The organism is Sphingopyxis granuli, assembly GCF_001559015.1.
GTDB classification, from domain to species: Bacteria; Pseudomonadota; Alphaproteobacteria; order Sphingomonadales; family Sphingomonadaceae; genus Sphingopyxis; species Sphingopyxis granuli.
The window spans coordinates 4,473,730-4,529,765 of sequence record NZ_CP012199.1; the positions used below are offsets into that span (position 1 = coordinate 4,473,730).

General features: G+C 68.4%; 54 protein-coding genes (2 of these 54 only partly in view). 33 read left to right on the plus strand and 21 right to left on the minus strand.

Translation table 11 applies throughout. From position 1 onward, the window contains the following. From SGRAN_RS20430 to SGRAN_RS20470, 9 genes are all read left to right on the plus strand, one after another. Nucleotides 1-597, plus strand: partial view of an MFS transporter gene (locus tag SGRAN_RS20430; RefSeq protein ID WP_067186482.1) — the end only. Its footprint begins 843 nt before the window's first position; the window shows 597 of its 1,440 coding nt (coding positions 844-1,440); the start codon falls outside the window, past its left edge; its stop codon occupies nt 595-597. Between the two features lie 113 nt (nt 598-710). Further along, nucleotides 711-2,003, plus strand: a complete 1,293-nt coding sequence (locus SGRAN_RS20435; RefSeq protein ID WP_067186483.1) for an acyl-CoA dehydrogenase family protein — start codon at nt 711-713, stop codon at nt 2,001-2,003. Between the two features lie 114 nt (nt 2,004-2,117). After that, nucleotides 2,118-3,209, plus strand: a complete 1,092-nt coding sequence (locus SGRAN_RS20440; RefSeq protein WP_067186485.1) for a Zn-dependent alcohol dehydrogenase — start codon at nt 2,118-2,120, stop codon at nt 3,207-3,209. Between the two features lie 43 nt (nt 3,210-3,252). Then, on the plus strand, nt 3,253-4,326 hold the full coding sequence (locus SGRAN_RS20445; RefSeq protein WP_067109741.1) for a phosphotransferase family protein: 1,074 nt from the start codon (nt 3,253-3,255) through the stop codon (nt 4,324-4,326). Next, nucleotides 4,323-5,096 (plus strand): SDR family NAD(P)-dependent oxidoreductase, encoded by a 774-nt coding sequence (locus SGRAN_RS20450; protein ID WP_067186487.1) that lies wholly within the window; start codon nt 4,323-4,325, stop codon nt 5,094-5,096. The genes SGRAN_RS20445 and SGRAN_RS20450 overlap by 4 nt, the downstream gene beginning before the upstream one ends. Before the next feature lie 2 nt (nt 5,097-5,098). After that, nucleotides 5,099-5,902 carry an SDR family NAD(P)-dependent oxidoreductase gene (locus tag SGRAN_RS20455; protein WP_067186489.1) on the plus strand — a complete coding sequence of 268 codons (804 nt, stop codon included), beginning with the start codon at nt 5,099-5,101 and terminating at the stop codon, nt 5,900-5,902. A 12-nt stretch (nt 5,903-5,914) separates the two neighbouring features. Continuing rightward, nucleotides 5,915-7,117, plus strand: a complete 1,203-nt coding sequence (locus SGRAN_RS20460) for a serine hydrolase domain-containing protein (protein WP_067109733.1) — start codon at nt 5,915-5,917, stop codon at nt 7,115-7,117. A gap of 23 nt (nt 7,118-7,140) precedes the next feature. Further along, complete coding sequence (locus tag SGRAN_RS20465) at nt 7,141-9,174, plus strand: 3-hydroxyacyl-CoA dehydrogenase NAD-binding domain-containing protein (RefSeq protein ID WP_067186491.1); 2,034 nt, start codon at nt 7,141-7,143, stop codon at nt 9,172-9,174. A gap of 291 nt (nt 9,175-9,465) precedes the next feature. After that, nucleotides 9,466-9,696, plus strand: coding sequence for a hypothetical protein (locus SGRAN_RS20470; RefSeq protein ID WP_067186492.1), 231 nt, complete (start codon nt 9,466-9,468; stop codon nt 9,694-9,696). A 274-nt stretch (nt 9,697-9,970) separates the two neighbouring features. Here SGRAN_RS20470 and mmsB read toward each other — a convergent pair whose 3' ends face one another. From mmsB to SGRAN_RS20510, 8 genes are all read right to left on the minus strand, one after another. Further along, a complete protein-coding gene (gene mmsB, locus SGRAN_RS20475; protein ID WP_067187217.1) occupies nt 9,971-10,861 on the minus strand; it encodes a 3-hydroxyisobutyrate dehydrogenase in 891 nt (296 codons plus the stop codon). A gap of 140 nt (nt 10,862-11,001) precedes the next feature. Next, nucleotides 11,002-11,784, minus strand: coding sequence for an enoyl-CoA hydratase-related protein (locus tag SGRAN_RS20480; RefSeq protein WP_067186494.1), 783 nt, complete (start codon nt 11,782-11,784; stop codon nt 11,002-11,004). 97 nt (nt 11,785-11,881) lie between these two features. Then, nucleotides 11,882-12,928 carry an enoyl-CoA hydratase/isomerase family protein gene (locus SGRAN_RS20485; RefSeq protein ID WP_067186496.1) on the minus strand — a complete coding sequence of 349 codons (1,047 nt, stop codon included), beginning with the start codon at nt 12,926-12,928 and terminating at the stop codon, nt 11,882-11,884. Next, nucleotides 12,925-14,070 (minus strand): acyl-CoA dehydrogenase family protein, encoded by a 1,146-nt coding sequence (locus SGRAN_RS20490; RefSeq protein WP_067187219.1) that lies wholly within the window; start codon nt 14,068-14,070, stop codon nt 12,925-12,927. Before SGRAN_RS20490 ends, SGRAN_RS20485 begins: the two co-directional genes overlap by 4 nt. Nucleotides 14,071-14,119: 49 nt before the next feature. Further along, nucleotides 14,120-14,428, minus strand: a complete 309-nt coding sequence (locus SGRAN_RS20495; RefSeq protein WP_067186498.1) for a GIY-YIG nuclease family protein — start codon at nt 14,426-14,428, stop codon at nt 14,120-14,122. A gap of 126 nt (nt 14,429-14,554) precedes the next feature. Further along, complete coding sequence (locus SGRAN_RS20500) at nt 14,555-14,854, minus strand: I78 family peptidase inhibitor (protein WP_067109717.1); 300 nt, start codon at nt 14,852-14,854, stop codon at nt 14,555-14,557. A 28-nt stretch (nt 14,855-14,882) separates the two neighbouring features. Further along, on the minus strand, nt 14,883-15,455 hold the full coding sequence (locus SGRAN_RS20505) for a hypothetical protein (protein WP_234002520.1): 573 nt from the start codon (nt 15,453-15,455) through the stop codon (nt 14,883-14,885). Between the two features lie 64 nt (nt 15,456-15,519). Continuing rightward, nucleotides 15,520-17,013: a CoA-acylating methylmalonate-semialdehyde dehydrogenase gene (locus tag SGRAN_RS20510; RefSeq protein WP_067186500.1), complete on the minus strand. Its 1,494-nt coding sequence runs from the start codon at nt 17,011-17,013 to the stop codon at nt 15,520-15,522. Nucleotides 17,014-17,112: 99 nt separating this feature from the next. Here SGRAN_RS20510 and SGRAN_RS20515 point away from each other — a divergent pair, with 99 nt between their 5' ends. The 7 genes from SGRAN_RS20515 (at nt 17,113) to SGRAN_RS20540 (ending at nt 29,661) form a co-directional block, all read left to right on the plus strand. Then, nucleotides 17,113-17,997: a LysR family transcriptional regulator gene (locus SGRAN_RS20515; RefSeq protein ID WP_067186502.1), complete on the plus strand. Its 885-nt coding sequence runs from the start codon at nt 17,113-17,115 to the stop codon at nt 17,995-17,997. A 125-nt stretch (nt 17,998-18,122) separates the two neighbouring features. Further along, nucleotides 18,123-19,304 carry an efflux RND transporter periplasmic adaptor subunit gene (locus SGRAN_RS20520; RefSeq protein WP_067186504.1) on the plus strand — a complete coding sequence of 394 codons (1,182 nt, stop codon included), beginning with the start codon at nt 18,123-18,125 and terminating at the stop codon, nt 19,302-19,304. Nucleotides 19,305-19,310: 6 nt separating this feature from the next. Beyond that, on the plus strand, nt 19,311-22,499 hold the full coding sequence (locus tag SGRAN_RS20525; RefSeq protein ID WP_067186506.1) for a multidrug efflux RND transporter permease subunit: 3,189 nt from the start codon (nt 19,311-19,313) through the stop codon (nt 22,497-22,499). Beyond that, nucleotides 22,496-23,899, plus strand: a complete 1,404-nt coding sequence (locus tag SGRAN_RS20530; protein WP_067186508.1) for an efflux transporter outer membrane subunit — start codon at nt 22,496-22,498, stop codon at nt 23,897-23,899. The genes SGRAN_RS20525 and SGRAN_RS20530 overlap by 4 nt, the downstream gene beginning before the upstream one ends. Before the next feature lie 296 nt (nt 23,900-24,195). Then, entirely contained in the window at nt 24,196-24,978 is a 783-nt protein-coding gene (locus SGRAN_RS23095) for an ImuA family protein (RefSeq protein ID WP_076077358.1), read from the plus strand. After that, the gene (locus tag SGRAN_RS20535; RefSeq protein ID WP_172709684.1) at nt 24,881-26,419 is read left to right on the plus strand and encodes a Y-family DNA polymerase; all 1,539 of its coding nucleotides are present in this window, start codon (nt 24,881-24,883) and stop codon (nt 26,417-26,419) included. Before SGRAN_RS23095 ends, SGRAN_RS20535 begins: the two co-directional genes overlap by 98 nt. After that, nucleotides 26,416-29,661, plus strand: coding sequence for an error-prone DNA polymerase (locus SGRAN_RS20540; protein ID WP_067186512.1), 3,246 nt, complete (start codon nt 26,416-26,418; stop codon nt 29,659-29,661). Before SGRAN_RS20535 ends, SGRAN_RS20540 begins: the two co-directional genes overlap by 4 nt. 320 nt (nt 29,662-29,981) lie before the next feature. Here the strand turns inward: SGRAN_RS20540 and SGRAN_RS20545 are convergent, their stop codons facing one another. Then, nucleotides 29,982-30,881: a flagellin N-terminal helical domain-containing protein gene (locus SGRAN_RS20545; RefSeq protein WP_067186514.1), complete on the minus strand. Its 900-nt coding sequence runs from the start codon at nt 30,879-30,881 to the stop codon at nt 29,982-29,984. Between the two features lie 199 nt (nt 30,882-31,080). Further along, nucleotides 31,081-31,989 carry a flagellin N-terminal helical domain-containing protein gene (locus SGRAN_RS20550; protein WP_067186516.1) on the minus strand — a complete coding sequence of 303 codons (909 nt, stop codon included), beginning with the start codon at nt 31,987-31,989 and terminating at the stop codon, nt 31,081-31,083. 245 nt (nt 31,990-32,234) lie between these two features. Between SGRAN_RS20550 and fliE the strand changes: the two genes are divergently transcribed. The 17 genes from fliE (at nt 32,235) to SGRAN_RS20635 (ending at nt 45,968) form a co-directional block, all read left to right on the plus strand. After that, nucleotides 32,235-32,576 (plus strand): flagellar hook-basal body complex protein FliE, encoded by a 342-nt coding sequence (gene fliE / locus SGRAN_RS20555; RefSeq protein ID WP_067186518.1) that lies wholly within the window; start codon nt 32,235-32,237, stop codon nt 32,574-32,576. Nucleotides 32,577-32,579: 3 nt separating this feature from the next. Next, nucleotides 32,580-34,238, plus strand: coding sequence for a flagellar basal-body MS-ring/collar protein FliF (gene fliF, locus SGRAN_RS20560; protein WP_067186519.1), 1,659 nt, complete (start codon nt 32,580-32,582; stop codon nt 34,236-34,238). After that, nucleotides 34,231-35,271, plus strand: a complete 1,041-nt coding sequence (gene fliG, locus SGRAN_RS20565) for a flagellar motor switch protein FliG (protein WP_067186521.1) — start codon at nt 34,231-34,233, stop codon at nt 35,269-35,271. Before fliF ends, fliG begins: the two co-directional genes overlap by 8 nt. Continuing rightward, nucleotides 35,264-35,875 (plus strand): FliH/SctL family protein, encoded by a 612-nt coding sequence (locus SGRAN_RS20570; protein ID WP_067186523.1) that lies wholly within the window; start codon nt 35,264-35,266, stop codon nt 35,873-35,875. The genes fliG and SGRAN_RS20570 overlap by 8 nt, the downstream gene beginning before the upstream one ends. Further along, a complete protein-coding gene (locus SGRAN_RS20575) occupies nt 35,872-37,203 on the plus strand; it encodes a FliI/YscN family ATPase (protein ID WP_067112339.1) in 1,332 nt (443 codons plus the stop codon). The genes SGRAN_RS20570 and SGRAN_RS20575 overlap by 4 nt, the downstream gene beginning before the upstream one ends. Further along, complete coding sequence (locus SGRAN_RS20580; RefSeq protein WP_067186525.1) at nt 37,200-37,643, plus strand: hypothetical protein; 444 nt, start codon at nt 37,200-37,202, stop codon at nt 37,641-37,643. Before SGRAN_RS20575 ends, SGRAN_RS20580 begins: the two co-directional genes overlap by 4 nt. After that, complete coding sequence (locus tag SGRAN_RS22430) at nt 37,640-38,998, plus strand: flagellar hook-length control protein FliK (protein ID WP_067186527.1); 1,359 nt, start codon at nt 37,640-37,642, stop codon at nt 38,996-38,998. Before SGRAN_RS20580 ends, SGRAN_RS22430 begins: the two co-directional genes overlap by 4 nt. A 20-nt stretch (nt 38,999-39,018) precedes the next feature. Beyond that, nucleotides 39,019-39,630, plus strand: coding sequence for a flagellar basal body-associated FliL family protein (locus SGRAN_RS20590; protein WP_067112348.1), 612 nt, complete (start codon nt 39,019-39,021; stop codon nt 39,628-39,630). Then, nucleotides 39,627-40,532 (plus strand): FliM/FliN family flagellar motor switch protein, encoded by a 906-nt coding sequence (locus SGRAN_RS20595; protein WP_067186529.1) that lies wholly within the window; start codon nt 39,627-39,629, stop codon nt 40,530-40,532. The genes SGRAN_RS20590 and SGRAN_RS20595 overlap by 4 nt, the downstream gene beginning before the upstream one ends. Continuing rightward, nucleotides 40,525-40,860, plus strand: coding sequence for a flagellar motor switch protein FliN (gene fliN, locus SGRAN_RS20600; RefSeq protein ID WP_067112354.1), 336 nt, complete (start codon nt 40,525-40,527; stop codon nt 40,858-40,860). The genes SGRAN_RS20595 and fliN overlap by 8 nt, the downstream gene beginning before the upstream one ends. Next, nucleotides 40,860-41,135: a flagellar biosynthetic protein FliO gene (locus SGRAN_RS20605; RefSeq protein WP_067112356.1), complete on the plus strand. Its 276-nt coding sequence runs from the start codon at nt 40,860-40,862 to the stop codon at nt 41,133-41,135. The genes fliN and SGRAN_RS20605 overlap by 1 nt, the downstream gene beginning before the upstream one ends. Further along, the gene (gene fliP, locus SGRAN_RS20610; protein WP_104960135.1) at nt 41,125-41,916 is read left to right on the plus strand and encodes a flagellar type III secretion system pore protein FliP; all 792 of its coding nucleotides are present in this window, start codon (nt 41,125-41,127) and stop codon (nt 41,914-41,916) included. The genes SGRAN_RS20605 and fliP overlap by 11 nt, the downstream gene beginning before the upstream one ends. A gap of 10 nt (nt 41,917-41,926) precedes the next feature. Then, nucleotides 41,927-42,196, plus strand: a complete 270-nt coding sequence (locus tag SGRAN_RS20615) for a flagellar biosynthetic protein FliQ (RefSeq protein ID WP_067112359.1) — start codon at nt 41,927-41,929, stop codon at nt 42,194-42,196. Between the two features lie 7 nt (nt 42,197-42,203). Then, on the plus strand, nt 42,204-42,983 hold the full coding sequence (gene fliR / locus SGRAN_RS20620) for a flagellar biosynthetic protein FliR (RefSeq protein ID WP_067186531.1): 780 nt from the start codon (nt 42,204-42,206) through the stop codon (nt 42,981-42,983). A 4-nt stretch (nt 42,984-42,987) separates the two neighbouring features. After that, on the plus strand, nt 42,988-44,127 hold the full coding sequence (gene flhB / locus SGRAN_RS20625; RefSeq protein ID WP_067186533.1) for a flagellar type III secretion system protein FlhB: 1,140 nt from the start codon (nt 42,988-42,990) through the stop codon (nt 44,125-44,127). A 63-nt stretch (nt 44,128-44,190) separates the two neighbouring features. Next, nucleotides 44,191-45,567: a flagellar filament capping protein FliD gene (gene fliD, locus SGRAN_RS20630; RefSeq protein ID WP_067186534.1), complete on the plus strand. Its 1,377-nt coding sequence runs from the start codon at nt 44,191-44,193 to the stop codon at nt 45,565-45,567. Between the two features lie 11 nt (nt 45,568-45,578). Next, on the plus strand, nt 45,579-45,968 hold the full coding sequence (locus tag SGRAN_RS20635; protein WP_067186536.1) for a flagellar export chaperone FliS: 390 nt from the start codon (nt 45,579-45,581) through the stop codon (nt 45,966-45,968). Between the two features lie 380 nt (nt 45,969-46,348). Here SGRAN_RS20635 and SGRAN_RS20640 read toward each other — a convergent pair whose 3' ends face one another. The 11 genes from SGRAN_RS20640 to SGRAN_RS20690 form a co-directional block, all read right to left on the minus strand. Further along, nucleotides 46,349-47,413, minus strand: coding sequence for a sigma-54 interaction domain-containing protein (locus SGRAN_RS20640; protein WP_067186538.1), 1,065 nt, complete (start codon nt 47,411-47,413; stop codon nt 46,349-46,351). 179 nt (nt 47,414-47,592) lie between these two features. Beyond that, nucleotides 47,593-48,453 (minus strand): flagellar motor protein MotB, encoded by an 861-nt coding sequence (locus SGRAN_RS20645; protein WP_067112806.1) that lies wholly within the window; start codon nt 48,451-48,453, stop codon nt 47,593-47,595. Then, the gene (motA, locus tag SGRAN_RS20650; protein WP_067112809.1) at nt 48,453-49,316 is read right to left on the minus strand and encodes a flagellar motor stator protein MotA; all 864 of its coding nucleotides are present in this window, start codon (nt 49,314-49,316) and stop codon (nt 48,453-48,455) included. The genes SGRAN_RS20645 and motA overlap by 1 nt, the downstream gene beginning before the upstream one ends. Before the next feature lie 91 nt (nt 49,317-49,407). Then, nucleotides 49,408-50,238: a flagellin gene (locus SGRAN_RS20655; RefSeq protein ID WP_067186540.1), complete on the minus strand. Its 831-nt coding sequence runs from the start codon at nt 50,236-50,238 to the stop codon at nt 49,408-49,410. A gap of 16 nt (nt 50,239-50,254) precedes the next feature. Continuing rightward, entirely contained in the window at nt 50,255-51,583 is a 1,329-nt protein-coding gene (gene flgK / locus SGRAN_RS20660) for a flagellar hook-associated protein FlgK (protein ID WP_067186542.1), read from the minus strand. Further along, nucleotides 51,580-51,876, minus strand: a complete 297-nt coding sequence (locus tag SGRAN_RS20665; RefSeq protein WP_076077365.1) for a rod-binding protein — start codon at nt 51,874-51,876, stop codon at nt 51,580-51,582. The genes flgK and SGRAN_RS20665 overlap by 4 nt, the downstream gene beginning before the upstream one ends. Next, nucleotides 51,873-52,982, minus strand: coding sequence for a flagellar basal body P-ring protein FlgI (locus SGRAN_RS20670; protein WP_082737386.1), 1,110 nt, complete (start codon nt 52,980-52,982; stop codon nt 51,873-51,875). Before SGRAN_RS20670 ends, SGRAN_RS20665 begins: the two co-directional genes overlap by 4 nt. 18 nt (nt 52,983-53,000) lie before the next feature. Then, nucleotides 53,001-53,660 (minus strand): flagellar basal body L-ring protein FlgH, encoded by a 660-nt coding sequence (locus SGRAN_RS20675; protein WP_067186543.1) that lies wholly within the window; start codon nt 53,658-53,660, stop codon nt 53,001-53,003. Beyond that, nucleotides 53,641-54,429 (minus strand): flagellar basal-body rod protein FlgG, encoded by a 789-nt coding sequence (flgG, locus tag SGRAN_RS20680; RefSeq protein WP_067112820.1) that lies wholly within the window; start codon nt 54,427-54,429, stop codon nt 53,641-53,643. The genes SGRAN_RS20675 and flgG overlap by 20 nt, the downstream gene beginning before the upstream one ends. A 12-nt stretch (nt 54,430-54,441) precedes the next feature. Then, nucleotides 54,442-55,185 carry a flagellar basal body rod protein FlgF gene (locus tag SGRAN_RS20685; RefSeq protein ID WP_067112831.1) on the minus strand — a complete coding sequence of 248 codons (744 nt, stop codon included), beginning with the start codon at nt 55,183-55,185 and terminating at the stop codon, nt 54,442-54,444. A gap of 32 nt (nt 55,186-55,217) precedes the next feature. Continuing rightward, on the minus strand, nt 55,218-56,036 hold the 3' portion of the coding sequence (locus SGRAN_RS20690) for a flagellar hook protein FlgE (protein ID WP_067186545.1). Its footprint extends 12 nt past the window's final position; only the last 819 of its 831 coding nucleotides appear in the window; its start codon lies beyond the right edge, outside the window — the gene reads right to left on this strand; its stop codon occupies nt 55,218-55,220.

Here is a 56,036-nt window from a genome sequence, read left to right on the forward strand (position 1 = left end):
GCCTGGTATCCGGCCGGGCTCGCCATCGCGGTGTTCGGCGCCTTCTTCGCGGTCGGCCGCGCGCACCGCCGCTTCGGCAAGCGCGACACCGCGGTCGGCGCGATCCTGTTCAGCGGCGCGGTTGGATTCCTGCCCTATGCCGCGCGCAACCTCGGCTGGTGGGCCGAACTGGGCGGCTGGCCGTCGATGATCCTGCTGCTGGTCTTCATGACCGTGTCGCTGCTCGGTTTCGTCGTCGCGACGATCTCCGCCTCGTCGATGGTCGCCGAGATCGTCGAGGCGCACGAGGTCGAGCACGGGACGCGGATCGAGGGGGTCTTCTTCGCCGGCTATCTGATGACCCAGAAATTCGGCCAGGCGCTCGGCATCTTCCTGGTCGGCGAACTCGTCGTCTTCGCCGGGCTCGGCGACCGCGTCCGGCCCGAGGATCTGGCGCCCGGCACCGCCACCGCGCTGGCGTGGGCCTTTGCGGGCGCGATGGTTTTGATCTCCATCATCGCCGCGCTGCTGCTGCGCCGCTATACGATCGACCGGGCCGGCCACGAGGCCCGCCTCGCCGCCCTCGCCTCGACCAGGCGCGAGGGGCCGACACCGTAGCGGAAGATTGCGCGCGCTTTGCGCTTCGGGCAATTTTCTGCGCCGCGGGACTTGGCAAAGGGGGGCGAATCGGCCCATAGGCTTACGTGAACGTAAAGGGAAAGGAAGCTGCGATGGATTTCGACCTCACCGATCGGCAGAAGCACTGGCAGGGCCGGGTGCGCGAATTCATCGAACGCAAGGTGCGGCCCGCGGTCCCGACCTACAAGGAGCAGGATGCGGCGGGCGACCGCTGGAAGGTGATCCAGATCGTCGAGGAACTGAAGGCCGAGGCGAAGGCCGCGGGCATCTGGAACCTGTTCATGCCGCCGCGCAGCGACGCACACCATCATGTCGACGAGACGTTCGAGTTCGAGGGGCCCGGCCTCACCAACCTCGAATATGCGCTGTGCGCCGAGGAGATGGGCCGCGTCGGCTTCGCGAGCGAGGTGTTCAACTGCTCGGCGCCCGACACCGGCAACATGGAGGTGTTCCATCGCTACGGCACCGCCGCGCAGAAGGAAAAATGGCTGAAGCCGCTGATGAACGGCGAAATCCGTTCGGCCTTCCTGATGACCGAGCCGCAGGTCGCCTCGTCCGATGCGACCAATATCGAGACACGGATCGAGCGCGACGGCGACGATTATGTGATCAACGGCATCAAATGGTGGTCGTCGGGCGCGGGCGATCCGCGCTGCAAGGTCGCGATCGTGATGGGCAAGACCGACTTCGGCGCCAAGCGCCACCAGCAGCAGTCGATGCTGGCGGTGCCGATGGACGCGCCGGGCATCAACATCATCCGCCACCTGCCCGTCTTCGGCTATGACGACGCGCCGCACGGTCATATGGAAATCGAGCTGAAGGACGTGCGCGTCAACGCCGAGGATGCGATGCTGCTGGGCGAGGGCCGCGGGTTCGAGATCGCGCAGGGCCGGCTCGGGCCGGGGCGCATCCATCACTGCATGCGCACGATCGGCGTCGCCGAGGAAGCGCTGGAGAAGATGTGCCGGCGGCTCCAGTCGCGCGTCGCCTTCGGCAAGACGATCGCCGAGCACAGCATCTGGGAACAGCGCATCGCACGCGCGCGCATCGATATCGAGATGACGCGCCTCCTGTGCCTGAAGGCGGCCGACATGATGGACAAGGTCGGCAACAAGTCGGCCGCGGCCGAGATCGCGATGATCAAGGTGCAGGCGCCGTCGATGGCGCTGCAGATCATAGACGACGCGATCCAGGCGCATGGCGGCGGCGGCGTCAGCGAGGATTTCGGCCTCGCCAAGATGTATTCCGGGCAGCGCACGCTGCGCCTTGCCGACGGGCCGGACGAGGTTCACGCGCGCGCCATCGCCCGCATCGAGCTTGCCAAGCATTCGGCGGCGCTGAACGACCCGGGCTTTTCGTCGGGCGACGTCGGGGTTTCGCGTTAAATCTTGAACCGTTCGCCCTGAGCCTGTCGAAGGGCCGTTCTTTTCTTTTGACGACATGAAGGAAGAACGGTGCTTCGACAAGCTCGGCACGAACGGCAATGAGGGAAGCATAGAATGACCAAAGCCGCCGTCCTGATCGAACCCGGCAAGCCGCTCGTCATCGAGCAGATCGTCGTCGACGCGCCCGGCCCGCACGAGGTGCGCATCCGCACCGCCGCCTGCGGCCTGTGCCATTCGGACCTGCATTTCATCGACGGCGCCTATCCGCACCCGCTGCCCGCGATCCCGGGCCACGAGGCGGCGGGGATCGTCGAGGCGGTCGGCAGCGAGGTGCGCACGGTCAAGCCCGGCGACGCGGTCGTCACCTGCCTGTCGGCCTTCTGCGGCCACTGCGAATTTTGCGTGACGGGCCGCATGTCGCTGTGCCTCGGCGGCGACACGCGGCGGCCGGCCGGATCGGCGCCGCGCATCACGCGGCCCGACGGATCGCCCGTCAACCAGATGCTCAACCTCAGCGCCTTTTCGGAGGTGATGCTGGTCCACGAACATGCCTGCGTCGCGATCGACCCGGAGATGCCGCTCGACCGCGCCGCGGTGATCGGCTGCGCGGTGACGACGGGCGCGGGAACGATCTTCAACGCCTGCAAGGTCACGCCGGGCGAGACGGTCGCGGTCGTCGGCTGCGGCGGCGTCGGCCTCGCGACGATCAACGCCGCGAAGATCGCGGGCGCGGGGCGCATCATCGCCGCCGACCCGGTGCCCGAGAAGCGCGAGCTGGCGATGAAGCTGGGCGCGACCGACACGGTCGACGCGCTCGCCGACGATGCTGCGAAGCAGATCGTCGAGATGACCAGGGGCGGCGTCGATCATGCGATCGAGGCGGTCGGGCGCCCGGCTTCGGCAAAGCTCGCGGTGGCGTCGCTGCGCCGCGGCGGCACCGCGACGATCCTGGGCATGATGCCGCTCAATGAACAGGTCGGGCTCGGCGCGATGGACCTGCTCGCGAGCAAGAAGCTGCAGGGCGCGATCATGGGCGGCAACCGCTTCCCGGTCGACATTCCGCGACTGGTCGATTTCTACCTGCGCGGACTGCTCGACCTCGACAGCATCGTCGCCGAGACGATTCCGCTCGAGAAGATCAACGAGGGATTCGACAAGATGAAGAAGGGCGATGCCGCGCGGTCGGTGATCGTGTTCGATCAGTGATCCTCCATCCCCTTGCTCAGCCCGAACGGGAAAAGAGGCCCGCATGACGACAGCAATGGACGCACAGAAACTTTTCTCCGGCACCGTCGCGCCCGAGGGCGCCGACATCCTCGACGAGGCGAAGCTGACGGCGTGGATGGAAGCGAATGTCGAAGGCTTTCAGGGACCGCTGACGCAGAGCAAGTTCGCCGGCGGCCAGTCGAATCCGACCTACAGGATCGCCTCGCCGTCCGGCAATTATGTGCTGCGCCGCAAGCCCTTCGGCCCGCTGCTCCCCTCGGCGCACGCAGTCGACCGCGAATACAAGGTGCAGGCGGGGCTCCACAAGATGGGCTTCCCGGTCGCGCGCCAGTACGGACTGTGCACCGACGAAAGCGTGGTGGGAAGCTGGTTCTATGTGATGGACATGGTCGACGGCCACACCATCTGGGACGGGTCGATGCCGGGATCGACGCCGGAGAATCGCCGCGCCACCTATTTCGCGATGATCGACACGCTCGCCGCGCTGCACGGCGTCGATGTCGCGGCGGCGGGGCTGTCCGATTTCGGCAAGCCGGGCAATTATTTCGGCCGTCAGGTCGACCGCTGGACCAAACAGTACAGGCTGTCCGAAACCGAGACGATGGACGAGATGGAGCGGCTGATCGCGTGGCTGCCCGCGACGCTGCCCGAACAGACGCGCACCAGCGTCGTCCACGGCGACTATCGCATCGACAACATGATCTGGGCCAGCGATCGGCCGCAGGTGCGCGCGGTGCTCGACTGGGAACTGTCGACGCTCGGCGATCCGCTCGCCGATTTCACCTATGTCGCCATGGCGTGGGTGACCGAGAACGGCGGCCGGTCGGGCGTCGCCGACCTCGACCGCAAGGCGCTGGGCATTCCCGAGCTCGAAGAGGTGGTCGAGCGCTATTGCGCGGCGACCGGGCGCGACAGCGTGCCCGACATGAACTGGTATTTCGCCTATAATTTCTTCCGTCTCGCGGGCATCATGCAGGGGATCAAGAAGCGCGTCATCGACGGCACCGCTTCCTCCGCCCATGCGAAGGAGATGTCCGAACGCGTCCTGCCGCTCGCGCAGCGGGCGTGGGAGTTTGCCAGAAAGGCCGGCGCATGAATCTGTTCGACATGCAGGGCGAGGTCGCGCTGATCACCGGATCGTCGCGCGGCATCGGCAAGGCGATCGCCGAGGCGATGGCCGCGCACGGCGCAAAGGTCGTGATTTCGAGCCGCAAGCAGGACGCCTGCGACGCCGTCGCCGCAAAGATCAACGCAAAACACGGCGCAGGCACCGCAATCGCCGTTGCCGCGAACATCTCCTCGAAGGAGAACCTGCAGCATCTGGTGGACGAGACGGTGGCCGCCTTCGGCCCCGTCACCGCGCTCGTCTGCAACGCCGCCTCCAATCCCTATTACGGTCCGTCGGCGGGGATCAGCGACGATGCGTTCCGCAAGATTCTCGACAACAACATCCTGTCGAACCACTGGCTGATTCACATGTGCGCCCCGGCGATGACGGCGGCGGGCAAGGGGTCGATCACGATCATCAGCTCGATCGGCGGGCTGAAGGGATCATCGATCATCGGCGCTTATTGCATCTCGAAGGCCGCCGACATGCAGATGGCCCGCAATCTGGCCGACGAGTTCGGGCCCGCCGGCGTACGGGTGAACTGCATCGCGCCGGGCCTGATCAAGACCGATTTCGCCCGCGCGCTGTGGGAGAGCCCCGACACGCTGGAGGTGTCGACGCGCCGGTCGCCGCTGCGCCGCATCGGCGAGCCGCACGAGATCGCGGGCGCCGCGGTCTTCCTCGCGAGCCCGGCGGGCGGCTTCACCACCGGCCAGACGATCGTCATCGACGGCGGCAACACATCGAGCGGAGGCTGAATATGGGCGCTTTGGACGGCAAGATCGCGATCATCACCGGCGCGGGCAGCGGCATCGGCCGCGCGAGCGCGCTGCGCTTTGCCGCCGAGGGCGCGAAGCTGGTCATCGGCGACAAGACGGCGGCGGTGCATGACACGGCGCAGGCGGTGAAGGATGCGGGCGGCGAGGCCGTCGCGCTCGAAATCGATGCGGGGGTCGAGGCCGACGTCGCGAAGCTCGTCGCAGCCGCCAAGGAGACTTACGGCGGGCTCGACATCGTCTTCGCCAACGCCGGGATCATCGGCGACATGGGCGGCATCTTCGACATCACGCCCGAAGGTTTCGCCGAGACGCTGCGCGTCAACCTGATCGGCCCGGCGCTGATGGTGAAGCACGCCGGCAAGGCGATGGTCGACCAAGGCCGCGGCGGTGCGATCGTGCTGACCGCGAGCGTCGCGGGGATCAATTCGGGCGCGGGCCCGGCCGCCTATTCGGCGTCGAAGGCGGGGGTCATCAACCTCGCCAAGACCGCGGCACAGCAGATGACGAGCGCCAATGTCCGCGTCAACGCGATCTGCCCCGGCCTGACCGAGACGGGAATGACCCGGCCGACCTTCGACTATGCCAAGGAAAAAGGCGTCACCCACAAGATCGGCCAGCTCAATCCGCTGAAGCGCGCAGGGCAGCCCGAGGAGCTGGCGAACGTCGCCCTCTTCCTCGCGAGTGACCAGGCGAGCTATGTCAACGGGCAAGCAATCGCGGTCGACGGCGGCCTCACCAGCTCGCACCCGGTTACGCGCCAGCTTCTCGGCCAGACCTCGCACTAGAACGGAGACGATATGGGTCACGGTTTCGATACGGCGCGGCTGGATCGCATTCCAGCTTTTCTATCCGCCAAATATGTGGAGACGGGCCGCCTGCCGCATGCCGCGACGCTGGTGTCGCGGCGCGGCGAGATCGCGCATCTGTCGTGCATCGGCGACGGCCGTCCCGGATCGGCGCTGAAGGAAGATGCGATCTTTCGCATCGCCAGCATGAGCAAGCCGATCACCTCGGTCGCCTTCATGACGCTGGTCGAGGAAGGCAAGGTCGCGCTGAGCGACCCGCTGGTCAAATTTTGCCCCGAGTTCAGGGACACCGGCGTGTTCGTCGCGGGGGGCGGCAACGTCCCCTTCCTGACCCGGCCGCCGGCGCGACCGATCCTGATGGTCGACCTGCTCCGCCACACCGCCGGGCTGACATACAGCTTTCAGGAGCGGACGCCGGTCGACGCCGCCTATCGCAAGACGAAGATCGACGATTTCGACGCCGACTACACGATGGACGGTTTCATCGAGGGGCTGGCGAAGATTCCGCTGCAATTCGACCCGGGCGCGCACTGGAACTATTCGATGGCGACCGACGTGCTGGGCGCGGTGATCGAACGGATCGAGGGCAAGCCCTTCGCCGCGGTGCTCAAGGAGCGCATCTTCGATCCGCTCGGCATGGCCGACACCGGCTTTCAGGTGCCCGCCGACCAGCAGCACCGGCTGACCGACTGCTATGCCTTCGACCCGAAGGAGAAGATGAAGCCGTTCGACAGCGGCGACCGCAGCCGATGGGCCAAGGCGCGCAGCTTCCATTCGGGCGGCGGTGGGCTCGCCTCGACGCTGCACGACTATCACCGTTTCTGCCTGATGCTGCTCGGCGGCGGCAAGCTGGAGGGGACGCGAATCATCAGCCGCAAGACGCTGGACCTGATGACGGCGAACCACCTGGTCGGCGGCGGCGACCTGACGCAGCACAGCGTCGGCATCTTTTCCGAGGACGAGAATGCCGGGGTCGGCTTCGGGCTTGGCTTCGCGGTCACGCTCGACCCCGCGCATGCAGGCATTCCCGGCTCGGCGGGCGATTATTATTGGGGCGGCATGTTCTCGACCGGTTTCTTCGTCGATCCGGTCGAAGAGATGTGCATGGTCTTCATGACCCAGCTCATGCCCTCTTCCACCTATCCCGTGCGGCGCGAGGTCAAGACGCTCGTCCACGCCGCGATCGACGATTGACCATTAGACCAAGGAGTTCTCCCATGTCCGAAGATACCCCCGTCAGCGTCACGATGCAGAAGGACGGCGACGTCGCCGTCATCATCGTCAACAATCCGCCCGTCAACGCGCTGTCCTGGCACGTTCGCCAGGGCCTCGAGGACAATTTCAAGGCGGCGCTCGCCGACGACGGCGTCAAGGCGATCGTGCTGCGCTGCGACGGCGGCACCTTCATCGCCGGCGCCGACATCAGCGAGTTCGGCAAGGCCCCGCGCGGTCCCGATTTCAACGCCGTGCTCAACATGATCGAGGCGGCGTCGAAGCCCGTCGTCGCGGCGATCCACGGCACGGCGCTGGGCGGCGGTCTCGAAACCGCGCTCGTCTGTCACTATCGCGTCGCCGTTCCGTCGGCGAAGCTGGGCGTGCCTGAGGTCAAGCTGGGACTGCTGCCCGGCGCGGGCGGCACCCAGCGGCTGCCGCGCGTCGTCGGGGTCGAGGCTGCGGCGACGATGACCTCGCTCGGCGATCCCGTCCCCGCGCCCAAGGCGAAGGAGATGGGCCTGGTCGACGAACTGGCGGGCGAGGACAGCCTCGCCGCCGACGCGATCGCCTTTGCCCGCGCGAAGATCGCCGACGGCCCGCGCCCGACGCGCGAGCGCGCGGTGTTCGGCGACGTCGGTGTGATCGAACAGCTCAAGACCAAGAACGCCAAGCGCTGGCGCGGTTTCGAGGCGCCCTATGCCAACCTCGCGTGCGTCGAGGCGGCGACGCGGCTGCCGTTCGAGGAAGGGCTCGCCTTCGAGCGGCAGGAGTTCATGAAGCTGATGATGGGCAGCCAGTCGGCGGCGCAGCGCCACATCTTCTTCGCCGAGCGCCAGGCCGCGAAGATCGACGGCCTGCCCAAGGACATCAAGCTGCGCGACGTGAAGAAGGTCGGCATCATCGGCGCCGGCACGATGGGCGGCGGCATCATGATGAACTTCCTGCAGAAGGGCTTCCCCTGCACGATCGTCGAAATGCAGCAGGAAGCGCTCGACCGCGGGCTGGGCGTGGTGCGCAAGAATTACGACGCGAGCGCCGCGAAAGGTCGCTTCAAGCCCGAACAGGTCGACCAGATGATGGGCCTGATCACCCCGGCGCTCGAACTGGAGGCGCTCGCCGACTGCGACCTGATCATCGAGGCGGTCTATGAGAATATGGACGTCAAGAAGGAGATTTTCGGCAAGCTCGACAAGATCGCCAAGCCCGGCGCGATCCTCGCGTCGAACACCAGCTATCTCGACGTCAACGAGATCGCCGCGTCGACCGGCCGCCCCGGCGACGTGCTCGGCATGCACTTCTTTTCGCCCGCCAACGTCATGAAGCTGCTCGAGGTCGTGCGCGGCGACAAGACCGCCGACGACGTCCTCGCGACCGCGATGGCGATCGGCAAGAAGATCGGCAAGGTCGCGGTGGTCGCGGGCGTATGCCACGGCTTCATCGGCAACCGCATGCTCGCGCCGCGCCAGATCGAGGCGCAGAAGCTGCTGCTCGAAGGCGCGACCCCGGCGCAGGTCGACAAGGTGCACGTCGATTTCGGCATGCCGATGGGACCGTTCCAGATGAGCGACCTTGCCGGCGTCGACATCGGCTGGCACCGCGACCCCAACCGGATCGAGAGCATCCGCGACGCACTGTGCGCCGAGGGTCGCTGGGGCCAGAAGAAGCAGGCGGGCTTCTATGACTATGACGACAAGCGCAATCCGTCGGAGAGCGCGCGCGTCGCCGAGATCATCGAGCAGTTCCGCGCCAAGGCGGGCGTCGAGAAGCGCGAGATCAGCGATCAGGAGATCGTCGAGCGCACCCTCTATCCGATGGTCAACGAGGGCGCGCTGATCCTGTCCGAGGGCAAGGCGCAGCGCGCGAGCGACATCGATGTCGTGTGGATCTATGGCTATGGCTGGCCGGTCTATCGCGGCGGCCCGATGTTCTGGGCCGGGCTGGAAGGCACCGACAAGATCGCCGCGGCGCTGGAAAAGCACGGTTTCGAGGTTGCACCGCTGCTGAAGGAAAAGGCGGCGGCGAAAAGCGGGTTTTGACACGAATCCACCCTCCTCTTCGGAAGAGGGGCGTTGGAGCATGATGATATTGGATTGACCCACTTCGTCATTGCGAGCGGAGCGAAGCAATCCAGGGCGGTTTGCGCCTGCTCTGGATTGCCACGCGGTGTCGCCGCTCGCGGATGACGATGCGATTCGATGGCATCGCGCTCCGATTCGTCCCGATGCGGAGCAAATGGCGCCGCCTTCGTCAAAGCGGCCCTCCCCGACCTGCCGAAATCTTGCGATTCAGGGTTAAAACGCTGGCAAGCGCTGCCGTCAGGGTAGAGCATGACCGTCATGCTCCTCGCCGCCGCCCTGTCGCTCGCCGCGAGCACCCCGGCTGCCGCACCGGCGCCGCAACCGACCGCGGTCGGCGTGGCGCGGGCGCGTATCCTCGCCCCCGCCGAAGTGCGGCGGGTGAACGGGCGGATCGAGGTGCGGACCGGCCGAAAGGACGCGCCGACGCAGGTGCATCGCACCGACCGCCGCGATGGCGGCGAAACGGCAGATTTCTATTGAACCGCGCGTGCCGGGAATGAGCGGCCCATCACGTTCATCGTCACCTCGGACCTGATCCGGGATCCATTCAAACCAGCGCCGGGAAAATGAATCCCGGATCAAGTCGGCACATATGTCCTTCGGGCAAGTAAGGAGCTGTTCCCCGGCGAAAGCCGGGGCCCAGATGGCGCAGCGCTGCTTCGCATGGGCCCCGGCTTTCGCCGGGGAACAGCTACTTGTCGAAAGGGGATAATTGCCGATTAAGTCCGAGGTGACGAGGAATGTGGCACCCGCATCAAAGGGGACACCGTGAGCCCTGCAACGTCTGGATAATCGCCGAAAAGTCGTGGCCGTCCTTGTCCGCCGCGACGAAGGCTTCGTAGAGTTCGCGCGCGCGGCTGCCCATCGGAACGTCGGCGTCGACGCTTTGCGCCGCCTCCATCGCAAGGCGCAGGTCCTTGAGCATCAGCGCCGCCGCAAAGCCGCCCTTGTAGCCATTGTCGGCGGGTGTCGTCGGACCGACGCCGGGGAGCGGCGCATAGCTGGTCAGCGACCAGCACTGCCCCGACGAGACGCTGGCGATGTCGAAGAATTTCTGCGGATCGAGCCCGAGCTTCTGCGCGAGCGCAAGGCTTTCGCAGGTCGCGATCATCGAGGCGCCGAGCAGCATGTTGTTGCAGATTTTCGCCGCCTGCCCCGCGCCCGCGTCGCCCGCGTGGATCACTGCCTTGCCCATCTTCGCGAGGATCGGCTGCGCGCGCGCGAAGCCTTCGTCGGTGCCGCCGACCATGAAGGTCAGCGTCCCCGCATTGGCCGCCGCGATGCCGCCCGATACCGGCGCGTCGACCGCGACGAGGCCCTTCGCGGTCGACGCCTCGATATTCGCCCGCGCGGTCGCGACGTCGATCGTCGAGCAGTCGAGCAGCAGGGTGCCGGGCGCGGCGTTAGGGAAGACGTCGGCTTCATAGACGCCGGCGACATGCCGGCCCGCGGGGAGCATCGTCACCACGGCCTCGGCACCCGACACCGCCTCGGCGGCCGACGCGGCGCGGGCGCAACCCGCCTCGACGGCGCGCGCGAGCGCCTCTTCGCTGAGGTCGAAGGCGCGCACCTCGTGCCCCGCCTTCGCGAGGTTCGCGGCCATCCCGCCGCCCATGTTGCCGAGTCCGATGAAGGCGATTTTCATGTCATTCTCCATAAGCCCTCTCCCCTTCAGGGGAGAGGGTTGGGAGAGGGGGAGGCGTGCATTCCCCTCTCCAACTCCGGCTAGGCGCTACGCGCCAAGCCTCCATATCCTCTCCCCTGAAGGGGAGAGGGCTCAGAAGATCACCGCCCCTTCCACACGCCTTCGCGCTTCTCGATAAAGGCAGCCATGCCTTCGGCCTTGTCCTCGGTCGCGGCGAGGATCTGGAACAGGCGGCGTTCGTAGATCAGCCCCTGGTCGAGCGTCGTCTCGAATGCGGCATTGACCATGTCCTTGTTCACCATCGCGGCCATCGGCGGCATCGACGCGATCAGCGCGGCCGATTTGAGCGCTTCGTCGATCAGGCTTTCGTGCGGCACGACGCGCGCGACCAGCCCCGCGCGTTCGGCTTCCTCGGCATCCATCATCCGGCCGGTCAGGCACATCTCCATCGCCTTCGCCTTGCCGACCGCGCGGGTCAGCCGCTGCGAGCCGCCCATGCCGGGGGCGACGCCGAGCTTGATCTCGGGCTGGCCGAATTTCGCCTTCTCCGACGCGATGATGAAGTCGGCCATCATCGCCAGTTCGCAGCCGCCGCCCAGCGCGAAGCCGTTGACCGCGGCGATCCACGGCTTCCTCACCTTCTTCACGAAGTCGCTCGTCCATTTCGAGAAGAAATCCTGAAGATAGAAATCGGCAGCGGGCTTGTCGGCCATTTCCTTGATGTCGGCACCCGCGGCAAAGGCCTTGTCGCCCGAGCCGGTAAGCACCGCGCAGCGCTGGCCCGGGTCCGCCTCATAGGCGGCGAAGGCCGCGATCAGATCATCGAGCACCGACGAGTTGAGGGCGTTGAGCGCCTGCGGGCGGTTGAGCGTCACCAAGGTAACGGCGCCGTGCGTTTCGACGAGGAGGGTTTCGTAGGTCATTCTTGTCTCCGGTTTTTCGTCATGCCGGACTTGATCCGGCATCCATTCCGCCCCGCGAGGCCTGAATGGACCCCGGATCAAGTCCGGGGTGACGAGCCTATGTTAGCGGCGTCCACGCTTCACCCGGCGGCAAAGGCGCGAAGATCGCGTCGATCCATTCGTCGGTCACTGCTTCGGGCGTCGACGGGTCCCATTTCGGGCTGTTGTCCTTGTCGACGATCAGCGCGCGGACGCCTTCGAGGAAGTCGTGCATTGCGACGACGCGGCTGCCGATCGCATATTCCTGGCGCATCTCGGCGGCAAAATCGGGCATCGCCGCGCCCTCGCGAAGCTGGCGCAGCGCGACCTTGCAGGTCTGCGGGCTCTTGGTGCGCAGCGCGCCCAATTCCTTCTGCGCCCATTCGCCGCCGTCCTTTTCCAGCGCGGCGAGAATATCCTCGTAGCGGTCGCTGGCGAACAGCCGGTTGATCTTGTCGATCTGGCCGGTGATCGCGGCGGGCGGAGCGGTGACCGACAGCTCGCCCAATATGCCGCCGATGCGGTCGGGGTGCTGCGCGATGCGCTCCTTCGCCTCGGCGAGATTCGCCGACGGCAGATAATGGGTGGCGAGGCCGAGCGCGAGGCATTCGGCCCCGTCGAGCCGCGCGCCGGTGAGCGCGAGGAAGGCGCCGACGCGCCCCTCCAGCCGCGGCAGATACCAGCCGCCGCCGACGTCGGGGAACAGGCCGATCCCGGTCTCGGGCATCGCGAAGCGCGTATGTTCGGTCGCGACGCGATATTTCGCCGGCTGCGAAATGCCGACCCCGCCGCCCATGGTGATGCCGTCCATGAAGGCGACGACGGGCTTCGCATAGGTGAAGAGCAGGTGGTTGAGGCGATATTCGGTGTGGAAGAAGGCCCGCGCCTCGCGCCCGTCCTTCGCCCCGCTTTCCGCGAGCATGCGGATGTCGCCGCCGGCGCAGAAGCCGCGGCCCTCGCTATGGTCGATGACGACGGCCTCGATCGCGGCATCGTCGCGCCAGGCGAGCAGCGCGTCGATCATCGCCTGACACATCGGCAGGTTGAGCGCGTGGATCGCCTTCGGGCGGTTCAGCGCGATGCGGCCGACGCGGCCCTCGACACCGATCAATACATCTTCGGTCATTGGCGCAGCAGGTCCCTTCCCACGATCATCCGCATCACCTGATTCGTCCCTTCGAGGATCGAATGAACGCGCAGGTCGCGCCAGAAGCGCTCGATCGGATAGTCCTTCAGATAGCCGTAACCCCCGAAAAGCTGGAGCGCGCGGTCGACGACGGCGCTGCCGTTGTCGGTCGCGAGCCGCTTCGCCATCGCCGAGAAGCGCGACTTGTCGGGGGCGTTCGCGGTGACCTTCGCCGCGGCGAGATAGAGCAGCGCGCGCGCGGCTTCGAGGTCGGTCGCCATGTCGGCGAGCGTGAACTGGGTGTTCTGGAAATCGGCGATCGGCTGGCCGAACTGCTGGCGATCCTTCGTGTAGCCGATCGCCTCGTCGAGGCAGCGCTGCGCCCCGCCGAGCGAACAGGCGCCGATGTTGAGCCGCCCGCCGTCGAGCCCCGCCATCGCGAAGCGGAAGCCGTCGCCTTCCGCCCCGACGCGGTTTTCGACCGGCACCTTCACATTGTCGAGGATCACCTGCGCGGTCGGCGATGCGTTCCAGCCGAGCTTGCGCTCCTTGGCGCCGAAGCTGACGCCGGGCATGTCCTTTTCGATGACGAGGCACGAAATGCCCTTCGGCCCCGGCGCGCCGGTGCGCACCATCGTCACATAGATGTCGTTGACCCCGGCGCCCGAGATGAACTGCTTGGTGCCGTTGACGACATAATGATCGCCTTCGAGCCTCGCGGTGGTCTTGAGCGCCGCGGCGTCGGACCCCGAGCCGGGCTCGGTCAGGCAATAGCTCGCCATCCGATCCATGGTGACGAGGTCGGGCAGATATTTCGCCTTGACTTCGGCGCTGCCGAAACTGTCGATCATCCAGCTCGCCATATTGTGGATCGAGACGAAGGCGCTGGTCGCGGGGCAGCCATAGGCCATCGCCTCCATGATCAGCGCCGCCTCGAGCCGGCCGAGGCCGATGCCGCCCGATTCCTCGCCGACATAGATGGCGGCGAAGCCGAGCTCCGCCGCCGCCTTGATGACGTCGCGCGGGAAATGGCCCCGCTCGTCCCATTCGGCCGCAAAGGGCGTGATCGCATCGGCGGTGAACTTGCGCGCCATGTCCTGAATGGCAAGCTGGTCGTCGGTAAGCTGGAACTGGTCGGTCATCATCACTCGTCTCTACGTCATGCCGACGAAAGTCAGCATCCATTCGGAACTAGGTCGGCGGCGGGAAGCCAAGGTGAATGGCCAAATCCTCCCAAAAAGGATTGTCCGTCTCGATCAGGGCGATCTTCCAGTCGCGTTTCCATGCCTTAAGCCGTTTTTCCCGCACAATCGCCGCGTCCATCGTTTCGTGCATCTCGTAAAAGACCAGCCGCTTCACGCCATAGCGTTTCGTGGAGCCGTCGATCAGCCCTTCGCGATGCTGATAGACGCGAGCCATCAAATCGGACGTGGCGCCGATGTAGATCGTGCCGTGGCGACCGCTTGCCATGATATAGACGCACGGGTTCCGCTCGCGCATTCTGCTCCCTCCCCGTCATGCTGACGAGAGGGCGCCCACGATCGCCTCGGACTCGACGCGCACGCCCCTGCCTAGCCATCGAGGGGCTCACAGAACGAGACGGAGCCGTGGCTGCGACGGGCAGCGTCAGCCACAGGTGACCTGCGTGATCTTGTAGGCGTCATCGTACATCACATTCACCCGATCCTGCCGGTAATCCATCGTCATCGCCGAACGCGGCGGGCCCCAACGCAGCGTGCGCGCGCCGGTCGCCTTCAGCACCGCGGCGCCGAGGTCGGGCGCCGCGGTCTGGCCGACGAAGCCTTGCCCCGCATCGGCGTTGCAGGTCATCGCGGCGGGCGGCGGCGTCGATTCGGCAGGTCCATCGGCGCTCGCGCAGGCGGCGAGCGGCAGGGCGAGGGCGGCGGCGATCCAACGAATATCCATGTCTCTGTTCCCCTTCTCTCTTCCCCGGTCAGGGCGTACAACGCCTATAGCGCATCGGCTCGGGCGCCGCACCCTCGCCGTAGTCGCGGCGCACCAGCGTCTTGCCGCCGTCGGCGAGCGCCAGCAGCATCAGCCGGTCCCATTGCTCGCCTTCGCCGCTGAACTTGTAATCGGCGACGATGCGGTTCGCGCTCCGCTCGCGCACGCGGGCGAGATCGCCGGCCGATTCGAAGAAGCGCAGCGTCTTTGCGTCGATGACCAGCGCGGTGAGATCGGTACCGGCGCGCGCGGCGCAATCCCCGGCATCGAGCGCCCAGCGACCCTGGATCGCGGCGGGAATCGCCTTGGCACCGCTGCCGATGCCCGCCTCAGGAGCGGCGGGGGGCGCCAGCGCCGGGTCGGCCGCATAGGTGAGGTCGGCGTCGGCGGGCATGGGTTCGGCCGGGGCGGACGGAGCCGGGGCAACGGGTGCCGGCGCCGCCTTTTCGGCGGTCTCGGCCGGCGGCTGCTCGTCGTTGCCGCCGCTGCACGCGGCAAGCAGCAGCGTGGCCGCCATCAAGCCCAGCCCCGTCGAGGAGGCGCTGCCGTTTCCAAGTCTCATCGTCTTTCTCCTTCGCAGGAGAAATGCCCGGCGGCCGGGTCCGGTTTCATCGGCGTGGCCGTCGTCAGCCCATCGTCGGGATGACGAAGGCGTTCGATCCGTCGCCGCCGCCGTCGGGCCAGCGCGCGGTGACCGTCTTGACCTTGGTCCAGAATTTGACGCCCTCCATGCCGTGCTGGTTGGTGTCGCCGAACGCCGAGCGCTTCCAGCCGCCGAAGGTGTGATAGGCGACGGGCACCGGGATCGGCACGTTGATGCCGACCATGCCAACGTTGACGCGCTGCGCGAATTCGCGCGCGGCGTGGCCGTTGCGGGTGAAGATGGCGACGCCGTTGCCGTATTGGTGCTTCGAGGGCAGGTCGAGCGCACTCTCGAAATCGGGGGCGCGGACGATCTGGAGCACCGGGCCGAAAATCTCTTCGCGATAGCTTTCCATGTCGGGGGTGACATGGTCGAACAGCGTCGGACCGACGAAGAAGCCGTCCTCATGCCCCTGCAGCGTGAAGCCGCGGCCGTCGATGACGAGTTCGGCGCCCTCGTCGGCGCATTTCTGGATCCAGCCTTCGACCTTTTCCTTGTGCGCGGCCGAGACGACGGGGCCGTAATGCGCTTCGGCATCGGTCGACACGCCGACGCGCAGCGCCTCGATCGCGGGGATCAGCTTGGCGCGCAGCCGGTTCGCGGTGTCCTCGCCCACCGGCACGACGACCGGCAGCGCCATGCAGCGCTCGCCCGCCGAGCCGAAGGCGGCGCCGGTCAGGTCGTTCACCACCTGGTCGAGATCGGCGTCGGGCATGACGATGCCGTGGTTCTTCGCCCCGCCCATTGCCTGCACGCGCTTGCCGTTCGACACGCCGCGATTGTAGACATAATGGGCGATGTCCGACGAACCGACGAAGCTGACCGCGCCGATGTCGGGATGATCGAGGATCGCGTCGACCATCTCCTTGTCACCGTGGACGACCTGAAGGATGCCCTCGGGCAGCCCCGCCTCGAGCATCAGCTCGCCGAGGCGCACCGGCACGCTCGGATCGCGCTCGCTGGGCTTGAGGATGAAGGCGTTGCCGGTCGCGATCGCCGGGCCGAACATCCACATCGGGATCATCGCCGGGAAGTTGAACGGCGTGATGCCCGCGCCGATGCCGATCGGCTGACGCATCGAATAGACGTCGATGCCGGGGCCCGCGCCCTGCGTATATTCGCCCTTCAGCACATGCGGGATGCCGCAGCAGAATTCGATAACGTCGAGCCCGCGCCGCACGTCGCCGCGCGCGTCGGCGACCACCTTGCCATGCTCGCTCGCCAGCAGTTCGGCCAGTTCGTCGAGATGGGATTCGACGATCCGCTTGTAATCGAACATCACGCGCGCGCGGCGCTGCGGATTGACCGCCGCCCAAGCGGGTTGCGCCGCCTTTGCGGCGGCGACGACGCGGTCGAGCAGCGCGGCGTCGCCGAGCGCGACCGCGGCCTGCACGCCGCCGTTGTTGGGGTCGAAGATGTCGCTGTGGCGCGAGCCGCCGCCGGCACCGCCGACGATATGATGGTCGATCTGTCGCATGGTCAAGTCTCCCGTCTGTCCTTGCCTTTCGCCACAGACCAACGGCGGGCCGATTGCAAGGGATAGACTTGCAGTTTAATCCTGCATATCTGCAGGAATATGGACTGGGATGGGCTGCAATATTTCCTGATGGTCGCGCGGCACGGCACGCTGGCGCGTGCCGGACAGGCGCTGCAGGTCGACGCGACGACGGTGAGCCGGCGGGTCAGCGCGCTCGAACGCGCGTTGCAGCAGACGCTGTTCGAGCGCGCGCCGACGGGATTCGCGCTGACCGCCGCGGGCCGCGCGCTCGTCCCGCATGCCGAGGCGATGGCGGCGGCGGCTTCGCGCGTCGATTCGGCGAGCGAAGGCGGCGCGGCGCTGTCGGGCCACCTTCGCCTGAGCGTGTCGGAGGGCTTCGGCAGCAGCTTCATCGCCCCGCGCCTCGCCGGCTTCGCCGCCGCGCACCCCGAACTGGAGATCGACCTCGTCGCCTCGTCGGGGTTCCTCAACCCCTCGCGGCGCGAGGCCGACATGGCGATCCTGCTCGCGCGGCCCAGAAGAGGCCCGCTGATCACGCGCAAGCTCGCCGACTACAGCCTCGGCCTCTATGCGCCCGCGGATCGGCCCGACTGGCAGGCGGCGGCCGAGGAATCGCCGCTGGGGCGCGCCGGCCTGCCCGTGGTCGGCTATGTCCCCGACATCCTCTATGCCCCCGAACTCGACTATCTGGACGAGATCGAGCCGGGGCTGCGCGCGACCGTGCGGTCGTCGTCGATTCTCGCCCAGCGGCGGATGATCGCGAGCGGCGCGGGTGTGGGGGTGCTTCCCTGCTTCCTGGCGGCCGAGGATGCGGCGCTGGTGCGGGTGCGGCCCGACCAGACGATCAGCCGCAGTTTCTGGCTCGCGCTCCACCGCGATATCGCGCCGCAACCGCGGATTCGCGCCTTTATCGACTGGCTCGACGGCGCGGTGCAGACGCATCGGAAGTTGCTCGTTCCCTGATCGGACGACAAAAATGTCGCAAATTGTCGCACGGCGGCTATTTCCCTTGCTTCCTTCGGTTCAATCGGTTGAATAGGCCCTAATTCCCGCTCCCTCCCCGCGGATCGACACGAGATTTATCGACTATGCCCCACAAGAGGCTGCCGTCCCTGAGCGGGACCCTGGTCGCAGCGATTCTGTTGCTGACCGGCTGCGCGAACAAGGATGACGATGCCGGCCAGCGCGGGCAGGCCGCGCAGGTCGGCTATGTGGTCGTGACCACCGCGGCGGTGCCGATCACGACCGAGCTCGGCGGGCGCACCGTCGCCTTCGAAACGAGCGAGGTGCGGCCGCAGGTGAACGGCCTGATCCGCCAGCGCCTGTTCACCGAGGGCGCGACGGTGCGCGCGGGCCAGCCGCTGTTCCAGATCGACGCGAGCCTCTATCGCGCCGCGGTCGCGCAGGCCGAGGCCAATCTGGCGAGCGCGCGGGCCAATGCGCAGGCGGCGGAGGAAAAGGCGAAGCGCTTTGAACCGCTCGCCAAGATGCAGGCGATCGCCGAGCAGGATTACAGCGACGCGCTCGCCGCCGCGCGCGTCGCCCGCGCCGCTGTGGCGCAGACCGCCGCCGCGCTCGACACGGCGCGGATCAACCTGCGCTACACCGCGATCGCGGCGCCGATCAGCGGCCGCATCGGCCGATCGCTGGCGACGCCCGGCGCGCTCGTCAGCGCAAACCAGGCCGAACCGCTCGCCGTCATCCAGCGCACCGATCCGCTCTATGTCGATATCCAGCAGTCGGCGGCCGAACTGACCGCGCTGCGCCGCTCGCTCGCCGCCGGCGGGGTGCAGCCGGGCAGCACCGCCGTGCGCCTGCGGCTCGAGGACGGCAGCCTCTATCCGATCGTGGGGACGGTGCAATTCTCCGAAGTCACCGTCAACGAGGCGACGGGCACGGTGACGCTGCGCGCGCGCGTCCCCAATCCGCAGGGGCTGCTGCTGCCCGGCATGTTCGTGACCGCGCTGTTCGAGCAGGCGGTCGATCCGAAGGCTATGCTGGTGCCGCAGACCGCGGTGCAACGCGACTTCGACGGATCGGCCTTCGTCTATCTCGTCGGCAAGGACGACAAGGCGGCGCGGCGCAAGGTCGTCGCCGAACGCACCGTCGGCGCCGACTGGGTCGTCACCGACGGGCTGAAACCGGGCGACAGGGTGATCACGCAGGGGGTCGGCAACCTTCGGCAGGGCGCGCAGGTGAAACCGGTTCCCGCCAGCAGCCCGGAACGCGTGGGGGCATCCGCGGGCAAGGATGCGAACGAAGGAAAATAGCAGCCGATGTCGCGCCTCTTCATCGACCGGCCGATCTTTGCCTGGGTGCTGGCGATCATCGTCATGCTCGGCGGACTCGGCGCGCTGCGCGCGCTGCCGCTCGAACAATATCCCGACATCGCACCGACGCAGGTCAATATCCGCGCCTCCTATCCGGGCGCGTCGGCCGAAACGATCGAGAACAGCGTCACGCAGGTCCTCGAACAGCAGCTGACCGGGATCGACGGCCTGCTCTATTTCAGCTCGCAGTCGAGTTCGCGCGGGCAGGCGAGCATCACCGCCATCTTCGCCAAGGGCACGGACCCCGACATCGCGCAGGTCCAGGTCCAGAACAAGATTCAGACCGCCGTTTCCCGCCTGCCGCAGCAGGTGCAGCAGCAGGGGGTGCGCGTCACCAAGTCCAATTCGGACTCGCTGCTGCTCGTCGGCGTCTATGACGAGACCAACACGCGGTCGAACCAGGACGTGTCCGACTATATGGCGTCGAACATCCAGGACCCGCTGTCGCGCGTCGAGGGCGTCGGCGACGTCAATGTCTATGGCGCCCCGCACGCGATGCGCATCTGGCTGAACCCGCAGCGGCTCGCCGCGGTGTCGCTGATGCCAAGCGACGTGATCAACGCGATCAGCGCCCAGAACAGCGAGATCGCGGCAGGCGACGTCGGCGGCCTGCCCGCGCCACAGGGCCAGATGCTCAACGCGACCGTCACCGCCCAGTCGCGATTGCAGACCCCCGAAGAGTTCGAGGCCCTCGTCCTCAAGACGCTCCCCGACGGAGCGACGGTGCGGATCAAGGATGTCGCGCGGGTCGAGATCGGCGCCGAAAGCTATACGACGATCAGCCGGATCAACGGACACCCGGGCGCGGGCATGTCGATCTCGCTGTCGCCGGGGGCCGACGCGCTCGAAACCGCCGACCGCGTCAAGACGCGGATGGAGGAACTGGCTGCCGACTTCCCCGACGGCCTCACCTACGGCTACACCAACGATTCGACCGCCTTCATCAAGCTGTCGGTCAAGGAAGTGCAGAAGTCGCTGTTCGAGGCGATCCTGCTCGTCGTCCTCGTCATGTTCGTCTTCCTGCAAAGCTGGCGCGCGGTGCTGATCCCGGCGATCGCGGTGCCCGTCGTGTTGCTCGGCACCTTCGCCGTCTTCTACATATTGGGTTTCAGTATCAACACGCTGACGCTGTTCGGGCTGACCCTCGCGATCGGGCTGCTCGTCGACGACGCGATCGTCGTCGTCGAGAATGTCGAGCGATTGATGGAAGAGAATCCCGGCATGTCGGCGCGCGAGGCGACGATCCAGTCGATGAAGGAATTGCAGGTCGCACTGATCGCGATCGCGCTCGTGCTGTCGGCGGTGTTCCTGCCGATGGCCTTCTTCGGCGGCTCGACCGGCGTCATCTATCGCCAATTCTCGGTCACCATCGTCTCGGCCATGGCGCTGTCGGTGCTCGTCGCGCTGATCCTGAGCCCGGCGCTGACCTCGACGCTGCTCAAGCCCCGCACGCACGGCGGCGAGCGGCCGCATCGCTTCCCGCGCCTGCATGCCGCGATGATCCGCGCCCGCGACGGTTTCAACACGCGCTTCGACCGCACGGTCGACCGCTATGTCGGCAATGTCACCACCGTGGTCGACCGCAAGTGGCTGTTCCTCGCCATCTATGCGCTGCTCCTCGTCCTGCTCGCGGCGATGTTCGTGCGGCTGCCGGGCGGCTTCCTGCCCAACGAGGATCAGGGCCGCGTCTCGATCCAGTTCCGCCTGCCCGCGGGCGCGACCCAGGCGCGGACGCTGGAGGTGCGCGACCAGATCGAGCGCTATCTGCTGACGGAGGAGAAGGCGAATGTGCAGTCGGCCTTCCTGATCGCCGGCGGCGGCGGGGGCGGTGCGTCGGGGCAGAATACCGGCCAGGGCTTCGTCAACCTCGTCCATTGGGACGACCGGCCGGGCAAGGAGAACAGCGCCGACGCGATCGCCCAGCGCGCGCGCAAGGCGCTGTCGGGCCTGCGCGATGCGCAGGTGTTCGCGCTCGTTCCCGGCGCAGTGCGCGGGCTGGGCGACACGTCGGGCTTCACGATGGAATTGCAGAATCGCGGCGGGATGACCCACGAACAATTCGCCGCGGCGCGCGACCGGCTGCTCACGATGGCGAACGCCAATGCGAAGCTGCAATCGGTGCGCCTCAGCGACCTTCCCGACGTCGCGACGCTGAAGATCGACATCGATACGCAGCGGCTTACCGCCTATGGTCTGTCGAACAGCGACGTCAACAGCACGCTCGCGACCGCGTGGGGCGGGCGCTACGTCAACGACTTCATCGACAAGGGGCGCGTCAAGCGCGTCTATGTTCAGGGCGACGCCCCCTATCGCGCGCGGCCCGAGGATATCGGCCAATGGTATGTCCGCTCGTCGAACGGGCAGATGGCACCCTTCTCCGCCTTTGCCGACATCGGCTGGTCGACGACGCCGAGCAGCACCTCGCGCTTCCAGGGCGTCTCCGCCTTCGAAATCTCGGGCCAGCCGGCCCCCGGCACCAGTTCGGGCGAAGCGATGAACGAGATGGAGCGGATGGCGGCCGAGATTCCAGGCACTAGCGTCGCCTGGGCGGGCGCCTCCTATCAGGAGCGGCTGTCGTCGGGGCAGGCGCCGCTGCTCTACGCGCTGTCGCTGCTCGTCGTCTTCCTCTGCCTCGCGGCGCTCTACGAAAGCTGGTCGATCCCGCTCGCGGTGCTGCTGGTCATCCCGCTCGGGCTCGTCGGTTCGGTGTTCGCGGTGTCGCTGCGCGGGCTGCAGAACGACGTCTATCTGCAGATCGGCCTGCTGACGACGATGGGGCTCGCGGCGAAGAACGCGATCCTGATGATCGAGTTCGCCGAGCAGGAGGAAAAGAAGGGCAAGCGCGTGATCGAGGCGGCGGTCGAGGCGGCGCGCATCCGTCTGCGTCCGATCCTGATGACGAGCTTCGCCTTCATCTTCGGCGTGCTGCCGCTGGCGCTCGCGACCGGCGCGGGCGCGAACAGCCGCGTCGCCATCGGCACCGCGGTGATCGGCGGCATGATGACCGCCGCTTTCCTCGCCATCTTCTTCATCCCGCTGTTCTTCGTCCTCGTGCGGCGCGGGGTGCGCGACGGGTTCGCGGCGCTGCGCGCCCGTTTCGGCAAACGCGGCGCCGGGCGGGAGGCAGCGGCATGAGGCGCGCGCCGCTCGCTCTCGCCGCATTGCCGTTGTTGCTCGCGGGCTGTTCGCTCGCGCCGCAGACGGTGCTGCCGACGCCGCCGGTGCCGCAAAGCTGGCCGGTGGGCGACGCCTATCTGGCCCACAGCGAGGCGGCGCTGCCGATCCTGTCCTATACGCAGATCTTCACCGACCCGCGGCTGCAGACGCTCGTCGAGCAGGCGCTGGCGGCCAATCGCGACCTGCGCACCGCCTATGCCAATGTCGCCGCGGCGCGGGCGCAGGTGCGCGTGACGCGCGCGGCGCAATTTCCCGCGATCGGCGCAAGCGCCGGGGCCGGCTATGCCGATCGCGGCGCCGGCGGGGGCAGCGGCGATTTCGCCGTGCAGGGCGGGATCACCGGTTTCGAGCTCGACCTGTTCGGCCGTCTCGCCAATGCGACCGAAGCCGACCGCAACCGCGCGCTGGCGACCGAGGCGGCATCGCGCACGGTGCGCCTCGCGCTGATCGCCGACCTCGCGGGCGCCTGGGCCGCCTATGGCGCCGACCGCGACCTGCTGGCCATCGCCGAGGACACCGCTGCCAACGCGCGCGAGGCGGTGCGGCTGACCAGGGCCCGGCTCGACGGCGGCATCGCGCCGCGCACCGACCTGCGCCAGGCCGAACAGATACTGGCGACCGCGGAGGATTCGATCGCCCAGCAGAAGACGGCGCTGGCGCAGGACGAGAATGCGATCCGGCTGCTCGTCGGCGGCGAGGTCGACCGTGCGCTGCTGCCCGCGACCCTTGCCGAGGCCAGCGCCGGAATCGCCGCGCCCCCCGCCGGGGTCCGCTCCGAAATCCTGCTGCGCCGTCCCGATGTGATCGAGGCCGAATATCGGCTGCGCGCCGCCAATGCCGACATCGGCGCGGCACGCGCGCGGCTGTTTCCGGCGATCTCGCTGACGGGCCTCGTCGGTTTCGCGAGCGACGCGCTGTCGGGCCTGTTCGACGGCGGCGCCTTCAACTGGTCGGCGGGTGCCGATGCGAGCGCGTCGATCTTCGATTTCGGCGGCCGCCGCGCCGGCGTCGCGGTGAGCGAGGCGCAGCGCGACGCGGCGCTTTCCAGCTATGAAGGCGCGATCCAGACCGCGTTCCGCGATGTCGCCGACGCGCTCGCGGTGCAGGGCACGATCGCCGAGCGCGTCCGCGCCGCGGCGGCGAACAGCGAAGCGACGGCCGACACCGCGGCGCTGACCGAGGCACGCTATAGCGGCGGCGTCGACAGCTTCCTCTCCAGCCTCGACGCGCAGCGCAGCCTCTACAGCGCGCGGCGCAGCGAAACCGCGACGCGCCTGTTGCTCGCGCAGACGCGCATCGCGCTGTTCCGCGCGCTGGGCGGCGACAGCGGCGCCGGGAGCGACGCGGCGGCGCGCTGAAATCCCTTTCGCACGAAGACGCGAAGCAAGCCCGTGCGGCCTTGGTAAGCGGATCATTATGAATTTCGTGCGTCCATCCTATCTCCCCTCCCGCTTGCGGGAGGGATCGGGGGTGGGCCAGCGGCGTTGCATTCGCCCACCCCGCTGCGGCTAGCGAACAAGTTCGCAAGCCTCGTCGCCCCTCCCGCAAGCGGGAGGGGGACCGAGCCTTTGCAGCCTATTCAAAACGCCCCCACACCCGCCGTCTTGACAAGCGGCGGGACTCACGCGCTAATAGAACATATAGAGAACATATCATGCGCGATTCGTCCTCCCCTCTCGCCGGGCTGCGCCGCCGCATCGCCCGGATCGCCGCCGCCGGCGCGCCGCCCGGCGACGGCGCGTGGCTGACGAGCGGGCATGCGGGATTCGATGCCGCGCTCGGCGGCGGGCTGGCGATGGGGCGAGCGCATGAAATCTTCGCCGCCGACGCGCTCGATGCGGCCAGTGCCGCCGCCTTCGCCGCGCTGCTCGCCCTGCGCGGGCCCGGCGAAGCGCCGGTCCTGTGGCTGCGCACGGCGGACGGCGCGCGGCGTCAGGGGCATCTCTATGCGCCGGGCCTCGCCGAACTGGGGGGCGATCCGAACCGGCTGCTGCTCGTCGAGGCGCGCGATGCGACCGCGCTGCTCGCCGCCGCCAACGATGCCGTGCGCTGCCCCGGATCGGCGGCGGTCGTCGTCGAAAGCCGCGGCGCACTGGCGGCGCTCGACCTGACCGCGGGGCGGCGGCTCGCGCTCGGCGCGCGCGACGCGGGAACGGTGCTGCTGCTGCTGCGCTTCGCCGCCGAGCCGGTGCCGAGCATCGCCGAGACGCGCTGGCGCCTGGCCGCCGCGCCGTCGCGCGAACTGGAGGCGCAGGCACCGGGGGCGCCCGCCTTCGACCTGGAATTGCTGCGCTGGCGCGCCGGCCCTGCGGGCGCGCGCTGGCGGCTGGAGTGGAACCGTGACGAACGAGCCTTTGGGGACGCGGCGCTATCTGGCGCTCTTCTTCCCCTATCTTCCCGCCGAGCGTCTGTCGCGCACCGCGCCGCGGCCGCCTGACGCCCCGCTCGTCTTCGCCGAAAAGCGGCGCGGGGCGCTGTGTCTCGCGAGCGTCGGCGCCGATGCCGAGGCGTTGGGACTGGTCCCCGGCCTGCCGCTCGCCGACGCGCGGGCGCGCGTGCCCGACCTCGCCGTGGCCGCACACGATCCGGCGGGCGACCTGCTCTGGCTCGACCGGATCGCCGAGGGATGCGGGCGCTACACGCCGCTCGTCGCGCTCGATCCTCCCGACGGGCTGATCCTCGACATCGCGGGATGCGCGCACCTGTTCGGCGGCGAAGCGGCGCTGGTCGCCGATGTCGAGTCGCGGCTCGACCGGCTCGGGATGACGGTGCGCGCCGCGCTCGGCCCCACCGCCGATGCCGCCCGCGCGCTGACGCGCCACCCGGCCCCGCCCGCGCCCGACGAAGCGGCGGCGGTCCGGCGCCTGCCCGTCGCGGCGCTCGACCTCGAAGGCGAGGCAACGCGCGCGCTGCTGCGCGCCGGGCTGCGGACGATCGGCGATCTCGCAAGCCGGCCGATGGCGTCGATCGCCGCGCGCTTCGGCGCCGAAGCGGCCGGGAAGCTGCGCCGCATCCTCGGCGATGCGCCGAGCCCGCTCGCGCCGCGCCGGACGCCGCCGCCCGTCGCCGCCGCGCGCCGTTTCGCCGAACCGGTCGCAAGCACGGCGCATGCAACGACGGTGCTCGCCGAACTGACCGCCGAGGCGATCGCGGAGATGCGCGCGCGCGACAAGGGCGGCCGCGCGTTCCACGCCACCTTCTTCCGCAGCGACGGCCTCGCCCGGACGATCGCGGTCGAGACCGGCCGACCGACCCGCGATCCGGCGCTGGTGATGCGGCTGTTCGCCGAGCGCATCGATGGCCTGCGCGACCCGATCGATCCCGGCTTCGGCTTCGACATGATCCGGCTGGCGGTGCCGCGGCTCGAGGCGCTCGGCGCGAGCCAGCTGCGGCTCGAAGGCGGGGCGGTGCGCCGCGCGGCGATCGAGGATTTGGCCGACCGCCTCGCGGTACGGCTCGGGCGCGGCCGCGTGCGCCGCCTTCGCCCCGCCGACACCCATATTCCCGAGCAGGCGCAGCTCGAACTGCCCGCGACCGGCGCCGCGCCGCCGCAGCCCTGGCCCGCGGCGCCCGACGGCGAGCCGCCGCAACGCCCCTTCTACCTCTTCGATCCGCCGCAGCCGATCGAGGTGATCGCCGAGGTGCCCGACGGGCCGCCGCAGCGCTTTCGCTGGCGCCGCGCGCTGCACGCGGTGCGCCTGTACGAAGGGCCCGAACGCATCGCCGCCGAATGGTGGCGCCGCCGCGACAACAAGGGGCTGACACGCGACTATTACCGCGTCGAGGATGTGCAGGGCCGCCGCTACTGGCTGTTCCGCCACGGCCTCTACGACGAAAAGGACGGGCCGCGCTGGTATATCCACGGGCTGTTCGCATGAGCGAGACCTCCACCCCCGAACCGCCGCCCGAACCGGGTTTCGCCGAACTGGTCGCCGCGACCGGCTACAGCTTCCTGCGCGGCGTCGCACATCCCGCGGAGATGGTGGGGCGCGCGATCGAACTCGGCATGGCGGGGATCGGCATCGCCGACCGCAACAGCGTCGCGGGGGTGGTACGCGCCTGGGCGTTCCTGAAGGAGCTGGAGGTCAAGCAGCCCGAAAGCGTGGCGGGATTCCGTCTCGTCGTCGGGGCAAGGCTCGTCTTCGCCGACGGCACGCCCGATATCGTCGCCTATCCGGTCAGCCGGCATGGATGGGGGCGGCTGACCCGCCTGCTGTCGACCGGCAACCTGCGCGCGCAGAAAGGTGACTGCACCCTGTATCTGGACGATCTGCTCACGCATTCGGACGGCCTGCTGCTGATCGCGATGGATGGCGACGAAGCGCTGCTCCGTATGCTGCGGCGCGCGCGGCCGAAATCGGTGTGGCTCGCGGCGACGATGCCACGGTCGGGCGCCGACGCGCGGCGGCTCGACCGGCGCGCCCGACTGGCGGCCGCGGCGGGCGTCCCGCTGCTCGCGACCAACGACGCGCTCTATGCGACGCGCGAGCAGCGTCCGCTGCACGATATCGTCACCTGTATCCGCGAGGGCACGACCGTCCACAAGGCGGGCAGGCTGCTTCACGCCAATGGCGAGCGCCACCTGAAGGCGCCGGCCGAAATGCGACGCCTGTTCCAGCCCTATCCGCGGGCGATCCGCGAAACCGGCCGGCTGCTCACCCGCATCGGCTTTCGCCTCGACGAACTGCGTTACGACTATCCGCACGAACCGGTGCCGCCGGGGTGGAAGCCGTTCGCCTATCTCCACCATCTGGTGAAGACCGCAGCGGTAGAACGCTATGGGGTGCCGCTACCGCCCAAGGTCCGGCGGTTGATCGGCAACGAACTGCGGCTGATCCGGCGCCGCGACTATGTCCATTATTTCCTGACCGTTCACGATCTCGTCCGCTTCGCGCGTGCGCAAAAGCCGCCGATCCTGTGCCAGGGGCGCGGATCGGCGGCGAATTCGATCGTCTGCTTCCTGCTCGGCGTCACCTCGGTCGATCCGATGAAGCACGAACTGCTCTTCTCGCGCTTCATCTCGGCCGAGCGCGACGAGCCGCCCGACATCGACGTCGATTTCGAGCATGAGCGGCGCGAGGAAGTGATCCAGCACATCTACGAGCGCTATGGCCGCGACCGCGCCGCGATCGCCGCGACAGTGATCCATTATCGCGCCCGCAGCACGATCCGCGAGGTCGGCAAGGCGCTGGGATTCAGCGAGGACGTCACTGCGCGGCTCGCCGACACCAGTTGGGGAAGCTGGGGTCAGGAGGTGCCCGTCGAACGGCTGGTCGAGGCGGGACTCGACCCCGCGAACGGCGAGATCGAGCGGTTGCACCGCTTCGTCGGCGAACTGCTGGGCCTTCCACGCCACCTGTCGCAGCATGTCGGCGGCTTCGTGCTCACCGAAGGGCGGCTCGACGAACTGGTCCCGATCCACAATGCCGCGATGGAGGAGCGCACTTTCATCGAATGGGACAAGGACGACATCGACGCGCTCGGGCTGATGAAGGTCGACGTGCTCGCGCTCGGTATGCTGACCTGCATCCGCAAATGCTTCGATCTGATGCGCGAGCATGGACTGGGCGACCGGACGCTGGAGGTCGACATCGAATGCGAGGACGAAGCCGTCTACAAGATGCTGCAAAAGGGCGACAGCATCGGCGTCTTCCAGGTCGAAAGCCGCGCGCAGATCAACATGCTGCCACGGCTGAAGCCCAAGGAGTTCTACGATCTCGTCGTGCAGGTCGCGATCGTGCGCCCCGGCCCGATCGAGGGCGATATGGTCCACCCCTATCTGAAACGGCGGAATAAGGAGGAGGAGGTCACATTCCCTTCTCCCGCCCCTCCTCACGATCCGGACGAACTCCGCGACGTCCTCAGGAAAACCTTCGGCGTTCCGCTGTTCCAGGAACAGGCGATGAAGCTGGCGATGGTCGCGGCGGGCTTCACGCCTGAGGAAGCGAACGGTCTGCGCCGGGCGATGGCGACCTTCCGCAACGTCGGCACGATCGACGATTTCCGCGAAAAGATGATCGGCGGCATGGTGCGGCGCGGCTATGAACAGGATTTCGCCGAACGCTGCTTCAAGCAGATCGAGGGTTTCGGCAGCTATGGTTTTCCCGAAAGCCATGCCCAGTCCTTCGCGCGGCTCGTCTATGTTTCCTCGTGGATCAAGCATTATCACCCCGCCGTCTTCGCCTGCGGCATCCTGAACTCGCAGCCGATGGGCTTCTATGCCCCCGCACAGCTTGTCGGCGACGCGCGTGCGCATGGGGTCGAGGTGCGCGCGGCCGACGTGAACGCCAGCGGGTGGGACAACAGCCTCGAACGTCGGGACGACGGCCGCCTCGCGCTGCGGCTCGGTTTCCGGCAGGTCGACGGGTTCCGCGAGGCGTGGGCGCAGCGGCTTGTCGAGGTGCGCACCACGCCCCTTGCCTCCCCGTTCGTCAGCGTCGAGGATCTGGCGCGGCGCACCGGCCTGCCGCCGCGCGCGCTGCGTCTGCTGGCGGAGGCCGACGCGTGCCGCTCGATGGAACTCGAACGGCGTCCGGCATTGTGGAACGCGCGAAGGGTGCGGCAGGGGGTGCTGCCGCTGTTCGACGCCGCCGGGGCGGACGAGCTGGGGCCGGAGGCGGAGGCCGATCTGCCGCCGACGCCGCTCGTCGAGCATGTCCTCACCGATTATCAGACGACGCGCCTGTCGCTGAAAGGGCATCCGATGGCCTTTCTGCGCCGCGCCTTCGCCGGCGAGGGCGTGCTGAGCTGCACGGAGGCCGCGGCGGCGAAGAACGGGCGGATCGTCCGCACCGCGGGGGTCGTGCTGATCCGCCAGCGGCCGGGCAAGGGGAATGCGATCTTCATCACGCTCGAGGACGAGGGCGGGATCGTCAATGTGCTGCTGTGGGCGCGCCACTTCGAGCGCTATCGCCGCGCCGTCATGGCGTCGCGGCTGATGCTGGTCGAGGGCGAGGTGCAACGCAGCCGCGAAGGCGTCGTCCACCTGATGGCAAGCCGCATCGTCGATCGCACCGCGATGCTCGACGCGCTGGGCAACGCCGCGCCGCAGGCGCCGATGCCGCGCCCGGGCCATCCGCGCAACGTCCGCATCCTGCCCAAATCACGCGATTTCCATTGACAGCATGGAGGCTGAGAATATTCGCGCAGCGGCGCAAAGGCAGGGATACGGTCGCGCCGGGCGATGTCCCCGACTGAAAAGCCCCGTGCTCCCGCGCAGGCGGGAGCCCAGAGCGGATAGCGCCAAGGTCGGCGTCGGATCGCTCTGTGTCCCCGCCTGCGCGGGGACACACAAGCCTTACACAGGCTCCACCCCCATCGCCCCGGCGCCACCGCGCGAATCCAAACGAAAGACGCCCCGGTCGTGGGGAGACCGGGGCGTCTGGATCAGGCCAATAAGGGACCAACCAAAGTCGGCCTGAAAATCAGTCGTGCGATGTCTTAGCGCAACAGGTTCATCACGCCCTGCTGGCTCTGGTTCGCCTGGGCGAGCATCGCCGTCGAGGCCTGGGCGAGGATGCCGGCGGCCGCGAGGTTGGTCGATTCGGCCGAGAAGTCGGCGTCCTCGATACGCGACTTCGAGTCCGCCAGATTGGTGACGCCCGACGTCAGATTGTTGATCGCCGCGTCGAGGCGGTTCTGCTGCGCACCCAGGTTGGCACGCTCGGTCGCCACCGTCTGGATCGCGTCGTCGAGAATCTTCAGCGCGTCCTTGGCGTCGGCTTTACCGGCCGTCACGGTGGTCAGCGACAGGTCGATGTCGGCAACCGAGCTACCGGCAACCGGCGTATTGCCTGCCGTCGCAACCGTGCCCAGCGCGTTGGCATGCAGATCGCCGATCGTGATCGTCACCTCGTCACCACTGTTGAGACCCGTCTGGATATCGAAGCTGGCAGCGGTGGTGGCCGTGTTCGCGCCGCCATTGGTGCCGAACAGCTTGTTGTCGTTGAAGGTGGTGCGATTGACGACGTCGTTGATCTGGTCCTTCAGCGCCGTGAATTCGGTCTGGAGTGCCTTGCGGTCGTTGTCGCCAAGCGTGCCGTTCGACGCCTGAAGCGCCAGTTCGCGCATACGGACGAGGATGTCGGCGACGCTGCCGGCAGCGCTGTCGGCGGTCTGCGCCAGCGAGATGCCGTCGTTGGCGTTGCGGATCGCCTGGCTCATGCCGCGCGACGCCGCGTTCATGCGGGTCGCGATGGCGAGGCCGGCGGCATCGTCCTTCGCGCTGTTGATGCGCTTGCCGCTCGACAGGCGTTCCATCGCAGTGGCCTGCATCTGATTGGCAACACGCGAGCTGTTCTGCGCGCGCAACGCGCTCACATTGGTGTTGATGACAGTCATGTTGTTCCTTTCCGGCCGAGAGGCCATTCCCGTGGTGTGATGGCTCGGCGAGCGGTCACGGATGAGGTAACGGCGGGATGCTGCGCGGATTAAGCCGATACATCAAAAAAAGACGCCCCGGTCGTGGGGAGACCGGGGCGTCTGGATCAGGCCAATAAGGGACCAACCAAAGTCGGCCTGAAAATCAGTCTTGCGGCGCTTAGCGCAACAGGTTCATCACGCCCTGCTGGCTCTGGTTCGCCTGGGCGAGCATCGCCGTCGAGGCCTGGGCGAGGATGCCGGCAGCCGCGAGGTTGGTCGATTCGGCCGAGAAATCGGCGTCCTCGATACGCGACTTCGAGTCGGCCAGATTGGTGACGCCCGAGGTCAGATTGTTGACCGCCGCGTCGAGGCGGTTCTGCTGCGCACCCAGGTTGGCACGCTCGGTCGCCACCGTCTGGATCGCGTCGTCGAGGATCTTCAGCGCATCCTTTGCATCGGACTTTGATGCCGTCGACGCCGCCAGCGACAGGTCGATGTCGGCAACCGACTTGCCGGCCGCCGGCGTGGCGGTCGCCGTCGCACCCGTACCCAGCGCATTGGCGTGAAGATCGCCAAGCTTGATGGTCACCGTCTCGGTCTTGTTGAGACCGGTCTGGATATCGAAGCTGGCGGGCGTGATGACCTCGGCGCCGGTGCCGGCACCGGGGTTGGCGCCGAACAGCTTGTTGTCGTTGAAGGTGGTGCGATTGACGACGTCGTTGATCTGATCCTTCAGCGCCGTGAATTCGGTCTGGAGCGCCTTGCGGTCGTTGTCGCCCAGCGTGCCGTTCGACGCCTGAAGCGCCAGTTCGCGCATGCGGACGAGGATGTCGGCGACGCTGCCGGCAGCGCTGTCGGCGGTCTGCGCCAGCGAGATGCCGTCGTTGGCGTTGCGGATCGCCTGGCTCATGCCGCGCGACGCCGCGTTCATGCGGGTCGCGATGGCGAGGCCGGCGGCGTCGTCCTTCGCGCTGTTGATGCGCTTGCCGCTCGACAGGCGTTCCATCGCGGTGGCCTGCATCTGATTGGCAACACGCGAGCTGTTCTGGGCCCGCAGCGCGCTCACATTGGTGTTGATGACAGTCATGTTAATCCTTTCAGGCCGAGAGGCCGTTCCCGTGGTGTGAGGGCTCAGCGAGCGGTCACGAAGCCAGTAACGGCGGAGCGCGGGTCGGATTAAGCCGCGGTGTCAAAAAAATGTCGGACGCGGCGTCAAGCCTGTCGGCATCCGATCAAATCACTGAAAATCAGCCGATAAATATTCTGGCACGCGCCTTGCATTGTTCTTTGGCGTGCGGCGCGCCGCGCCACGACGGAACCGGATGAGAGCGAATGAGCACCATCGATCAGAGCCGACTGCTGCAGATGCGCAGCTCGATCCTCAATCAGAACCAGGCGCTGCAGCGCGCCGCGGGCCGCGGCGGCATCGACGCGGGCGGCGCCGCGGAAGGGAAGCCCGATTTCGGGTCGGCGATCTCGGCCGCGCTCGAACAGGTCAACGCCCAGCAGCATCGGGCGAGCGACGTCAGCGAAGCCTATGAACGCGGCGACACGCACGACATCGTCAGCGTGATGATCGAGCGGCAGAAGGCCTCGCTCGGCTTCGAGACGACCCTGCAGGTCCGCAACAAGCTGCTCTCCGCCTATCGCGACATCATGAACATGCCGGTGTAACCCATGGCCGAAGCCCAAGTCCTGACCCCCGTCGAAACCGCCAACCGCCTGCCCGTCCCCGCGATGGGCGGCCGGTTCGCGCCCGTCCAGCAATTCATCCGCCAGCCCGCGGTCCAGCGCGCGCTGCCCGCGATCGCCACCAGCACCGCGATCGGCATCGCCGCGCTCGCCTGGTTCATGACCTCGGCCGCGCCGCAGACCCAGCTCTTCGCCGGGCTCGACGACGCCGACAAGGCGGCGGTCGCCGACGCGCTGCAGACGCAGGGTATCGCCCACAGCATCGACCCCGCGACCGGCGCGCTGACCGTCGATGCCGACAAGCTCTATCAGGCGCGCATCGCGCTCGCCGGCCAGGGCCTGCCGCGCGCGCAGCCGAGCGGCGACAGCCTGATCGCCGCGCTGCCGATGGGATCGAGCCGCGCGATCGAGGGCGAAACGCTGCGCTCGGCGCGCGAGGCCGACCTGTCGCGGACGATCGAGACGATCGACGCGGTCCGCAGCGCGCGCGTCCATATCGCCGCCGCCGAGCCGAGCCTGTTCGTCCGCGATGACAAGCCCGCGACCGCGTCGGTGATGCTGACGCTGCAGAACGGCCGCTCGCTGTCCGAGGGGCAGGTGCAGGCGATCCGCTTCCTCGTCGCCTCGTCGGTGCCCGGCATGAACGCCGACCAGGTGCAGGTGATCGACCAGCGCGGCGCGCTGCTGTCCGACGGCGCGACGAGCGGCGACATGAAGGCCTTTCAGCTCCAGACGCAGATCGAGGACCGCTTCCGCCGCGCGCTCGAAACGCTGCTCGGGCCGATGCTCGGCGCCGGCAACTACAGCGTCGAGGTCCACGCCGACATCGACATGTCCGAAAGCCAGGCGACGCGCGAAAGCTTTCCCGAGAATGATCGCGCGCTGCGCAGCGAGCAGGTGACGCGCACCGTGAGCGGCCAGGGCACCCCGCCCGCGGTCGGCATCCCCGGCGCGCTGTCGAACCAGCCGCCGCCCGCCACCACCCTGTCGCAGGCGCCCGAGGCGGCGCCGGCCGGGGCGCCTGCCGCCTCGACCCAGAGCAACGAGAATGCCGCCCGCGCCTATGAGGTCGGCCGCGAGATTTCGGTGACGCACAGCCCGCAGGGCCGTCTGCGCCGCGTCTCGGTCGCGGTTGCGCTCAACCAGGGACAGAAGGCGCTGAGCCAGGGCGACATCGCCAAGATCGACGGGCTGGTGAAGGGCGCGATCGGATATGATCAGACGCGCGGCGACATGGTCGCGATCAGCCAGCGTCCCTTCGCCAAGGTCGAGGACAGCGCCCCCGCCTTCTACGATCAGGCCTGGTTCCTGCCGCTGGTCAAGCAGGCCGGCGCGATCCTCGCTGCCCTGCTCGCCTTCCTGTTCGTCGGCCGGCCGCTGATCAAGGCGGCGAAGGCGCGCACCGCCGCGCGTGCCGAGCGCGACGCGGCGATCGAGGAAAGCCTGCTCGCCGCCACCGAGAGCGGTCCCGCGCTCGCCGCGCCCGATGCGCAGCGTGCGAACCGCGAGATCACGCTGGAGATGATCGAGGCGGCGCCGAGCTATGAAGCGCGCGCCAATCTGGTGCGCGCCTTCGTCCGCCAGGATTCGCAGCGCGCCGCGCTCGTCGTCCGCCAGCTGATGCAGGAGGCGGCCCGTGGCTGATGTCCTCGACGCCGAGATCGCCCCGCCGGTGGAGGTCCGTCCCGCGATCGACGGGTCGTCGGCTGCGGCAATCCTGCTGATGCTGCTCGACGAAAGCGAGGCGGCGACGATCCTCAAGCATCTCGATCCCGACGAGGTGCGCCAGCTCGCCAAGTCGATGTTCGACACCGCGAACGCGTCGGAAGTGCAGATCGAGCAGGCGCTCGACCGCTTCGTGACGCGCAGCCGCAACGTCAGCGCGCTCGCGGTCGGTGCCGACACCCGCATCCGCGCGGTGATCAATCAGGCGGTCGGCAACGTCCGCGCCGACAATATCCTCTCCGCCGTCGCGCCGCAGTCGAGCGCCGCATCGCTCGAGATGCTGCGCTGGATGGATGTCGAGGCGATCAGCGCGCTGCTCGCGAGCGAACATCCGCAAGTCGGCGCGCTGATCCTGTCGGTGCTCGTTCCCGACGTGGCGGCGCGCGCGATCGAATCGCTCGACGAACTGCTCCAGGCCGACCTCGTGTTGCGCGCGGCGCAGCTCACCGCCGTCCCGGTCGCCGCGATCGAGGATCTCGAAGCGGTGCTCTCCGCCGCCAATGTCGGCGGGCAGCGCGTCGCGAAGCAGCCGATCGGCGGGCCGAGCGACGTCGCCAAGATCATGAAGGTGATGCCCCGTCACCTGTCCGAGCGCACCATCCGCGCGCTCAAGAAGCACGACAAGCAGCTGGCCCAGACGATCGAGGAGGAAATGTTCATCTTCGAGAATCTGCGCGATCTCGACATGCGCAGCCTCGGCACCATCCTGCGCGCGGTCGACGCCGCCCACCTCGCGCTCGCGCTCAAGGGTTCGGACGAGGCGATGGCCGACCTCTGCCTGTCGACGATGTCGAAGCGTGCGGCGGAAACGATCCGCGACGAGATGGCCGAAATGACGATGGTCAAGCGCACCGACGTCGACGAGGCGCAGAAGGCGATCATGCAGATCGTCCGCCAGATGGCCGCGAACGGCGATATCGTGATCGCGGGCGGAGCCGACGATTATGTCTGATCGCTCCGTCGAAACCGGCTTCACCCCCGTCCTGCTCGCGGCCGCCCAGGCGCGCGGCGGCGGCTTTCGCCCGCTGCACCTCGGTCCCGCGCCGCGCGCCGCCGAGGCCCCGCCGCCCGCCCCCGAACCCGCCGAGGCCGAGCCCGCCGACGATCCGTTCGCGCGCGGTCTGGCCGAAGGCCAGCGCCTCGCCGAGGCCGGCTTCGCGGTCGAGCGCCATCAGCTCCTCGCGCTCGTCGCCGCGGCCGAAGCGCTGCAGGACGAACCGAGCGAGGAACTGGCGCAGCTCATCGCCGAGACGGTCGAGCGACTGGTCCGCCAGATCGTCGAAAGCGCGCCGATCGACGCCGAATGGCTGCAGACGCAGGCCGACATCGCCGCCGCGATGGTCGCCGAGGCCGACAAGGCGCGCACGCTGTGGGTCAACCCCGCCGACGCCGTGCTGCTGTCGGGCAGCGGCATCGCGCTGCCGATCGAGGCCGACGCCGCGATGATGCGCGGCACCGTGCGCATCGAAACCTCGACCGGCTGGATCGAGCACGGCCGCGCCGTCTATCTCGACGAACTGCGCGCCGCGCTGGGCAGCCAGGACGCCGCCGCATGACGCGCCGGCTCGCCATGACCGCGCATCAGCTCCTCGGGCCGATCGACCTGACGCACGCCTCGCCGCGGCGCATCGGCACGCTCGTCGCGCACGAAGGGATCATGCTCGAAGTATCGGGTTTCCCGATGCCGCTCGGCAGCAATGTCCGCATCAGGTCGGCGACGGGCGATCCGATTCACGGCGAGGTCGTCGGCTTTCGCGGCCAGAGCAGCCTCGTCCTGCCGTTCGACGCCAACATGCCGCTCGTCACCGGCGCGCCGGTCGAGCCGCACGGCGCGAGCAGCATGGTCGCGGTCGGCAAGGCGCTGCTCGGCCGCATCATCGACGCACAGGGCCATCCGCTCGACGGCCGCCCGCCGGTGCAGTCGCAATTCCAGTGGCCGCTCGCCGGCCGCAAGGTCAATCCGCTGCGCCGCGGCCGGGTGACGAAGCCGCTCAACATGGGCGTGCGCGCGATCAACGGGCTGCTCACCGTCGGCGAGGGCCAGCGCGTCGCGATCATCGCCGGATCGGGCGTCGGCAAGTCGGTGCTGATGGGCCAGATGATCGCCGGCACCGAATGCGACGTGATCGTCGTCGGGCTGATCGGCGAGCGCAGCCGCGAGGTCAGCGACTTCGTCGAGACCAAGCTGCCCCCCGCGGTGCGCAAGAAATCGGTCGTCGTCGCGGTTCCCGCCGACCATCCGCCGCTGCTCCGCCTGCGCGCCGCGATGCGCGCGACCGCGATCGCCGAGGCGTTCCGCCAGGAAGGCAAGAAGGTGCTGCTGCTGATCGACAGCCTGACCCGCGTCGCGCACGCGCAGCGCGAGATCGGGCTGACGCTGGGCGAACCGCCGACGATGAAGGGTTACCCGCCCTCGGTCTTCGCGCTCATCCCCTCGCTCGTCGAGCGCGCCGGCAACGACAGCCAGACCGGCGGATCGATCACCGCGCTCTACACCGTGCTCGCCGACGGCGGCGACATCGATGATCCGGTCGTCGACAGCGCCCGCGCGATCGTCGACGGCCATATCATCCTGTCGCGCCAACTCGCCGAACAGGGCGTCTATCCCGCGATCGACGTCGCGCGCTCGCTGTCGCGCACCATGGCCGATTCGGTCGATCCCGACCATGCCGCGGCCGCCGCGCGCTTTCGCCAGCTCTGGTCCGCCTATGAGGAGAATCGCGACCTGATGCTGATGGGCGCCTACGTCGCCGGCAGCGACCCGGTGCTCGATACCGCCATCGCGCGCCGCGCCGACCAACTCGCATTCGTTTCCCAACCCGCCGCCGCGCAGGTCGATTTCCAGACCTCGCGTCAGTCCCTTGTCGAAGGATATTCCGCATGAACGCCCGTACCGCACGCCGCAAACGCATCATCCGCGTGCGCTCCGTCGAACATCAGATGGCGGAGGCCAATCTGGCGCGCGCCAAGGGCGAGCTGGCGAGCCTCGTCGAACTGGCGCAGCGGCTCGAGACGCTGCGCGTCGACCTCGCGATGGCGAAGGGCGCGGTCGCGGGACGCGCGCTCAATTCGGTCGGCGAACTCGGCATGCGGCTCGACATGGCGAAGGAGAATCTCGCCGCGCCGCTCAGCCACGCCAGCGCCCGCCGCGACGAGATGGGCGTGCGCGCGCAACATGCGATGGTCAAGGAGGAATCGGCGGTGCGCCTCTACGAACGCAGCCGCCGCTCCGACGAGGCCGACATGGAACGCCGCAGCGACGCCAACCGCCCCTTCCGCCGCCGCGCGATGAGCCTGCGCCTGATCGAGGGGGGCGCCGCATGATGAGCACCGCCCTGCTCCAGACACCGACGCAGCCGGGCCTCGCCGCGATCCTCGCGGCGATTGGCCAGGCTCCGGCGGGCGACGGCGAGAGCGGGTTCGACGAGTTGATCGCCGCCATGCCGGGCGCTGCCGTCACGGCATCGCCTGCTGTGCCGTCCGCCACGCCCGTCGCCGACGCGGCAGCGGCGCCGATCGCGGACGCCGAAACCACCTTGTGTATCCCAACCCCCGTCGTGCTGGGCGAAGCGGACGCCGCCCCGGCCGAAGGCGCGCCCGCGGTGCCAACAGCTGACCAGCCCGTGTCGACCGAAGGTCCGCGACCCGATCTCGCCGGAAAGCCCGCTCCGGCGCCCGCAGCGCAGGTCGCCGAGGGCGAGGTCGAAACCGCGCCGACCCGCACGACGCCGCCGCACCGCCGGCCCGTCGAGGCCGAGGACAACCCCGTTGCCGCCGACCGGCGCGCTGCCGAGGCGGCCGCCAGCCTGATCGCCGTCTTTGCCGGCAAGGACGGCCGCGACGCGGCACCGATTCGCACTCATGCCGCCGCGGCCGAGGGCGAAACGGACGGAGCCGTCCCGACGCCCCCCGATGGCGAAACGCCGACTACCGCGACGACGCTGCCCTTCACGGCCGCACAGGCTGACGCATCCGCGCCTGCGCCCGCCACTGCGGCGCCTGCGGCACCGGTGCCCGGCGCTGCCGCAGCCGCGCCGACGCCGGACTTTGCGGGACCGCGCGACGCGGCACCCACGACCCCGGTTACGCCGGCCGTCGTCCGCCCCGACGCGACGCCAACGGCCGATCCGCAGGCGCCGAAGCCCGCCGCGACCGATGGTGGTGCTTCGATGACGGTGCTGTTCACCCAGCCGGCGGCCCCCGCCGCGACGGGTGTCGCGCCGGCAGCGCAGCCCATCCCGGTCGCCGAGCGCACGCTCGACATGGGCAGCGACGATCGCTGGATCGCGCAGCTCGCCGCCGACATCGCCGCGACCAAATCGTCCGATGGTGACATCGCCTTTCGCCTGATGCCGCGTCACCTCGGCCGGCTCGACGTCGCGATGCGCCAGGGCGACGAGGGCGTGACGCTGAAGCTCGACACGCAGCATGAGGCGACCGCGACGATCGTCCACGCCGCGCAGAGCCGGCTGGTCGAGGATCTGCGCCAGCAGGGCGTGCGCGTCGCCGGCGCCGAAGTCACCTGCACCCCCGGGGAGACCGGACGCCAGTCGCAGCAGGGCCAGGGCCGCGGCGATCAACCCGCCGGCCAGACCGCCCATCTCATCGAAACCGCTACCGAGCGCGCCGAGCCGCGCGACACCGACCGAGCCGCCGATCGCCGCGGCCGGTTCGCCTGATCAGGAAAGGACAAAGGGTCATGTCCAAGGAACAGACCGAGACGCCCAAAAAGGGCGGCAAGATGAAGAAGATGCTGATGCTGGGCATCGGCGCCGTCGTGCTGATCGGCGCGGGCACCGGCGCCGGCATCTATCTGGGCGGCGGGCTCGCGAGCGAGGCCGCGAAGCCCGAGGACCATTATCCCAAGCTGGTGCTGCGCAGCGCCGGCAGCGAAGCCGCGGCCGAGGGCGAAGGCGAGGGCGGCAAGAACGCGCCGCTGAAGGTCGGAACCGTGTCGGTTCCCAACGACCGCTTCCAGATCGATCCGCGCAAATATGAGATCACCTATTATCCGATGCCCGACAGCTTCACGACCAACCTGGCCGACGGGTCGGGCTTCCTGCAGGTCGGGATCAGCCTGTCGACCTTCTACGACGGCAAGGTCATCACCAATATCAAGCGCCAGGAAGTGCCGATCCGCTCGGCGGTGCTGATGGTGCTCGCCGAGCAGGACCCGGCGCTGCTGTCGACATCGGGCGGCAAGCAGCAGCTTCAGCGCCAGCTCACCGGCGCGATCAACCAGGTGCTGCGCGAGAAGGAAGGCTTCGGCGGCATCGACAATGTCTATTTCACCAGCCTGGTGATCCAGTGACGCAGGCCGCCCACACCACCGCCGCGCCCGAAGCCAGGGCGTCGCTGCTGCTGCGCAAGGCGGAGGGCAGCTATGCCTTTCCCGCGCTCGACGGCATCGCCAACCAGTTCGCGCGCAGCCTGCGCGACCTGATCCGCGCGCTCGGCGCGCCGCTGGTGCAGGTCGAGCGCGCGGCGGCCAGCCACATGAGCTTCGCCGACTGGTGCGGGTCGATCGCGCCCGGCATCCACTGGCGCTATCACGCGCCGCCGCTCAAGGGACCGGTGCTGCTCGGCGCCGGACGCGGGCTCGTCCTCCAGCTCGTCGACATCTTCTATGGCGGCAAGGGCCAGCTCGCGGGCGACCGCGAGGACCTGACCGACGCCGAGGAACGATTCGCCGCGCGGATCGGCCGCGACATGGGGCGGCAGCTCGCGGTCGCGTGGCGCGGTACGATGGGGATCGAACCCGAACTCGATTGCGTGACCTGCGATCCGGCGAAGCTCGCGGCGGTGCGCGCCAACGACGAACTGCTCGTCCAGCGCTTCACGCTGCGCGGCGCGCCGTTCGACGGCCAGACGATCGTCTGCGCCTATCCGCTCGCCGCGCTGCGCGGAATCGCGGGCGCCGAGCCGGTTCCCGAGATCGACGACCATCCCGCGACCGACCCCGTGTGGGCGGCGAAGCTCGACGGCACGCTGCGCGGGGTGCGCCTGCCGGTGCGCTCGGTCCTCGCGCGGCCCGAGATCAGCCTGACGAAATTATTGTCGCTGCAGGTCGGTGATATCATTCCGTTAACCATATCGCGTCATGTCCCGATAACCATAGCTGGCCGGAACTTCGCGGTCGGCAGCATCGGCGAGGCCAATGGCAACGCCGCCATATTGATCGACCGAATCGAAAGAGGATCGGACCATGAGTGACCTGGAAGAAGCCCCGCCCGCCGCGCGCCGCGACCGCCGCGATGCCGGTATCGGCGCGGCGCCCAATTTCGATCTGCTCGCGGGCGTTTCGCTGCGCGTTTCGGTCGAGGTCGGATCGACCTCGATGACGCTCGCCGAACTGCTCGCGATGACCGAGGGCAGCGTCGTCGAGCTCGACCGCGCCGCGAACGACCTGCTCGACATCTATGCCAACGGCACGCTGATCGCGAAGGGCGAGATCGTCAGCGTCGACGGCCGCTACGGCATCCAGATCGCCGACGTCGTCGCCCCCGACAATCGCCTCGGCGGTTTCGAGCGGAGGGCCTGATGCTCGAATATCTCCTGCGTCTGCTGATCCTGCTGCCGCTGGTCGGTGGCATGGCGTGGGGCAGCCTGTGGCTGTGGAAGCGCGTCCAGATGGGCGGCCCGCTGGCCGGAGCGAGGCAGGAGCGGCCGATCGAGATGGTCGGCGTGCTGCCGCTCGGCCCCGGTACCAAGCTCGCCGTGGTCGAATTCGCCGGGCAGCGGATCCTGCTCTCGGTCTCGCGCGGCCAGGTCACGCGCCTCGCCGACAACAGCCAGGGCGATTTTCATGTCGGCTGATCCGGCCGGGACGACCCGCCGCCGCATCCGCTGGCTGCGTGCCGCCGCGATCGCCGGCGGCGTCGCGCTGCTCGCCGCGGCGCCCGCCGCGCATGCGCAGGCCGCCGACGGGCTGACCCGCGCGGTCGGCGAGATCGGCGGCAACGGGCGACCGCTGACGCTGTCGCTCCAGATCCTCATCCTGATGAGCCTGCTGACGGTGCTGCCGTCGCTGCTGCTGATGATGACCAGCTTCACGCGCATCATCATCGTGCTGTCGATCCTGCGCCACGCGCTCGGGCTCCAGCAGACGCCGCCGAACCAGGTGCTCGTCGGGCTCAGCCTGTTCCTGTCGCTGTTCGTGATGCAGCCGGTGATCAGCGAAGTGAACCGCGTCGCGATCACCCCCTACGGCCAGGAACAGATCGATATCGGCGAAGCGCTGGTCCGTTCGGGCGATTCGCTGCACGGCTTCATGATGCAGCAGACGCGCAAGACCGACCTGATGATGTTCGCGAAGATCGCCAAGGCGCCGACCTACGCGAGCCCGAAGGACGTGCCCTTCTCGATCCTGCTCCCCGCCTTCGTCACCAGCGAGCTCAAGACCGCGTTTCAGATCGGCTTCCTGATCTTCCTGCCCTTCCTGGTCATCGACCTGATCGTCGCCTCGTCGCTGATGTCGCTGGGCATGATGATGCTGTCGCCGACGGTCATATCGATGCCCTTCAAGCTGCTGCTGTTCGTCCTCGTCGACGGCTGGGCGCTGACGATGGGCTCGCTCGCCTCCTCCTTCGGAACCTGAGGGCCTGACCATGGAAGCGGACTATTTCATCGGGGTCGCGCAGCAGTCGCTGTGGGTGCTGGCGCTCGCCGCCGCACCGATCCTGATTCCGGTGCTCGTCGTCGGCGTGCTGCTCGGCATGGTGCAGGCGGCGACCTCGATCAACGAACAGACGCTCAGCTTCGTGCCGAAGCTGATCATCACCGCGGTCTGCCTCGCCATCTTCGGCAGCAGCATCCTCGTGCTGCTCACCGACTTCACCCGCGATCTGTTCGCCCAGATACCCAATCTCGTCCGCTAGCGCCGCGATGGACCCCGCCGACATCCCGAACGTGGAGGCGATGCTCCAGCTCTGGATGCTGGGGATGATCCGCCCCGGCGCGGCCTTTCTGGCGGCGCCGGTGTTCGGCGCGGCCAATGTGCCGGTGCAGCTGCGGCTGATCGTCGCGCTCGCGGTCGGGGTGCCCGCGGTCGCCGCCTCGGGCCTTGCGCTTCCCGCCGAGGGAATCGTCTCGCTGCCCGGCTTCCTGCTGATCGTCGGCGAGGTGGTGATCGGGCTCGGCATCGGCTTCGTGCTCCAGATGGGGCTCGCCGCCGCGCTGCTCGGCGGCGAGACGATCAGCAACGCGATGGGCCTCGGCTTCGCGTCGATGATCGATCCGCTGAGCGGCACCGCCAGTTCGGCGATCGGCCAGTTCCTCTCGATGCTGGCGACCGCGCTCTTCCTCGCCGCCGACGGCCACCTGCTGCTCGTCGGCATCATCGTCGACAGCTATACCGCGCTGCCGCCGGGGGGCGCCTTTCCCTCCTTCGCCGCGATCGGCGGCATCCTGCGCTTTGCGAGCCTGATGTTCGCCGCCGGGCTGACGATCGCGCTGCCGGTCGGCTTCGTGCTGATCCTCGTCCAGATGATCATGGGCGTGATCGGACGTTCGGCGCCGGCGATGAACCTGTTCGCGGTCGGCCTGCCCGCGACGCTGCTCGCCGGCGTCGTGCTGCTCGCGATGGCGACCCCGGTGATGGCGGAGGCGATCGCGCGCTTCCTGTCCGACGCGCTCGACATGGCGCGGCAGATCGCGGCGGGCTGACACGATGTCGGGCACCACCGAAAAGGACCAGAAGACCGAACAGCCGACGCCGAAGAAACGCGCCGACGCGGCGCGCGAAGGCGATGTGCTGATGTCGCGCGAGCTGGCGACGGCGCTGATGATGCTCGCCGGCGCGGGGTGGCTGTTCGCGGCGGGCGGCTGGCTCGTCCGGTCGGCGGGCGAGCTGGTGCGGCGCGGGCTGACGCTCGACGCCGACGACGTCGCGCATTTCGCGCCCGGCGAGGCGGTGCTGCGCAACGGGGTCGAGGTGCTGCTGCCGCTCGCCAGCCTGTTCGCGCTCGCGCTGGTCGCGAGCATCGCGGCCCCCGCGATGCTCGGCTCGCTCGGCTGGCGCGGCAAGGCGCTGGGCTTCAAGGGCAACCGGATCAATCCGCTGAGCGGCATCAAGCGCATCTTCGGCATGCAGGGGCTGATCGAGCTCGCCAAGTCGATCGCCAAGGTGCTGCTGCTCGGCACCATCGGCTATCAGCTGATCGCGGTGAACCTGCCGGCGATCATGACGATGGCGTCGACCGACCTCAACGCCGCGCTGGGACTGGCGGGGAGCGCGGTCGCGCGGGCGATGCTCGCGATGGCGGGCGGGCTGGTCGTCATCGCGCTGATCGACGTTCCCGCGCAATGGTATCAGCGCAACCGCAAGCTGATGATGAGCAAGCAGGAGGTGAAGGAGGAGATGCGCCAGACCGAGGGCGCCCCCGAACTGAAGCAGGCGCAGCGCCAGCGCGCCCACGACATTTTGAGCGGGTCGGCGCGCAAGGCGGTGACCGAGGCGACCGTCGTCCTCACCAACCCCACCCATTTCTCGGTCGCGCTGCGCTATCGCCCCGGCATCGACGCCGCGCCGGTCGTGGTCGCGCGCGGGCGCGGCGACGTCGCGCTGTCGATCCGCACGCTGGCGCGCGAGGCCGCGGTGCCGATCCTCGAATATCCGCAGCTCACCCGCGCCATCTATTTCACCGCGCGCGCCGGCCGCGTGATTCCCGAGGAACTGTTCGTCGCGGTGGCGACGGTGCTCGCCTTCGTCTTCCAGCTCGAACGCGCGGTCGCCGAAGGGCGGTCGCAGCCCGCGGTCGACGTGCCGTCGTCGCATCGCTTCGACCCCGATGGCCGCCGCGCCGCCTGACCGCCGCCGGCGCGCTTAAGGAATCGCGCGCGCCGCCGTTAAGCAGAGCGAAGGAAACGCACCATGGTCAGTTCAATCGCCAACAGCCTCGGCTTCGGCTCGGGCCTCGACATCAAGCAGCTCGTCACCGACCTGTCGAACGCCTCGCGCGAACCCAAGATCGCGCGCATCGCGACGATGACGCAACAGAACCAGGCGCGGATCAGCGCCGTCGCGCAGGCGAAGTCCGATCTCGAGGGCTTCGCCGATTCGCTGAGTCAGATGATCGCCGACGGCGCGCTGCGCAGCAGCCCGACGGTCTCCGACGACAGCATGCTCGGCCTCAGCGCGCGCGCCGGGCTTCAGGCCGACAGCTTCGCCGCCACCGTCACCGTGTCGCAGCTCGCGCGCGCGCAGACCGCCTATTCGGGGGTCGTCGCCGACCGGGCCGCCGCGATCGGCCAGGGGACGATGACGCTGAGCGTCGGCGGCGTCGACCACAGCATCACCATCGACGCCGCCAACGACAGCCTCGACGGCCTCGCCACCGCGATCAATGCAAGCGGCAGCGGCGTCACCGCGTCGATCGTCGCCGACGAGGGCGGCTATCGTCTGATCCTGAAGGGCGCGAGCGGCGCCGCGAACGGTTTCACCCTGTCCGCCGACGCGGGCGCCGACCCGGCGCTCGCCGCGTTCGGCTATGGCAGCGGCGGCGCCATGACGCTCGGCCAGAGCGCCGCCGACGCGCAATTCACCATCGACGGCGTCGCGTTCAGCCGCCCGAGCAACACGATCGACGACGTCCTGCCCGGCCTGTCGCTGACGCTCAAGAAGGCGGCGCCCGGCCAGCCGGTCGACATCGGCGCCAGCCGGCCGCTCGACATGATCCGCCAGACCGCGGGCGATTTCGTCGACGTCTTCAACCAGCTCAAGAAAAGCCTGACCTCGGCGGCGAGCCTGGCGGGGGGAACGACGTCGCTGCGCCAGCTCGAAAGCGAGCTCGGCAGCCTGGTCAGCAAGACCCTGACCAGCCACGGCAGCATCAACAAGCTGAGCGACATCGGGATCAGCCTGACCAAGGACGGCCTGCTCGCGCTCGACAGCGCCAAGCTCGAAAAGGCGCTCGCCAGCGACGCGGGCGCGGTCGAGGCGCTGTTCAACCCGCGCCGCGACGCCACCCACACCGAGGCCACCGATCCGGGCATCGCCTTCGTGCTCGACGCGATCCGCGACAAGGCGGTCGCCAGCGACGGCGTGCTCGGCCGCGCCACGTCGATGCTCGACGCCCGCCGGGCGTCGCTCGCCGAGCAGCTCGAAAAGGTCGAGGCGCGCGAGGACATCTATCGCAAGCGGCTCGAGAAGCAATATGGCGCGCTCGATGCCAAGCTGGCCGCGTTCAAGGCGACGCAATCCTATCTCGAACAGCAGATCGAGATGTGGAACAACCAGTATAAGAATTAGGGACGTCCGCCGTGGCAGCGACCGCATCGACCGTCCGGGCGGCCGGACAATATCGCAGATTGCAGAACGAAAGCCGCGCCGAGTCGGCCGACCCGATCGAACTCGTCACCATGCTCTATGACGAGCTGGAGACGGCGGTGGGCGTGCTCGCCGCGATGGTGCGGCAGGGCCAGCGCATCTCGGCCACCGAACCCGCGCACCGCGCGCGCGCGATCCTGATCGCGCTCGACGCCGGGCTCGACCACGAGGCGGGGGGCGACGTCGCCGCGTCGCTGTCGCGCGTCTACCGCAGCATGCGCCGCAAGCTCGATACCGCGGTCGCCGCGAACAGCGAATCCGACCTCGTCGAGCTGCTCGACGGCATCCTGACGATCAGTTCCGCCTGGCGACAACTACGCTAGAGCATCGAGCCTTAGATCCGACCCATCGTCCCGTTCGTGTCGAGCGAAGTCGAGACACCCATCGGCCTTGCGCCACACAGATAGGTGTCTCGACTTCGCTCGACACGAACGGATAAGGGGCGGTGCAGGTTTATGGTACGCCGCTCTGGACTCTGATGACTTCTGTTCGGCCCTTCGCCACCCCGGACCTGATCCGGGGAAGCAATCCAGAGCGGTTTGCGCACGCTCTGGATTGCCGCGCTGATACAGGAAAGGCCTTTCGGGGGCGGCCCGAAACGACCTTGCGCCCGGCCGCCCTAGGTGGGGACGGGCGGCCGGGCGACTGGGCAGGGGCGGACCAGAGCCCCTTGTTTCAGCGGTGCTGAACCCGTGTGCGGCGATCACGCCGCCTGTTGGTGGACGCCATATTTGCGCATCTTCTCGATCAGCGTCGTGCGCTTGAGCGTCAGCAGGCGCGCGGCCTCCGAAATGATGCCGTCGGCCAGGTCGAGCGCGACGTGGATCTGTTCGAGTTCGATCGTCTCGATCTCGCGCTTGAGGTCGATCGGACGCCCCGGCGCCGGCGTCTTGGGATGCGCGGCGTGGAAGGCGGCGTCGTCCGCGCTGGCCTGCACCGCGGCGAGGCTGCTGGGGACAGCCGGCCGCGGCGCAGGCGCTGCGGTGGGGTTCAGAAGGCGCGCGACATCGTCGGCGCCGAGCGTCTCGCCGCCGTGCAGCACGCTGGCGCGCTCGACGAAATTGCGCAGCTCGCGGACGTTGCCCGGCCAGTCGTGGTGCAGCAGCACCGCAAGCGCGGCATCGTCGTAACGGCATTTGGCGTCGGCGGGCATCTTGCGCTGGAAATGACGGATCAGCGCCGGAATATCCTCGACCCGGCTCGCGAGGCTGGGGACCTGGAGCACGATGACGCCGAGGCGGAAGAACAGGTCCTCGCGGAATTTGCCCTCGGCGATCGCGGCGCCCAGATCCTGGTGCGTCGCCGAAATGACGCGGACGTCGACGCGGCGCATCTCGCTGCTGCCGACGCGGACGATCGTCCGCTCCTCGAGCACGCGGAGCAGTTTCACCTGCATGTCGAAGCGCATGTCGCCGATTTCGTCGAGGAACAGCGTACCGCCGTCGCTCGCCTCGAAATGGCCGATGCGGCGGGCGTGGGCGCCGGTGAAGCTGCCCTTTTCATGCCCGAACAGTTCGGATTCGATGAGGTCGGAGGGAATGGCGCCGCAATTGATCGCGGCAAAGGCCTTGCCGGCGCGGACGCCTTCGTCGTGGATCGCGCGGGCGACGAGTTCCTTGCCCGATCCCGACGGGCCGCACAGCATCACCGAGGCGTTCGACCGCGCGACGCGCCGGATCATGTCGCGAAGCTGACAGATCGCCGGACTGCTGCCGATGATCGATGCCTCCAGCGCCGCCGCTGCCTTGTTGTGCCCACCCTCGGTCATTTTTGTCTCCACCGCGCCCCCCGTCGGCGCCTCTGCGATGGGCAAGAGATTGAGGAAAGTGGTAAACAAAAGATTATCCATCCCGACATAACCCCTTCAAAACAAAGGGATATTGCCATAATGGAAGTAATAGGAACGTAATTGCGTTCTTAACCGTCCGATATGCTGCCAGATTGGCACTAATTATAAGCGGCGGTCCGCCAGCCGAGGGTGATCGAGATGCGGCGGTTGCGCGGATCGAGTCGGTCGGCGGGGACATAGGGCTCGCGATCGGCGACCCCCTCGATGCGCGCGAAGCGCTCGGCGGCGATGCCGCGGAACTGAAGATAGTGGCGCGTCACTTCCGCCCGGTCGACCGACAGCCGCCAGTTGTTCATGCCGCCCTGCGCCGACCAGGGCGCCGCATCGGTGTGCCCGCGGATCATCAGCTGGTTCGGCGCCTCGGCGATCGGCGCCGCGATCTCCGCAAACAACCGCGCACCCTCAGGCGTAAGCTGGCTGGTGCCAATCACGAACATCGAGAAGTCGGCGTCGTCGACGACGTCGATCCGCATCCCCTCCGACGTTTCGGTGAAGCGCAGGTTGCGCGCGAGGCGCTTGAGCTCGCCCTTCTTCTGCACCCGTTCGCGCAGCGACTTGGCGACCTGCTGGAATTTCTCGCGATCCTGCTCGCGTCCCGACGCCTCCTTCGGCCCGCCGACGACGTCGCGCGGGATGGTGATCGAGCGCGTCCCGGTCTGGCCCGCGCGGTGCGGATAATTGTCGGCCGCGATGATCGAATCGCCGCCGAACATGCCGTTCGACCCGGCACTTTCCTGCTTGGTCTTGACGATCGTCGGCGCGAAATAGTCGGCGAGCGCCTTGCGCTGCTTCTCGGTCGTCGCGCCGAGCAGCCACATCAGCAGGAAGAAGGCCATCATCGCTGTCACGAAGTCGGCATAGGCAACCTTCCACGCACCGCCATGATGACCGCCATGCGCCTCCTCGATCACCTTCTTGACGATGATCGGGCGCAGCGGGGTGTTGGGGCGCGCGGCCATTAGCGGCCTCTCATTCCATCAAAGACCTCGGCGAAGCTCGGCTGGTTGTCATGCGCGACGCCCGAACGCGCCGCCTCGATCACCAGCGGCTGCGGATGGCCGTGGAGCGAGGCGATGATGAGCTGCTTCACCGTCTGGTAGATGGCGGCGTCGCTTTCGATCACCGCGCGCGCGCGCGTCGCGAACGGGCCGACGAGGCCATAGGCGAGCAGCACTCCCAGAAAGGTGCCGACCAGCGCCGAGCCGATCATCGCGCCCAGGATCTCGGGCGGCTTGTCGATCGAGCCCATCGTCTTGACGACGCCGAGCACCGCCGCGACGATGCCGAGCGCGGGCAGCGCGTCGGCGAGGTTCTGCAGACCGTCGGCGGGTTTGATCGCGTGGTGATGGTGCGTCTTCACCGCATGGTCCATCACCTCCTCGACCGCATGCGGATCGAGCGTCCCCGACGACACGACGACGAGGCGCAGCGTATCGCAGATCAGGTGGACGAGCGTCTTGTCCTTGAGCAGCTTCGGATATTGCTGGAACAGCGGCGAGCTGGCGGGGTCCTCGATATGCGGTTCGACCGCGACCGGCCCTTCGGTCCGCATCATCTTCATCAGCGACGAGACGAGCAGGATGCAGTCGAGATAGTCCTGCTTCTTGTACTGCGGCCCCTTGAACACCTTGCCCAGCCCGGCGCCGAGCGCCTTCAGCTCCTGCCCGGAATTGCCGATGATCAGCGAGCCGACCGCGGCGCCGCCGATGATCAGCATCTCGTGCGGCAGCGCATGCATGACGGGACCCAGATTGCCCCCGGTCAGCGCAAAGCCCCCGAAAACCAGCAGGATCAGAACGACGATGCCGATAACGGGAAACATGCGGGGTCAACTCCAATCGGGCCAGTGGGGGTCCGGTAAAAAGGGGGGCGCCTTATGCTTAACGGCAGCGCGCGCCGGATATTGAGGGCGATCAGTTCAAAATATCGAACAAGGTCTGGCGATTGATCTTCGCGAAGGCCGCCTGCGCCGCGCCGAGCGTCAGGTCCTGGGCGTTGAGCTGGGCGATCGCGATCGACAGGTCGGTGTCCTCGACCGCCGAGCGCTCGTCGGCGAGCGCGATGCCGCGCGCCTTGAGCCCGTCGCCGATCCGTTCGAGCCGCCCGGCCGACAGGCCGATCGCGGCATGCTGGTCGGCGACATGGCCGATCGCCGCCGACAGCGCGTCGAGCGCGTCGCCCATGCCGGCGCTGTCGCTCGCCGCCACGGCGGCGGCGGCATCGCGCAGGCCGGTCGACAGGCTGTTGCCCCCGACGACGAAAACATCGGCGGCCGAGGGTACCGGCGCGAAGGTCACGTCCGAATCGAAGCGCATCACGCGCGCCGCGCTGCCGGCGAACAGCGGCTCGCCGTTCGAATCGCGGGTCGCTGCCAGCGCGTCGAGCTCGTCGGCGATGGCGCCCAGTTCGGCGGCGACCGTCGCGCGGTCGGTCGGACTCATCGACCCGGTCGATGCGGAAAGCGTCAGCTCGCGCGCGCGACCCAGCAGGTCGCTCGCGGTCTTGAGCACACCGTCGGCCTGCGACGCGAGCGCGGTCGCCGTGTTGAGATTCGCGGTCCAGCCGTCGATGCTCGCCTGCGTCTTGCCGATCGTCGCGATGCGGCGCGCCGCGACGGCGTCGTCGGACATGCGCTGGAGCCGCTTGCCGGTCGAGATCTGCACCTGCGTGCGTTCGAGCTGGTCGGCGAGTTTCTGCTGGCGCGCGATCTCGCGCGTCATGCGATTGCCCACGGCGTTGATCATGGCGACCGCCTTTCCCTTAAAGTGAGCTGAGCAGCGTCTGGATGGTTTCGCGCGCGACCTGGATCGTCCGCGCCGCGGCCGAATAGGCCTGCTGGAAGCGCAGCAGATCGGCCGCCTCGCGGTCGAGATCGATTTCGCTCACCGCGCCGCGCGCCGCGGCCGCGGCATCGCGGCGCGTCGTCGCCGCGGCGTCCTGCGCCCGCGCCGATGCGGTCGCCTGCGCCTGGGTGGCGAGATGCCCCGACCAGGCGCTTTCGGGATCGCCGTTGCCGCGCATCGCGCCGAGCGCGAGCATGGTGCCGTTGCCGCTCGTCGCATCCGCCGCCGCGACCTGATTCGCGGTGAGCGGCGCGGCGGTCAGCGTCGCGGCGCTTGCGGTGCCGGTGAACAGGGCCGCGCCGGGATTGCCGCCCGCATCGAGCCCCGCCTGATGCGCGGCGTTGAGCTGGCCCGCGATCTGCGTCGCCATTGTGTCGAGCCCGGCGCGCTGGTCGGCGACGTGGTTCGCCGCCTCGGCCAGTCCCGCGAGCGAACCGGTCGCATTCGGAAAGGGCGCGCCGCCGATGGTGAAGGCGAGCCGCCCGTCGGCCGCGCTCGTCACCGCGATCGGCGTGACCACGCCGCCGCCGACCAGCAGGTCGCCGCTGCCCGACGCGCGCAGCGTCACCGCGCCATGATTGTCGAAGGTCGCGGTGACCCCCGCCTGCGACGCGAGCTGGTCGAGCAGCCGGTCGCGCTCGTCGAGCAGGCTCGCCTCGTTGGTCGAGCCGGGCCGTGCCTTGCGCAGGCCGATGTTGATCTGTTCGAGCGCGTCGAGGTTGGCGTTGAATGCCTCGACCTCGCTCGTCGCCGCGCCGGCGATGCCGTCGGCCATGCCCGAAAGCTGGCCCGCTGCGGTGCGAAAGCCCGACGCGACGTCGTCGACCGCCTGCAGGAACTGGCTGCGCAACGTCAGATTGTTCGGATCGGCGGTCAACTGGTCGGCGGTGGTGAACAGCCGGGTGAGCCCGGTCGCGATGCCGTTGGTCTCGTCGCTCAGCGCACCCTCGACGCGGTTCATCCAGTCGAGCCGCGTCGCCGAGCGTTCGGCATCGCCCGAAGAGATGCGCGAATCCTCGATCAGCCAGGCATCGACCGACCGGGTCACGCCGCTGATCTGCACCCCGCCCGGCTTGATCGCGCTGCGATAGAGCGGCATGTCGCCCGCCGCCTGGTTTTCGGTGAGCTCGAGCGTGCGCCGCGCATAGCCCGGCGTCTGGGCGTTGGCGATATTGTCGCCGATCGTCGACAGCGCGCGCGAATAGGCCTTGAGCCCGCTCGCGCCGATGGCCAGCAGGTCGCTCATTGCACGCCTCCCGCCGCGCGGGCGCGGAACTGCGCCTCGACCATGTCGGCGATGCCGAACTGGCGCATCGCGGCGATGCTGTCGGCGGTTTTCGAATCCGCCATCTCGCGGAAATTGTCGGTCGCGCTCGATCCGAAGATGTCGTCGCCGAGCTTCGCCTGGCGCATCGATGCCATGAGCTGGCGCAGGATCACCGCCTCGAAGGCCTCGGCCGCCTTGCGCAGCCCGCCGTCGCCCCCGCCGGCGGCGGCCGGCGCGGCGGTTGGCACGATCGAAGAAAGAGGAGCCGTCATATGATCACCAGTTCGGCTGTGAGCGCGCCGGCCTGGCTCAGCGCCTCGAGGATGGCGACGAGGTCGCCGGGGGGCACGCCCATGCGGTTGATCGCATCGACGAGCTCGGACAGCGACGCGGTCGGCTGCACCATCATCACCGGGCGGTAGGCCTCGCTGACCTCGATGTCGCTCGACGGCTCGATCGCCGTCTGGCCGCGGCTGAACGGCGCGGGCTGGACCACGGTCGGCGATTCCTTGATCGACACCGTCAGCTTGCCCTGCGTCACCGCCGCGGTGCCGACGCGCACGGCGCCGTTGATCACCACCGTGCCGGTGCGCGCGTTGACGATCACCTTCGCGGGCGGCTCGGCGCGCTGGACGGTCAGATTCTCGACCCGCGAGATCAGCCGCATCCGCTCGTCGCCATTGCCGGCGGCGCGGATCGCGATGCTGGCACCGTCGATCATCGAGGCGGAACCGGGCATCGCGGCGTTGATCGCATCGGCGACGCGCTTGGCGTTGGTCGCGTCGAACTGGTGCAGGTTGAAGGTCAGCCAGTCGCCCGCGGCGAAGCCGGTGTCGACCGCGCGCTCGACCGTCGCGCCGCCGGCGATCCGGCCGCTCGACGGCACGTTGACCGTCAGCTTCGACCCGTCGGCGGCATCGACGCCGAGACCGCCGATGACGAGATTGCCCTGCACCATCGCGTAAATCTGGCCGTCGGCGCCATAGAGCGGCGCGAGGACGAGTGTGCCGCCGCGCAGGCTCTTGGCCTTGCCGATCGCCGAGACGGTGACGTCGAGGCGCTGGCCGGGCTTGGCGAAGGGCGGCAGTTCGGCGGTGATCATCACCGCCGCGGCATTCTTGAGCGCCGGGTTGATCCCGGCGGGCAGCGTCAGGCCGAAGCGCGACACCGCGCCCTTCATGCCGAGCGTCGCATAGTCGAGACTGTCGTCGCCGGTGCCCGCGAGCCCGACGACGATGCCGTAGCCGGTGAGCTGGTTGGCGCGCAGGCCCTGGAACTGGCCCATGTCCTTGATGCGCTCGGCATGCGCCGGCGCCGCGAAAACGAAGCTCGCGAGCAGCAGGGCGAAGAGGGCGAACAGGGTGGGACGCTGGGCCACGGCGGGTTCCTTCACGCTTTAAAAGGGGCTGATCATGGAGAAGAAGCGCTGCAGCCAGCCTTGCTTGCTGGCGCGCGCAATCTCTCCCTTGCCGACATATCGGATGTTGGCGTCGGCGACGCGGGTCGATGCGATGCGGTTGTCGGGGCCGATGTCGATCGCGCGAACGATGCCCGAGATCTGGACCCGCTCGTCGCCGCGATTGAGGGTGAGCAGCTTCTCGCCCTTCACCAGCATCGTGCCGTTCGGATAGACTTCGGCGATCGTCACGCTGATCTCGCCCGCGAGCTGGTTCGACTGCGATGCCTCGCCCTTGCCCTTGAACGCCTGATCGCCGCCCATGCCGATGTCGCTCGGGTTGAACAGCGACAGCGGACCGGTCGACGGCGGCGACAGGCCGATGCTGCCGCCGCGCTGGGTGCCGGCGGCGTTGCTTTTCGACGCGATGGTGCGCTCGACGAGCTGGATGGTGACGATGTCGCCGACGCGCCCCGCCCGCCCGCCAGAGGTGAGCGCGACATAGCCGCCCTGGAAGATCGCGCCGTTGGCCGGCGCGGCAGGCGGCGGCACGGGCGCGGTGGGCGCGAAGGCGTCCTCCGGAACCCGGTCCTTCGCCGCCGCCGCGACGGGCAGCGCCGCGACCAGCAGGATCAGCGCGCTAGAGAGTCTGCGTCGCATTTTTCATCATCTCGTCGGTGGCCTGGATCATCTTCGAATTGACCTCGTAGGCGCGCTGCGTCTCGATCATGTCGACGAGTTCCTCGACGACATTGACGTTCGATCCCTCGAGCATCTGCGCGCGCAGGATGCCGCGCCCCTCCTCGCCCGCGGCGCCGACCTGCGGCGCGCCAGAGGCCTGGGTTTCGACGAGGATATTGTCGCCGATCGCCTGCAGGCCCGACGGGTTGACGAAGCGCGCGATCTCGATCCGGCCGAGCTCGGTGGCCTCGGCCTGACCGGGGACGGTCGCCGACACGGTGCCGTCGGCGGCGACCGAGATGCCGGTCGCATCCTCGGGCACCTGGATCTGCGGCTGCAGCGGCTTGCCGTCGGAGGTCACGATGGTGCCGTCGGCGGCCATCGAAAAATTGCCCGCGCGGGTATAGCCGGTGCGTCCGTCGGGAAGCTGGACCTGAAAGAAGCCCGCGCCCTCGATCGCCATGTCGAGCGCATTGCCGGTGGCGTTCAGCGTGCCCTGCGTGTCGATACGCGCGGTGCCGCTGAGCTCGACCCCGGTGCCAAGGTTGAGCCCGACCGCATAGCGGTTCTCCGACGAGGAGGGCGCGCCCGGCTGGGTCATCATCTGATAGCCCAGCGTCTCGAAATTGGCGCGGTCGCGCTTGAAGCCGGTGGTGTTCACGTTCGCGAGGTTGTTCGCGATCACCTGCATGCGAAAGCTCTGGGCATCCAGCCCGGTTCGCGCGACGTGCAAGGCACCGAAGCTCATCGTCTGTCTCCTTTAACGGGGGAGCTGCATCAGGTTGGCGGTCGCGCTATCCATGTCGCGCGCGTCGCTGATCAGCTTGAGTTGCGAATCCCACTGCTTGCTCGCCTCGATCATCTCGACGAGCGCGGCGGTGGCGGTGACGTTCGATCCTTCGAGCGAACGGGTGACGACGCGCGCCTCCGGATCGTCGGGCAGGATGCCGCCGCCGCGCACGCGGAACAGGCCGTCGAGTCCCTTGACGATCTCCGACCCCGCGGGGGTCGCGAGCCGCAGCCGGTCGATTTCCTGCGGGTTTTCGGGGTCGCCGCCCGCGGGCACGACCCAGATGCGCCCTTCGGCGTCGATCTTCACCGAATCGGCGGGCGGCAGGGTGATCGGACCCTGTGCGCCCTGCACCGGATGATTGTCGCCGGTGGTCAGCAGGCCGCTCGGCGAAAGCTGGAGGTCGCCGCGCCGCGTATAGGCCTGTTCGCCGTCGGGCGCCTGGACGACCAGCATCGCGTCGCCCTGCATCGCGATGTCGAGGTCGCGCCCCGTCGCCGCGATGGTGCCGGCGCGCATGTCGGCGCCGACCACCTCTTCGGACGCCATGGCGCGCGCGTCGAAACCGGCGCCGTGCAGCCACAGGCTCTGCGCCTCGGCCATCTCGCCCCGGAAGCCCGGGGTCTGCACATTGGCGAGATTGTTCGCGATCGCCGTCTGCCGGGCCATGCTGCCCCGCATCGCGGTGAGGCTGGTATAGATGAGGCGGTCCATGGATCAGTTCCCGGCAGGCGGCGACAGCGGCGTCAGGACCGCATGTTGATCAGGGTCTGCGTCAGCGTCGACGCGCCCTCGATCGCCTTGGCGTTCGCCTGGAAGTTGCGCTGCGCCGCGATCAGCAGCACCAGTTCCTCGGTGATGTCGACGTTCGACCGTTCGAGCGCGCCCGAGCGGATCGTCCCCATCGGACCGTTGGTCGCGGCGTCGATCGTCGGCTGGCCGCTTTCGCCCGTCGACTGGTAATGCGCGTCGCCGATCGGCCGCAGCCCTTCCATCGAGGGGAAGGTCGCCATCGCCACCTTGCCGAGCATCTGGTCCTCGCCATTGGCGAAGGTCGCGGTGACAAGCCCGTCGAGCCCGATCGAGATGTTGACCAGCGACGCGGTGGGGTCCGAAGGGGCGCCCGTCGGCAGGATCATGTCGGTCATGCCGCCGAGCGTGCGGTCGGTCACCTCGCCATTGGCGTCGACCGGCAGCAGCTGCAGCTTCTGGCCCGTCGTATCGACGATATGGCCGTCGGCGGTCGGGGTGAAGGATCCGTTGCGGGTATAGCTCACCTGCTCGCGCGGCGGCTCGCCCTTGACGACGAACATGCCCTCGCCGGCGATCGCCAGGTCGAGCGTCTTCTCGCTCGCCTCGAGCGTACCCTGGGTGAACTGCTGGATGATGCCGTTGAGGCGCTGGCCCTGGCCCGCGACCATGCGCGTCGACTGGGTCGGCGACGAGGCGAACAGGTCACCGAACTGCGCGCGGCTGCGCTTGAAGCCGGTCGAGCTGGCGTTGGCGATGTTGTTCGAGATGACCGACATGTCGGTCTGGGCGCCCTTGAGGCCCGAAAGCGACGT

Bases quoted from the DNA above. Each gene is read 5' to 3' on its own strand.
- SGRAN_RS20435 (WP_067186483.1), top strand. From the start codon at position 711: ATGGATTTCGACCTCACCGATCGGCAGAAGCACTGGCAGGGCCGGGTG.
- SGRAN_RS20440 (WP_067186485.1), top strand. From the start codon at position 2,118: ATGACCAAAGCCGCCGTCCTGATCGAACCCGGCAAGCCGCTCGTCATC.
- SGRAN_RS20445 (WP_067109741.1), top strand. From the start codon at position 3,253: ATGACGACAGCAATGGACGCACAGAAACTTTTCTCCGGCACCGTCGCG.
- SGRAN_RS20450 (WP_067186487.1), top strand. From the start codon at position 4,323: ATGAATCTGTTCGACATGCAGGGCGAGGTCGCGCTGATCACCGGATCG.
- SGRAN_RS20455 (WP_067186489.1), top strand. From the start codon at position 5,099: ATGGGCGCTTTGGACGGCAAGATCGCGATCATCACCGGCGCGGGCAGC.
- SGRAN_RS20460 (WP_067109733.1), top strand. From the start codon at position 5,915: ATGGGTCACGGTTTCGATACGGCGCGGCTGGATCGCATTCCAGCTTTT.
- SGRAN_RS20465 (WP_067186491.1), top strand. From the start codon at position 7,141: ATGTCCGAAGATACCCCCGTCAGCGTCACGATGCAGAAGGACGGCGAC.
- SGRAN_RS20470 (WP_067186492.1), top strand. From the start codon at position 9,466: ATGACCGTCATGCTCCTCGCCGCCGCCCTGTCGCTCGCCGCGAGCACC.
- mmsB (WP_067187217.1), bottom strand. From the start codon at position 10,861: ATGAAAATCGCCTTCATCGGACTCGGCAACATGGGCGGCGGGATGGCC.
- SGRAN_RS20480 (WP_067186494.1), bottom strand. From the start codon at position 11,784: ATGACCTACGAAACCCTCCTCGTCGAAACGCACGGCGCCGTTACCTTG.
- SGRAN_RS20485 (WP_067186496.1), bottom strand. From the start codon at position 12,928: ATGACCGAAGATGTATTGATCGGTGTCGAGGGCCGCGTCGGCCGCATC.
- SGRAN_RS20490 (WP_067187219.1), bottom strand. From the start codon at position 14,070: ATGACCGACCAGTTCCAGCTTACCGACGACCAGCTTGCCATTCAGGAC.
- SGRAN_RS20495 (WP_067186498.1), bottom strand. From the start codon at position 14,428: ATGCGCGAGCGGAACCCGTGCGTCTATATCATGGCAAGCGGTCGCCAC.
- SGRAN_RS20500 (WP_067109717.1), bottom strand. From the start codon at position 14,854: ATGGATATTCGTTGGATCGCCGCCGCCCTCGCCCTGCCGCTCGCCGCC.
- SGRAN_RS20505 (WP_234002520.1), bottom strand. From the start codon at position 15,455: ATGAGACTTGGAAACGGCAGCGCCTCCTCGACGGGGCTGGGCTTGATG.
- SGRAN_RS20510 (WP_067186500.1), bottom strand. From the start codon at position 17,013: ATGCGACAGATCGACCATCATATCGTCGGCGGTGCCGGCGGCGGCTCG.
- SGRAN_RS20515 (WP_067186502.1), top strand. From the start codon at position 17,113: ATGGACTGGGATGGGCTGCAATATTTCCTGATGGTCGCGCGGCACGGC.
- SGRAN_RS20520 (WP_067186504.1), top strand. From the start codon at position 18,123: ATGCCCCACAAGAGGCTGCCGTCCCTGAGCGGGACCCTGGTCGCAGCG.
- SGRAN_RS20525 (WP_067186506.1), top strand. From the start codon at position 19,311: ATGTCGCGCCTCTTCATCGACCGGCCGATCTTTGCCTGGGTGCTGGCG.
- SGRAN_RS20530 (WP_067186508.1), top strand. From the start codon at position 22,496: ATGAGGCGCGCGCCGCTCGCTCTCGCCGCATTGCCGTTGTTGCTCGCG.
- SGRAN_RS23095 (WP_076077358.1), top strand. From the start codon at position 24,196: ATGCGCGATTCGTCCTCCCCTCTCGCCGGGCTGCGCCGCCGCATCGCC.
- SGRAN_RS20540 (WP_067186512.1), top strand. From the start codon at position 26,416: ATGAGCGAGACCTCCACCCCCGAACCGCCGCCCGAACCGGGTTTCGCC.
- SGRAN_RS20545 (WP_067186514.1), bottom strand. From the start codon at position 30,881: ATGACTGTCATCAACACCAATGTGAGCGCGTTGCGCGCGCAGAACAGC.
- SGRAN_RS20550 (WP_067186516.1), bottom strand. From the start codon at position 31,989: ATGACTGTCATCAACACCAATGTGAGCGCGCTGCGGGCCCAGAACAGC.
- fliE (WP_067186518.1), top strand. From the start codon at position 32,235: ATGAGCACCATCGATCAGAGCCGACTGCTGCAGATGCGCAGCTCGATC.
- fliF (WP_067186519.1), top strand. From the start codon at position 32,580: ATGGCCGAAGCCCAAGTCCTGACCCCCGTCGAAACCGCCAACCGCCTG.
- SGRAN_RS20570 (WP_067186523.1), top strand. From the start codon at position 35,264: ATGTCTGATCGCTCCGTCGAAACCGGCTTCACCCCCGTCCTGCTCGCG.
- SGRAN_RS20575 (WP_067112339.1), top strand. From the start codon at position 35,872: ATGACGCGCCGGCTCGCCATGACCGCGCATCAGCTCCTCGGGCCGATC.
- SGRAN_RS20580 (WP_067186525.1), top strand. From the start codon at position 37,200: ATGAACGCCCGTACCGCACGCCGCAAACGCATCATCCGCGTGCGCTCC.
- SGRAN_RS22430 (WP_067186527.1), top strand. From the start codon at position 37,640: ATGATGAGCACCGCCCTGCTCCAGACACCGACGCAGCCGGGCCTCGCC.
- SGRAN_RS20590 (WP_067112348.1), top strand. From the start codon at position 39,019: ATGTCCAAGGAACAGACCGAGACGCCCAAAAAGGGCGGCAAGATGAAG.
- fliN (WP_067112354.1), top strand. From the start codon at position 40,525: ATGAGTGACCTGGAAGAAGCCCCGCCCGCCGCGCGCCGCGACCGCCGC.
- SGRAN_RS20605 (WP_067112356.1), top strand. From the start codon at position 40,860: ATGCTCGAATATCTCCTGCGTCTGCTGATCCTGCTGCCGCTGGTCGGT.
- fliP (WP_104960135.1), top strand. From the start codon at position 41,125: ATGTCGGCTGATCCGGCCGGGACGACCCGCCGCCGCATCCGCTGGCTG.
- SGRAN_RS20615 (WP_067112359.1), top strand. From the start codon at position 41,927: ATGGAAGCGGACTATTTCATCGGGGTCGCGCAGCAGTCGCTGTGGGTG.
- fliR (WP_067186531.1), top strand. From the start codon at position 42,204: ATGGACCCCGCCGACATCCCGAACGTGGAGGCGATGCTCCAGCTCTGG.
- flhB (WP_067186533.1), top strand. From the start codon at position 42,988: ATGTCGGGCACCACCGAAAAGGACCAGAAGACCGAACAGCCGACGCCG.
- fliD (WP_067186534.1), top strand. From the start codon at position 44,191: ATGGTCAGTTCAATCGCCAACAGCCTCGGCTTCGGCTCGGGCCTCGAC.
- SGRAN_RS20640 (WP_067186538.1), bottom strand. From the start codon at position 47,413: ATGACCGAGGGTGGGCACAACAAGGCAGCGGCGGCGCTGGAGGCATCG.
- SGRAN_RS20645 (WP_067112806.1), bottom strand. From the start codon at position 48,453: ATGGCCGCGCGCCCCAACACCCCGCTGCGCCCGATCATCGTCAAGAAG.
- motA (WP_067112809.1), bottom strand. From the start codon at position 49,316: ATGTTTCCCGTTATCGGCATCGTCGTTCTGATCCTGCTGGTTTTCGGG.
- SGRAN_RS20655 (WP_067186540.1), bottom strand. From the start codon at position 50,238: ATGATCAACGCCGTGGGCAATCGCATGACGCGCGAGATCGCGCGCCAG.
- flgK (WP_067186542.1), bottom strand. From the start codon at position 51,583: ATGAGCGACCTGCTGGCCATCGGCGCGAGCGGGCTCAAGGCCTATTCG.
- SGRAN_RS20665 (WP_076077365.1), bottom strand. From the start codon at position 51,876: ATGACGGCTCCTCTTTCTTCGATCGTGCCAACCGCCGCGCCGGCCGCC.
- SGRAN_RS20675 (WP_067186543.1), bottom strand. From the start codon at position 53,660: ATGCGACGCAGACTCTCTAGCGCGCTGATCCTGCTGGTCGCGGCGCTG.
- flgG (WP_067112820.1), bottom strand. From the start codon at position 54,429: ATGAGCTTCGGTGCCTTGCACGTCGCGCGAACCGGGCTGGATGCCCAG.
- SGRAN_RS20685 (WP_067112831.1), bottom strand. From the start codon at position 55,185: ATGGACCGCCTCATCTATACCAGCCTCACCGCGATGCGGGGCAGCATG.